Source organism: Legionella sp. JM-2024, from assembly GCF_055389095.1.
In genome coordinates this window covers 1,585,244-1,642,914 of the sequence record NZ_AP039388.1, presented here as the reverse complement: position 1 = coordinate 1,642,914, position 57,671 = coordinate 1,585,244, and the positions used below count along the sequence as shown (strand labels likewise).

Below are 57,671 nucleotides of genomic sequence, written 5' to 3'. Positions count from 1 at the left end.
ACATGGTTTGGGGGTTAAAAACAAGCTCTGCTATTTCCCAATACAGTTGATTGGTTGCAGTAGACGATATTTGGCTAAAGCCAATAGCATCAACTGTACCCTTTTCTCTTTGAGCACATCGTTCTTTAAATCTGGTTTCGAATGTGTCCGGGTTTTCAAGAAGCTCGGATAAATAGGCTATCTCTTGCTCTAACTCCAATTGCAGCACACGCTGCTTCACACTGGCATAATCATGAGGTTCTGAAGACTGAGAGTGTACTAATTCACTCTTTTCTTCTAATAATTTTTTAATAGCATCGATGTCAAGGAATTCAAATTTGTCTTGCATATTTTTCACTTTATTATTTCTGTAAGATTAATTTTGGAAAGAATTATATCTGAACCAATTGAGCAACAAAAGATCTACTTGGCTTTAAATATAAAATAACCTGGCAGTAGAAGCGCGCTTGCTATGATGCATTCCTGCATTAATACAATGTCACGCTCTACGGGAGTATAGAACTCAGCTATAACTATGCTTTGCGTGCAGGATGGGATTCCTTTAACAAGAAGGTTGCAATAAGCAAACTGGCCAGAAAACATAAAGGCATAACCAGCAAAGCAGTTTGATAACTCGATATGCTGTATACATGAGCGCCATTTACAATTCTCCATGATCCTGTCTGTTGCAATATATATCCGACAAGAGGCTGAAAAATAGCGCCACCAATTAATACGGACAAATTATTAAAACCAGATGCCGTTCCAACCAATTCCGAAGTATTGTTCTCTTTAACTACAGCAAAACTTACCGTTTGTCCGCCAGCACCCAAACCTAAAACAAACAGAACAAAATAAGACCAATTATAAGATAGACCGGGCAAATAAAGGATAATCAAAGTAGCAATAAAACCCAAAATGGCACTGATAATCAAGGCGATACGACGGCTTTCCAGTTTATCGCTCAACCAGCCTAATAATGGACTACCAATTCCAATTCCTAGCCAAATCATGCTGCACAGTCCCGATGCAACGACTACACTGACTTGAAATTTTTCTTGTAAAAAAGGAACTCCCCAAAGCGCAGCAAACACCGCAATAGGGGTCCAGATTGCAAAAGCGTAACCACCTATAATCCAAGTGTAACCATGTCTGCATACTGCAACTAATCGCTTCCATTCATCTCTTAAATAATGATCGGGTATTGTCTGGTTTTGCTGATGAGGATAATCACGAATAAAAACCCAGAACAGCGCTGCTAATACAAATCCAGCGCCTGCTAAAATAAAGCTCGCGCTTCTCCAGCCAACCAAATCAATTAATGCCGCCAAAGGCATTTCGCCAAACATTGCACCTACAGAACTCATTAACTGTGCTATTCCTGCAAGGATCGCAAAATAATAAGGTGGGAACCAACGTGAAATAAGCACCAGCACACCAATGAAAGAAAAGGCGGAACCTATTCCGATTAGAAACCTTCCAATACAGGCAGTCAACACACTGTCAGTGGAAGCAAAGAACGCGGAGCCTAAAGCACACAAAATAATTGCAAAAGTCATTAGTTTTCGAGGGCCATAGCGATCATATAATACACCTGCTGGCAATTGTGTTGGGGCATAGGCATAAAAATAAAAGGCTGAAATGATGCCAAAACCTTGGCCAGTTACTCCAAAAGTTTTCATCATCGACTCCGCCATAACGCTCGGTGCTACTTGTAAAATAAATTCATACAAATAGAATGAAGCGGCGAGAAAAAAAATGAAATAAGACGTTGCAAGAGTATTTTTTGCCCCATTTTCTGATGATCTGTTGTAATGTGCGGTCAATTTGCAGTCACTCTGTTAATATTTTCCAAAATTAAACCTTATGACTCTTTAGTTTGTCAACATGAATTTATTATAGGGTATATAGCGCCTAAAATGGCAACACCTTTAGACCCTGTTATTGATGTTAAATCAACTGGTATCCGATTGATAGTTTGTGCAGCAAGCCATGCGAACATCATTGCTTCGAGATAATCAGGACTATGCCCTAAATCTGCTGTACTCTTAACTACTATCCCAGGCAATAAATTTGCTAACGTCTTTTTCAAATGTGTATTATGTGCCCCTCCACCACAAAGATATAACTGTTTTACTTCATCTGATCTATTCAATATCGTTTCAGCTATAGTATGGGCAGTAAGTGCTAACAGAGTTGCCTGAACATCTATTGATTTATAATTCGGTTGTAAATGTTTTTGCAACCAAGACAAAGAAAAATATTCTTTACCTATGCTTTTAGGTGAACCCAGGCGAAAAAATGGATCTTGTAACAAATGCTCAAGAAGAGGTTGTATTATTTCTCCTTTACTAGCCCAAGTACCACTTTCATCAAAGAAAATTCCTTGATTCTTATAAATCCAGGTATCCATAAGACAATTTCCGGGGCCAACATCCCAACCTGCAGTCATTTGATTCTTAACAATAAAAGTGACATTGGCAATGCCTCCAATGTTAACAACAGCAACAGGATCATTCACTTTAGAAAATATCTGCTGATGATAAAGAGGGGCAAAAGGTGCACCCTGACCGCCATTAACCAAATCTCTCGTCCTGAAATCAGCAACTACTGTAATACCAGTTAAAGACGAAATAGTATGGGCACAACCCAATTGTAGAGTATATGGAATATTTCCACTTGTATCATGGCAAACTGTTTGACCATGACTGCCAATAGCCTGAATTTTTTTTGGAGATATTTTTGCCTCAAGCAACAGTTGATTGACAGTTTGTGCAAATTCTCTACCGATGAGGGTATTCAATTGACAAATTGCAGCCAGAGTTAAACTCTTACCAAGAATTAAATCATCCAGCCGTTTTTTAACATCGATGTCGTATTGTTTAGTAATCCCGTAAATCAATTGATTGGAAGGAAGATCCAGCAGAGCGGCATCAATTCCATCCATACTGGTGCCTGACATCAAACCAACATATAAACTCATTGATTGCCCTGAATTTGAGATATGATTTATAGATACTACTAAAACCTTTGACAACAGGCAAAACTTTACTGTTTCAGCTTAGAGGAAATAGACTTCTTTCCAAGCTCGCTGAGAGGAAATGCACTCTCATCAGCTCTCAATATGGTTAAGCTAAAAGTCATCATTCTTTTTGTTTAATATTGAAGCAACTATAAAAATTGTTTGTTGTAATTTCTGCTATTTCCTGAAAATCCATGCCTCTGAGTTGTGCGATAGCTTCTGCGACATGTTTAACCAAAGCAGGATGATTTTGCTTACCGCGATATGGTACCGGGGCTAAATAAGGTGAATCCGTTTCTATCAACATTTTATCCAAGGGTATTTGTCTGGCTACTTCCTGTAACACAGTAGCATTTTTAAAAGTAACTATCCCAGAAAATGATATATAAAAATTCATATCAATCGCTCTTTGAGCAACGTCTAAATCCTCCGCAAAACAATGCATAACACCACCTATTTTTGACGCATTTTCCTCAGCCATCATGAGCAAGGTATCCTCAGCCGCTTGGCGAGTATGAATGATTAACGGTTTCGAGGTCATCAGTGCGGCTTTTATATGCTCTCTAAATCGCTCTCTTTGCAAAACCTGTGCATCTTCAGTAGTGATTCTATAATAATCAAGCCCGGTTTCCCCAATTGCAATACAAGCAGGATTTTGGGCTAATTCACATAACATCTGTGAAGTCACAGGATAATCCATTTCACTGTTAGGATGAACGCCAACCGAAATACTAATATTGGGATAATCTTTAGCCAAACGTTCTAGTTGGGGATAATCACTTAACTCAACACAAACAGACAAAAAATGGCCCACACCATTCTTTTGGGCCTGTTTGATCACTTGAGTAAGATCATTATTGAAATCAGCTAAATCTATAAAATTTAAATGGCAATGCGAATCAACTAGCACGTATGTCCCCCGGATGATAATTGTATTAACGGGCTTGACCTTGGATTAATGTATCAAGTGAATAGGTCTTTCCCGCCTGCACACTGCCATCAAGTTAATGAAACGAGTCTCACGTAGGTTGGGCCTTGGCTCAACAAATAAAAGGTTCAGTGCTACCTCATGTTGGGCCAAGACCCAACTTATTGCCATTAACTTAACGGCAGTGACCCGCATGTGCGGAAAAGATAATGTCTCTTTTGGGAATTTATTATTCTTACATCAATTAGAGGTCATACCCATATTAATTATAATACTAAATAGTATCAGTAATTTGAGATGATTTTAACATCCCGGCCAGATAGGTCTCAATTTTGTTGCATAAATAACGACTGTTTTCGCCTGTAAATTGAATACCGATTCCAGGAGGCTTATTACCCTGTGCCCCTTTGGGAGTAATCCAGACCACTTTACCATCTACTAAATAAGGCTCGTGTTCATTTAGTAGTTTAACCGACAATTCGACAGATTGACCTAAAGGATAAATGTGATGAGTTCTTAAAAAAAGCCCACCACCCTTTACAAATGGCATATAGGACATATATAAAGAAGCTTCATTGGGGAATGAGCAATTTATAAGTTGTGGTTTATCGGTCATAACCCCTCCATTCAATCAATAGGCACTGTCTAAGAAAATCCTATTGGAAGCAACCATTTCCCTAATTTAAGCTGGCTTAGTAAAAAACTCGATTTAATATGACATGAATTAATTACTTTAAGCCTAAATTATAAATTATTTACCAATGTAAATAATAAATCTTCTAATACCAATGTATGATTTATATTCATATTATGGCTTAATTTTTTTAATATATGATTAATTTTATCAATTTGAGTAAAAATCTGAACTGGTTTTAATAATATTGATAATCGAGTTAATTGTTTTATTTCAGAACCAGAATAGATTACTCGGAACAAATGCATGTATTGTAATTGAGAATATATTAAATATAAAAACCACAAAAATGCACTTAATTCGTATTGACTCCACTGAGTAGCTAAAATACATGGGTGTTCTCTTAGTTCAATGATTGCAATCAATCCTTCTAAAATCGATTCTGATTGTTTTAAGATCACAGATCTATCGGACTCTGGAGTATAGTATTTTCCTAAAGCCAATAAATTATTACAAGACAATTCATCAGAAGTAGAAAATCGAGTCATTTGACAACGGCTTAATACAGTGGGCAATATATTACTGAGTTGTTGCGCTAACAAAATAAAGACTGTATGTTTCGATGGCTCTTCCAGAATTTTCAATAATGCATTCGATGCTGCAATATTCATAGACTCTGCAGCCTCAATAATTATCAGTTTATAATCTGACCTTTGTGGCGTTAAAAAGGCGGAATTCTGCAGCCCCCTAATTTGATCAATTTTAATTACCCCTCCAGTTTTTTCGGGTTTAATCCACTCTATATCAGGATGCTCAAAATTTTTAATCATTTGACAATCCACACAGGTCAAACAAGGCTCATTTTGTTTCATCTTGCAAAAGAACAATTGCATTACTTGCACAGTAAATTCTGCAAGACCACAGTGCAAAGGACCAACAAATAATATGGCTTGGGGTATACGTCCCCTTGCCCATGCCGTTTGTATTTTTCGCCACTGTTCCTGATGAGTATTCATATATGACGCTCTAGAAACCCATCAATTGCAGATTGAATATCCTGTTGCACCTGATCCAGGGATCTACTGGCATCAATCATGATGATTTCAGGGTTATCTTTAACTATATTGTGGTATGTTTCGTGTACTCTATGAAAAAATTCAATTGCTTCCTGTTCAATTCTGTCAAATTTACCTCTTGATTTCGCACGAGCCATACCCAGATCAGGGTTAATATCTAAATACAAAGTGAGTTCCGGTTTGAATCCATCTAAAGAGAAAGTCGATAATTTTCTAATAAACTCCATATCCAGCCCACGACCACCACCCTGATAAGCAAAAGTAGAAAGCTCAAATCTATCAGCAATGACCCACAGTCCCTTGCGTAAAGCCGGCTTAATAATTTGTTCAATTAATTGAATTCTTGCGGCATAAAGAAGTAATAATTCACTTCTATCAGCCAGAACATTGTTATACTCAGGGTTTTTGATAATACTTCTTAAAATTTCACCTATTGCTGTCCCACCAGGCTCTCTGGTAGTTATAGTACTAATATTATTTTTGGATAGCAGTTCAACAACCAAATTTACGGCAGTTGATTTACCTGCTCCTTCCAAACCTTCAATTACTATCAACTTCCCAGTTAATGATGGCATTAATAATCCTTACGTCTGTATTGATTAATCGCTTGTCTTTGTTGCTCATAGGTTTCAGAGAATTGATGCGTTCCATTCCCTTTAGCAACAAAATACAAATAATTGGATAATTGCGGGTGAGCGGCAGCCTCAATGGCCTCTTTGCCAACCATTGCTATTGGAGTAGGAGGCAATCCTCTGTTCAGGTAAGAATTATACGGCGATTCAATTAATAAATCATTATGGGATAATTTGCCTTTGTAATCATTTCCAAGTCCATAAATAACTGTTGGATCCATTTGTAATGGCATTTTTTTCTTTAGCCTATTGACCATAACACCTGAGATCAATTTTCTTTCTTGCGCGATTGCCGTTTCTTTTTCAATAATCGAAGCAGCTATGAGTAATTCATAGGGCGTTTTATAAGGTAAATTTGGTGCTCTATTAATCCAGCTAGTATTTAAATAATTCAATAAATCACGATGGGCTTGTTCCAATAAAGCTTTGCTACTACTTCCACCGTGATACTGATAAGTATCTGCGAGGAGTAAGCCTTCTGCACTTGGATAATTTTCCTTAACTATTGCCCAATCATCTGAATGATATTTCAAATAATTAGCTTTTCTTAAGTCATAATCTACTTTTTGTTGGGTAGTTCCTTCAATAATTGTAAAATTTTGTGTAATAACGTCTCCAGCAACTACGCGGCGAAGCAAATCCATCGAGGATTCTCCAGGCTCAATTTGATAAACTCCTGCTTTTAATTGATGAGACAACCCTTCAAAACGAATAATCAATAGGAGAAATTTAGCAGAACTTATTAGATTCTTATCTTGCAAGGTATAGGCAAATTGATAAGCTGATGCCGATTTATCCAAAGTAATAATCGTTGGAGAAGCATTTTTAGGGATGATTGGAGCATACATCAAACGATATATATTCCAAAATACAAACAAGAAAGACATAAAAAACACAGTCAAAATAAGAGTAACCAGTTTTTTATGCCTAGAGAATTGCATTTAGATTCGCTTGAACAATAAGCTACCGTTTGTTCCACCAAAACCAAGCGAATTGCTTAGAACATAATTAATAGTTCTCCGTTGCGGCACATGTGCTACATAATTTAAATCACATCCTTCATCAGGATTATCCAAATTAATTGTAGGTGGCGCAATCTGCTCTCTGATAGCCAAAATACTTATAATTGCTTCAACAGCTCCAGCAGCTCCAAGCAAATGACCAGTCATGGATTTGGTCGAACTAACTGCCAAATCATAAGCATGATTTTGGAAAACGCGCTTAATAGCTTTTGTTTCGTTTAGATCATTCAAATAAGTCGATGTACCATGAGCATTAATATAATCAACTTGTTTAGGATCAATACCGGCATCCTGTATAGCTGCTTCCATTGATCGCGCAGCTCCATCAGCATCTTCATCAGGTGCTGTGATATGGTAAGCATCTCCAGACATGCCAAAACCAACTAATTCAGCATATATTTTTGCTCCACGAGCCTTTGCATGCTCATATTCTTCCAATACCAGAATACCAGCGCCCTCACCCATAACAAAACCATCTCTATCCTTATCCCAAGGTCTAGAGGCTTTTTCAGGTTCATCATTGCGCTTGGATAAAGATCTTACCGCAGAAAACCCTGCAAGGCACAGTGGTGTTGTTGTCATCTCCGCTCCACCGCAAATCATGACATCAGCATCACCATAAGCAATAATACGTCCGGCAAGTCCAATATTATGTGTTCCGGTAGTACATGCGGTCACAACTGAAATATTAGGTCCCTTTAAATTGTGTTTAATAGAAATCTGTCCAGCAACCATATTAATAATACCCGCTGGAATAAAGAACGGTGAAACCTTGCGCGGTCCACCTAAAACCAGTTTATCCTGGTTGTTTGTAATTGTTTGAATACCACCAATACCTGCACCTACTGCAACACCAGTTCGACGAGATAAGGCTTCATCAATTTTCAAACCGGAATCAAGCATCGCTTCATCAGCAGCTGCCATACCGTATTGAGTAAAGACATCCATTTTTCGGGCGTCTTTAATTGGCATGTGATCCTCAACATTAAAATTCTTGACCTTAGCCCAAATTTTAGTTGGGTATTCAGTAGTATCGAAATCCTCTACTAAACCTACCCCACTAACCCCAGCTAAAATATTACGCCAAGTTTCTTCTACATTAAGACCGACAGGAGTAAGCATTCCCATGCCGGTAATAACCACACGCCGATTATTCAATGAGAACTCCTCGAAAAAATTAAGCTTCTTCTTTATTTAAGTTAGATTCAATATAATCAATTGCTTCTTGAATAGTAGTAATTTTCTCAGCTTTTTCATCAGGAATTTCTGTTTCAAATTCTTCTTCAAGAGCCATAACTAACTCCACTGTATCCAAGGAATCAGCTCCTAGATCATCAACAAATGATGCATCATTTTTTAATTCTTCTTCCTTAACACCCAATTGTTCAACAACAATCTTACGAACACGATCTTCAACTGTACTCATAACGTAATTTTCCTCTTTCGGTTGATAGAAATTATTAAATACTGACGGCTAGTTTATTCAATTATACAGATAACGCAAGTGCATTTAACTCATATACATACCGCCATTGACATGAATTGTTTCACCTGTGATATATTTTGCGCTGTCTGATGCTAGAAAAGCTACAGCATCAGCCACATCTTCCGGCTGCCCTAATTTACGCATAGGAATTCTTTTTAGCATTTCTTCTTTTACTATGTCTGGTAAAGCAGTAGTCATATCTGTGTCAATAAAACCTGGTGCTACCACATTTACAGTAATTCCTCTACTACCAATTTCCTGTGCCAGAGATTTAGAAAAACCAACCACCCCGGCCTTGGCTGCAGTATAGTTTACTTGTCCGGAATTACCACTGGCTCCTACAACAGAACCTATAGAAATTATTCTTCCCCAACGAGCTCTGAACATAGGTTTTAAACAGGCTTTGGTAAGTCTATAAATAGAATTCAAATTTGTTTCGATTACTTTGTACCACTCATCATCATCCATGCGCAATAATAAATTATCAGCAGTGATGCCTGCGTTATTCACGAGGACAGAGGGACATTGATCATTATCAGACAATGTAGACATCAAATTTTCTACTTGTTCAGTACTGGTTACATCCAAAATGACACCTTTGCCTGCCAGTTTTTCTTTTTCAAAAAAGGAATTAATAGAAGCAGCACCATGTTCAGTAGTTGCTGTTCCAAAAACAAAAGCACCATTCCTTGCCAGTTTCGCTGCAATAGCATGACCAATACCACGACTGGCACCGGTAACTAATGCAATTTTACCTTCTAAATTGATCATTTAGTTTCCTCTCAAACTGGAATATGTAAGCGTTCTATGACTTGATCAAGACTGATGGTGTCATAAACACTAATAGTAGTTAAACTTCTTTCAATTCGTTTTATCAAACCATTAAGAACTTTCCCAGGTCCACATTCCACTATCAGCTCAATACCACGTTGTTGAATTAACTGAACTGTTTCAACCCAACGAACGGGACTATATAATTGTTCTTTAAGTTTTTCTTTTATATGTTGAGCAGAATTATAAATACTTAAATCAACATTGCTTATCACATCCACTGAAGGCGTTGTAAACTCTACTCGGGCAAGACTTTCAGAAAATAACTCCGCAGCTTCTCTCAACAAAGGACAGTGACAAGGTACGCTCACCGGAATTATCATTGCCAATCTGGCATCTGCATCTTCTGCCAATTGAATGAGTTGATCAACTGCTGATCTATGCCCTGCTACAACAACTTGTCCTATGGCATTATAATTAGCTGGAGTCACGAGATGACTCGCAGAGCTGGCTTGCTCGCATAAAGAACGAACCTGCTCATCAGACAAACCGACTACGGCAGCCATGGCTCCCTCACCGAGAGGAATCGCATTTTGCATTACCTGCCCCCTACGGGCTACTAATTGAGCTGCTTCTTTTAAAGATAAAGAATTAGCACAAACCAAAGCAGCATATTCTCCCAAACTGTGCCCTGCCATCACTTGTGGTTGAGGTATTCCCAGTTGCATTAATAATCGATAAACCGCAACATCAGCGGTTAACATGGCCACCTGTGTGTATTCTGTTTGATTGAGTTTTTCCTCAGGTCCATTCTGAACCAAATCCCACAGGTCGTAACCTACGGCATCCGAAGCTTCCGCAAAAACATCCGTTATAATGGAGTATTGTGGTATAAAATCTGACAACATACCCACAGATTGCGATCCCTGCCCTGGAAATACAAATGCTGTTTTTACCATAATAGAATTAACCCTTATTAACTAATTTTAGTAACGAATCACCATAGCACCCCAGGTCATTCCACCACCAAAGGATTCAATTAATAATATTTCATCCCTTTTAATCTGATTATTTCTAATGGAATAATCAAGAGCCAAAGGAATAGACGCAGCTGATGTGTTGCCCTGGTTACCAATTGTAACAATGACATGTGACATAGGGAGAGATAATTTTTTAGCTATGGCTTGTATAATACGTATATTAGCCTGATGAGGTATCAACCAGTTAATATCAGATTTTTTTAAATGACTTGCTTCTAGCACTTCATCAACAATATTACCCATAATATTAACAGCAATTTTAAATACTTCATTGCCTCGCATTCCAATCGTTGCTCGTTCTTGTTCAAAAGTTGAATTACGAAGAACTAACAATTTGTCAGAATCATAAGCCGAATGCAGAACACTCCCCATGATCCCTTCACGATCGCTTGCACTTAATACAACTGCACCAGCTCCATCGCCGAATAAAACACAAATAGATCGGTCAGTCCAATCAATTGCCCTCGACATACTTTCACTACCTACCACGAGAACATGCTTAGCAGCGCCCGTAGCAATATACTGTTTTGCTACATCCATCGCGTATACAAAACCACTGCATGCCGCACCAATATCAAAAGCAGGAATAGGTCTTTTGATTCTTAACGCATGTTGCACATGACAAGCAACGCTAGGGAAAAAGTAATCAGGAGTACAAGTAGCTACCAATATCAAATCAATTTCTTCAGCATCAAGACCTGATGCTGCCAGAGCTCGCTCTGCCGCTTTGGAAGCCATAAAAGACGTTGTTTCATGTTCTTGAGCTACACTACGACTACTAATGCCAGTTCTGGTCACTATCCACTCATCACTCGTATCAAGCATGGTCTCCAGTTCAGCATTAGTGATTTGTTTTTCTGGAGAGTAACTCCCAGTGCCATTGATAACAGCATTCTTCATAACAACAATCCTTGATTTATAAAATCATTTATTTGATCACGTACTAAATCGACAACATTATTTTTTACTTCAAGAACAGCTTGTTCAATAGCATGTTGAAAACCTATTTCATTTGCTCCACCATGACTCTTGACCACTATACCATTTAATCCAAGCAAACTGGCGCCATTATATCGTGACGGGTCTAAACGATTTTTTAAATGTTTTAAGGCCGGTAAAGCAATAAAACCTGCAATTTTTGTTAGCCAATTTCTGCCAAAAGATTCTTTGAGGACAGTTAATAAAAGTTTTGCCAAACCTTCACTGGCTTTTAGGGCAACATTCCCAACAAATCCATCACATACTACTAAATCCACATCACCAATATAAAAATGATCGCCCTCGACATACCCCACATAATTCATAACAGAGCACTCTGCTAACATATGTGCAGTACGTTTCACTTGATCATTACCCTTAATTTCTTCAACACCAATATTAAGTAGACCAATTTTAGGTTTAGGCTTATTTTCTATTGCTTGTATTAAGGCTGAGCCCATCACAGCAAACTGAAATAAATGCTCCGCACAGGAATCAACATTAGCTCCCAAATCAATAACTCTTGTTTTACCACCCATAGTGGGTAATTCAGACACTATCGCCGGGCGATCAATTCCTGGTAAAGTCTTCAGTACATATCGGGCAGTAGCCATTAGAGCCCCCGTATTGCCCGCGCTAACACAGGCTTGTGCAGTACCTTCCTTAACCAGATTAATTGCTATCCTCATGGAGGAATCTTTTTTATTTCGTAAAGCATGAGATGGCAATTCATCCATTGTAACGACTTCAGAGGCATGAACAATAGTAAATTGCTGAGAGGATAACATGCCATATTTTTTCAAAGCGGCACTGATCTTGTCTTGAACACCCACAAGCATTAGTTTCAAATCAGGATTGTTTTTAGCGGCACGAACACAGGCAGGAATCACAATGTCTAATCCATGATCCCCACCCATCGCATCAATTGCAATGGTGATATTTTTCAAGAAAGTTACTCTTGTTCGTAAGCGGTTTCAGCGTCAATAATTTTTTTGCCTCTGTAGTATCCATCAGGTGTCATATGATGACGCAGATGTGTTTCACCTGTTGTTGAATCCACAGACAAAGTAGGCTTGGTTAATGCGTCATGAGAACGTCTCATATCACGACGTGAGCGTGATTTTTTATTTTGTTGTACGGCCATTGTATTACTCCTAAACAAATTGCATTCATAAGGCGGGAATATTACCGATATTTTAACTTCAATCCAAGTATTAATTGTCAAAATATCAATAAGTTTCTTTTCCCCCAGTTAAAATTTCGTTAATTTCGCCACCACATGTATTGATCTCCGGGTGTGTTTGAGGAGCATATAGATGCAACTCATCCACAACCAATTCATTTAAATCAACATGCCAATTGGAAGAAACGATACACTCATACTGACTTAATAGCTGTTCTGCTCTTTCATCATTACGACAAACAGCAATAATGGTGGAATTATCATAGCATACAGTGAAGTCTTCCATACATCGTTGGCAAACACTATTCAAATCACCTTGCACTCTTAGATAAATAAGATAAAAATCATCCTTCGCCTCAACACGATAGGAGGCGTGCAAATGACATATGGGTTTAATAAATGAAGGTAATCGTTCACTTAATGTAAAGTCTTTTTCTTGTTGGCCTTGCTTAGCCAACTCTTGCAAATGAATCATAAATAATCATCCAAAGTCCAGTTTTAATCGTCCTTTAAGTACTGTCGTATCGTTTTTACATACCTGCATAAAAGCATTTTGGTTTTTAATCCCGATAAGGCTAAAACATTAACTAAAACTTAAAAGTGTTATATTATCCAATTATATGTAAAAAATATCAACTTATTGGGTAAACCATGCAAAGTACCATGTTTGCCAGAGCACCGATTGTTTTAATTTTATCCAGATCTATGTTGACATTTTCAATCCCAATATTCCTTTAATTAACCTATCCCTACGTACTGCAGCTTGTCCTTATCCAAATGATGTTATGCATGGTTTCGAGCCTATACCGCACACAAGGCGCGGGATGCAATTTCTAGATCGAATTGTCAAAACACCTTGGAAAATAATCTCCCTACCTAAGTGCCCGGTTTTATGTCCACACAAGAGGTGCCTTTCTACAGTGTAAAAAATTTGTTAAAATTGCCCATCTTAATCATGTTTACCATTCAAAAAATCGGTACAAACCACTTATGAAAGCTAAAGTTATTGTTGGTATGTCTGGAGGAGTTGACTCTTCTGTTGCAGCCTGGTTATTACAAAAGCAAGGATACCAGGTTGAAGGCCTGTTTATGAAAAATTGGGAACAGGACGATACTGACAATTTTTGTCCTGCTGCAAAAGATTTAGCAGATGCCCAAGCTGTTTGCAATCAATTACGCATACCATTAAATACCGTAAATTTTTCAAAACAATACTGGGATAAAGTATTTGCCCATTTTTTGAATGAATATGAAAAAGGAAGAACTCCAAATCCTGATGTATTATGCAATAAAGAAATCAAATTTAATGCCTTTTTAAATCATGCTTTAAGTTTGGGAGCTGACTACATAGCTACTGGCCATTATGCTAAAAATACAACGGAAGGATCTATCGGCTACTTATTTAAAGCAAAAGACAGAGAAAAAGATCAAACTTATTTTCTTCATGCAGTTGAACCTGAAGCATTAGCTAAAACTCTTTTTCCAGTGGGTGATTTTACAAAGCCACAAATTAGGGAATTTGCCAAGGGGCTTGGTCTTGTAACTCATGCCAAAAAGGATTCTACGGGAATTTGCTTTATAGGTGAAAAGAGGTTTAAAAATTTTCTTAACGAATTCATACTGGCTAAACCCGGAGAAATAAAAAGCACCGAAGGAAAAACGCTAGGTCAACATGACGGGCTCATGTTTTACACTTTAGGGCAACGCCAAGGATTGGGTATTGGAGGATTACAAAATTCGACCGACGAACCGTGGTATGTTGTTGATAAGGACGTATCAAACAACATCCTTTATGTGGCACAGGGCAGTCAACATCCAATGCTCTACGCCCAAGGCTTAATATGCGGCTCCATTCACTGGTTGGCAGACTGTCAGAATAATTTGCCATTAACCTGTTTCGCCAAAACCAGATACAGACAAACAGAACAAGCGTGTATGATTTCCCCCCCAGACAATAATCAACACTATGTCATGTTTTCAAGTCCACAACGCGCAATTACTCCAGGGCAATTCATTGTATTTTATGAAAAAAACCAATGCCTTGGTGGCGCTACGATAGAGCAAATTATTAGATAATTTGCGGAAAGAAGCTATCCACCACAAAACAAAATCATGCTTTAATAAATACATTGTAATCAGTCTGACCCAGGCAAAGAATCCCCAACAAATAAGAAACGAGTTTCAATATTAGAAATCCTTCACGATCTTCAGAATGACATAAATTTGGTATTAAAATATACTTTCATTCAATTTCTATCAAATAGATCAATATGGTGTCATTATGTTTGTTTTTTGATAATTTTAATGTAAAATCACACTTCATTATTCTATTTGATGGGAATTCAAAATGCCTTTTTTCAATACCGATGCCATTAAAAAATTATTAGAAGAAAAGAGGCAATTAGTACACATCCAGTCTTCAGAGCCCCATGATTATGCCAGTGTGAAGCAGCGTGTGCTGCAATTGGAGTTAGAGCAAGAGATAACTTATTTATCCGAGCTTCTTGAAACCCCTGACACATTCGAAACCCGGTTTAAAGAACGATGTGCTCAAAGAGAAAAGGATATAGTCGATGCCATTGGCTTTAATCAAATATCGTCTACCGCAACCAATCAACTGTATTGGGAAATAGCGAGACTTGTTTTTAATCCCAAAACCATGTCCGGTATGTTGGCTATCATAGCGCCACATGTGAAAAAACAATTTCAAGTAACGCTTTCACAAGACATCTCAGTCCCATTAAAAAAAGCGAAACTGGAAGGCATAGAGCCGATTTTGGATTTAAAGGAAAATACATCCAAATTAGAAAAAGAACCGCTTCTATCTGATTTGTCACATTATGTCATAAGCAGTGAGATAATTTTTGATGTTCGGCATATACAAAATTTCCCGCTACGCAGTCAGACCAAATTATATGACTACTTAAAGAAAGACTATCCCGAGCTTACCGATGCCTTGTATGAACATAACCAGGCGCTAAGAACCTTTAAAGACGATATCGCCCTTTTTAAGAATCAAGGGACGACTCCCAAGGAGGCACTGGAGCTGTTAATCAAAGGATTGACTTTGGGCGGGGAAAGGATGACTGGCAGTGAATACGCGAGCCAAACTGCTGTTGAAGCCATTGATACGTTTTATTCTTTTATGGAAAGCTTGCCTTCCGAAACGCAAGACCATTTAAGAAACGCTCAAGGCAACCATGGCAGTTTAGGCAAAATCCTTGATGATGAACTAAAAAAAGGGGCTTGTGTTGAGACAGCAGCCATGCATTTACGCTCCGTCGTAGAAGCCAATCACAACACACCGCTATTCAACCAACCCGCTCACATGACCAAAGAAAGCCTGAAGCAACTGGAAAAAAAATACAAACAGATTACTACCCTGCAAGACGATACCGGTTACCACAAATTGCCTGAAGGACTCATTAGAAAAGCCATTCAAGGCATCGCACCCAAGAACTCCTTTGAATTCATCAGCCTCATTATGAATTTCCCGCCAGCCTTATATGGGGAATTATTAAAAAACATCAACCTCACGAAACCCGATAAAGCGTTAGCCGATATAGCCGAGTTAATCAAACAAAAATGGCTGACCACTGAGCAAGTCGATGCACTGGCCACTGCAGTCATTAGCTATTACAAAGCACTCAACCCCAATGGCAATATTCTGCATTGGGCGGTTCTTACAAATAATGCTTTGTATGTAAACAAAGCACTTGAATCCATACCTGAAAAGCAGAGATTGGATGCCATTAAAGTTAAAGATAAACTAGGTAAGACGGTGTTGCATAATGCAGCAAAAAACACGGAATCCCTTAAAATCATTCTTGAGTTGATTCCTGCGCAAGATAGACTGGATACCGTTCAGATTAAAAATGAGTATGGTAATACAATGTTGCATAATGCAGCAAGAAACCCGGAATCCCTATCCCTTAAAACCATTCTTGAGCTGATTCCTGAAAAAAATAGACTGGATGCCGTTAAGGTTAAAAATAATGATGGTAGTACGGTGTTGCATTTTGCAGCAAACCACCCGGAATCCCTTAAAATCATTCTTGATCTCTATCCTGAACAAGATAGATTGTTTGCCGTTATGGTTAAAGATAAAGATGGTAATACGCTGTTGCATTATGCAGCAAGCTACCACCTGGAATCCCTTAAAGCCATTCTTGAGCTTATTCCTGAACAACGTAGATTGGATGTCGTTATGGTTGTAGATAAAAATGGTCATACGGTGTTGGATTATGCAAGAGGCAAACCAGAATTCCTTAAAGACATTCTTAAGCTTATTCCTGAAAAAAGTCGATTGGATGCAGTGAAGTTTAATAAAGTGTTGCATGATGCAACAGACAACCCGGAATTCCTTAAAGACATTCTTGAGCTTATTCCTGAACAAGATAGATTGGATGCCATTAAGATTAAAAGTAATTTTGGTCATACGGTATTGCATAATGCAGCAGACAAACCTGACTCCCTAAAGATCCTTCTTGAGTTTATTCCTGAAAAAAATAGATTGGATGCCATTAAGGTTAAAAATAATGTTGGTGATACAGTGTTGCATGCTACAGCAAACAACCCGGGATCCCTTAAAACCATTCTTGAACTTATTCCTGAACAAGATAGATTGGATGCGGTTAAGGTTGGAAATGGATGGGATAAAACGGTGTTGCATAAAGCAACAGACAAACCGGAATCCCTTAAAACCATTCTTGAGTTAATTCCTGAACAAGATAGATTGGATGCCGTTCAGGTTAAAGATCATTTTGGTAATACAGTGTTGCATGACGCAGAAGGCAAGCCAAACTCCCTAAAAATCCTTCTTGAGCTTATTCCTGAGCTGAGCAGAGAACAAGAGTATACCTATAATACCAATACCTTCTTTAAGAAAAGCCAGCCGACAAAATCCTCCGAGGAATTGACCAATCTGGAGCCCCCCGCGCAATCATGTCAAATTATATGAGCGGTTGATCTATACTTAAAAAGCTATGGATAAACTGCTTGCTTTTAACACGAGGCCGCTTGGTGGCCTTTATTATGTATTGTATTCATCTAATAAACCACACTCTTTTCAGACTCTGATTAGTTTCAAGCACTACGAAACAATCAGTATTGTTGGTATAATAACTAATAATAGCAATTGTTTTGGAGTTCACTATGGCAGCTGTAGATCTATCCACAAATACTTCAGATATACATTTTTCTGTGAGTGCTGCGGATAAAGTCGCAGAACTAATCAAAGAAGAAGATAATTCCAATTTGAATTTACGTGTTTCAATTACCGGTGGTGGATGTTCTGGTTTTCAATATGGATTTAGCTTCGATGAACAGATTAATGAGGACGATACCATCGTAATACAACAATGCTCCGATGGAAAATCTTCTGTAAAGTTACTGGTTGATTCAATGAGCTATCAGTATTTGCATGATGCCGAAATTGATTACATCAAAGGAATTCAAGGTGAGCAATTTGTCATACGTAATCCTAACGCAAAAACCACTTGTGGTTGTGGATCATCATTTAGCATTGACGATGAAGAGGATTTATAAAAAAAATCACTGCCTATATTAAGACAGTGATTTTAGTCTTTTACGGATGAACTGCTTATTATTCTCAAGCAAGTCGTGTAGGACCAGGTGATGGAAAGTTAAGTTCAGTTAATTTACTGTCAAGTGTTCTTGCCCAGTCTCGTAATGACTTACATGTTTCGACTTTGCTCACTCTAAAAAACTTATCATCCAAACCTGTTTCTTTTAATTTTGCTCGTAAATTGTCATCTATTCCCTTTAATATACAACGTTTGGCACTACTGGCGCAGTTATTAAAAAGAAACGAATAGTTTTGCTCACGCTCTTCCTGCATAGCCTTCAATATTTTGACTTCATCCACATAATAAGGTAATCCACTCTCAGCAGTTGGCAACGATACAGTGTAGTCAGGGTGCCTGCCTTCCGTAAGATCACGGCTCTTGACGTATTGTTCTTTGCGAGAAGTATACTCTTTACGACGGCGTGCTTCAGCTTGTAATTCCTTTAAATCATTTTCATCCCTGCCATTTATTTTAGTATCCAATTTTATCAAGTCTTCTTCATGATGTTTGATTGCTGTTTCAATTTTTTTCAGACGTTTTTCAAGATTTTGTACGTCCTCATTATAAGTTAGCTCAGTTTTTGACATTAAGTCACGTATTTCCAGCTGAGAACTTAACATAGGCTCACGGTCTTTTTTTAATTTATCTAACTTAATATTAAGATTACTTAATTGTTCTTTCGTTTTAGGATCGGGATTTTGTAATTTACTCAGATAACTTACAGTTCGTTCTGTAGCGGTAATTTGGCTATTTATTTTACTCAAATCAAGTTCTATTTTGGCTAATTGCTTCTTTAAATCTTTTAATTGGATTTGATGAGTGTTGGTTAATTGCTTCTCTTGTTTAATCAAGTCCTCTTTTTCTAAATGTAGTTTCTTAAGCTCTTCTGTAAAAATCATTCTTTTCTCAAAATTTACTTCCAGATCTGAAACTTCAATGACAAAATCCAAATCCTTTTTCTTTTCCTTATCAATTGTATCTAAAGCAGATGAGCGATGTACAATAGATGTTGGAGTTAATGAATCTTCAGCAATCATATCGTCTTCGTGGGTCTTAAATTTTGGTTTCACTCCTTTGCCTTTAAAAGTCTCGGATTTAGTTGGTCTCTCATCTGGCCAGAAACTGTGCGCAACGACATCGCTTTTTACCATGGTCGGTTTCAAATGAGAAGATTCTATATTTGAAGACATCGGATTAGCAGTAGTTACTGGGGTAGAAATCGTACGTAACGTTTTTTTAGCGCCTAATTCTGCAGCATGTTGCTCAACAAAATCAAAACTTTCTTTTGAGCGTTCATCAATTTCTACTTTTAAATTGACATGCCCAACATTTTCCCCTTTAGACTCAGATGCCAAAAGCGGCCCAAAAAATTTATGTTTAATTTGCCTCTTAAATAAAACGGTAGTTGATACCCAAATATTTACTTCTATCATAATACAACTCTAAATTTATAAAATTAATAAAACATACTAATTGTTTAATTATATCACATAAAATATAAATAAATAGCAATAAATAAATAGCACAATATTGGCCATCAATAAGACTTGATAATTACTTTTGTACCAATTCTAATAAAATTTTGGCTTAACCATCTTGCATCATGTGGTTTAACTCTCACACAGCCATGACTCGCATTATAGTTTGGTACATCAGGAGATCCATGTATTGCATATAATTTGCTAAAGAACATACAATAAGGCATTGGAGCTCCCCCACCACCTAAAGGATAACGACTGGAACGGCACCCAGGACCACCTTTACTGATAACTCTAAATACCCCAGAAGGAGTTTTACACGATCTGCGAACATCAGCACAGTAATGCTTTCCACCTGATCCACGCCCTGTACGCACGACCTTACCATTCGCATTGATAGCTTTCCAGGTTAGTGTATTAGGATTAAAAATAAAGGTATTTCCTGCTGCAAATCCATTGCTAAATAAGAATACCCCTAAGATAATAGACAGAACTTGAGATAACAATCTCAAACGAAAATTGGACTTTTCCATAATCAAGCCTATTTGATTTCCATTATTTTTTATTTTAGTTTAATTTTTGAACAATTCAAATGCTTTACACAAATTGCTGTATCCGCATGAACCAAACAAAACGCCATGAAAATGTTCTATGTTGCTCCACAAACTAAATAAAAATAAAAGTAAAATTCTTATAAAAAAGCAAAATTCTATTTTTTGTCCTACTATATAAAGTGAGACTCCAAAAGAAGGATAAGAAATCATGTCAAGGAAATTACTTATTGCTAGTACTCTAATATTAAGCAGTTCCTTATTTCCCTTAGTGACAAATGCTGAAGACTCATCAAATCCTAGCGAAATGTCCAAAGATGCTTGGCTAAATTCTATGACTCCTTTATTGCCAGATCTTATTTGCAAAGGATTTATTCAAGATGCAGATCTTAAAAAGAGATTTGATGAAATTAAAATGACCTATGAACAATGCGTTACTTTAATTCCTGAAAGCACTAAAAAGTGTCAAGATGAACTATATGCCGGTATGCCAGATAAAATCAATAGTGAAACTGCTGCAACCTGGGGAAGGTCTTTAGGGGAATGTATTGGAAAAGACTTTGCTGAAAAGCATTTAATTCCAAAATAAATTACTAAAAAGACGAATCATAAAAATTATTAGATTGACATGATTGTTGGGCTTCACTGGCACTCAGTCGTAATTCGAGTTGCAATTGAACAGAAGTGAAGCCCAGAAAAATTCTATTGATAAAATGGGCGATACTATCCCTCTTCCCAATGATTTATCTCAGCTTTTTTAGTTAAAAACTCTATGAACTGTTGATGTTGAGTCAATTCATCGTCAGTCGCATTTATTATAATTGGATTTTTCAAATTCAATAACTTATGTTCCTGCGCTTTCATTTTTGAATGACTCAGAGTGGATTCAACTTCGGAAAACAGGTTACTCTGACCACCAGTCATTGCCAGGTAAACGTAAGCCAAAATTTCTGCATCCAGCAAAGCACCATGCAACTCACGATTAAAATGATTAATTTCATATCGTTTGCATAAAGCATCGAGACTGTTACGTTGGCCAGGATGTTTTTCTCTGGCTAAAACCAAGGTATCAGTGATATGACAATACTCTTCTAAAGTCTTTTTCCACTTTACATGCTTTAATTCTGAATTAAGAAAACCTACATCAAATGGCGCATTATGAATAATGACTTCAGAGTCCTCTATAAATTGCAAAAACTCCATTACAATTTCGTGGAATAAAGGCTTATCTTGTAAAAATTCAGTACTTATACCATGAACTCGGAAGGCACCCTCATCAACCTCTCTCTGTGGATTAAGATAAACATGAAAGTGGTTTCCAGTTAATTTTCGATCAATAAGCTCGACACAACCTATTTCAATTACTTTATGACCCTGTTCTGGACCAATTCCAGTTGTTTCAGTATCTAATATAATTTGTCTCATAGTGCTATGATAATTCCTCAATACCCAGATTTGCCAAAGAATCGACTAAATCGTTCTCCAAATGACCCGAGTGTCCTTTAACCCAATGCCAATGAACGTTATGAACTGAAGCCAAATTGTCCAGGGATTTCCAGAGTTCTGCATTTTTGACCAATTCTTTTTTTGAGTTACGCCAACCGTTTAATTTCCATGTTTTTATCCACTCCATCATCCCTTGGCGCAGATATTGTGAGTCAGTATACAAATCCACCTCACAGGGTCGTTTTAATGCTTCCAGACCCTTAATTGCCGCCATCAACTCCATACGATTGTTAGTAGTTTGCATCTCTCCACCATGAAGAGTTTTCTCTCTACCGTTATAACGTAGCAAAACACCCCAGCCACCAGGACCAGGGTTTCCTTTACATGCACCATCAGTATATATTTCTACCTTCATAAAAATAAATCAGGACAAAGTTGAGCTTTGGGATTCATAGCATAACAAGAAAAATCAGTTACACCACTTTGTTTTAATACTTCTTCATCTATAAAAAAGTTTCCAGTTGTGGACTTTGAGGACTGGTTAATAATCCAATAAGCAGCGTCGGCCATAATCTGCGGTTTGCGGCTTGCCATATACATTTCACTAGGAAAATGGACTCGTATAGCATCGGTTGCGATAGTAGTCCTTGGCCATAAAGAATTGACAGCAATTCCAGCTTCTTTAAATTCCTCAGCAAGGCCTAAAGTACACATACTCATACCATATTTACTGATAGTATATGCCAAATGAGGGGCAAACCAGGTCTTATCCACGTTCAATGGTGGGGATAAAGTCAGGATGTGTGGGTTGTCACTTTTTAACAAATAGGGAATGGCCGCTTGAGAACAAGCAAATGTGGCCCTGGCATTAACACCCTGCATCAAATCATAACGTTTCATTGTGGTATTTAAAGTATCAGTTAAACTGATAGCACTCGCATTATTCACTAATACATCCAGTCGCCCAAAAATTTCAATCGTTTTGTTTACTGCGCTCTGGATTTGTTGTTCATCTCTGACATCAACCATTAAAGGCAAGGCTTTGCCTCCCAGCTCTTCAATTTCCTTAGCAACTGAATAAATAGTTCCTTCAAGCTTGGGGTGAGGCTCGGCTGTTTTAGCAGCAATAACAATACAAGCTTTATCACTTGCCGCAAATTTCAAAGCGATTTCTCTTCCAATCCCTCGACTACCGCCTGTAATAAAAATAACTTTACTCATAGTTTCTCCTTCAACTTGATTCCACCTACCCAAGCCATGACTCTACGCATTAAAAATCCGTAGGGCGGATATAACCAGCTAACTGTAGAAATAAATCGTTGCACCAACACTGGTTTTAATTTTGAAAAAGTATCAAAACCTTCTCTTCCATGATAGTGCCCCATACCACTATGTCCCACACCACCAAACGGCAGATCATCAATTGCAATATGCATTAATGTCTCATTGATTGTCAAAGCACCGGATAAGGTTTTCGTTTGAATCAATTTTATCTCACTCTTATCTTCCCCAAAATAATACAAGGCAAGTGGATTGGATGAAGAATTGATATAATCTATTGCATCATTGAAAGAATGATAATTTATAACAGGCAAGATGGGACCAAAAATCTCTTCTTTCATGACACGCATATCATTTGTTACATCGAATACAAGGTACACAGGCAATTTTGAACTTTCTGGAACTAACTCTCCAAATTCAACAATACGCCCCCCTTTGCTTCTGGCATCCTCAACAAGCTCTAACAAACGCTGCTTGTGGCTCTCTGAAATAATACTGGAGTACTGTGCATTGTTCATTAACTCAGGATAGAAAGTGTTAATAAATTTCTTAAATTCTCGTTCAATTACTTCTTCCCAGCCTCGGGGAACCAATAAATAATCGGGGGCAATACATGTCTGAGCAGCATTGAACAGTTTCCCCATGAACAAGCGCTTAAAATAATTGAGATTCATCGAAGATGATAATACCGCAGGAGATTTTCCACCTAATTCTAAAGTAACAGGGGTCAAATTTTCACTGGCAGCCTTCATTACTAATTTCCCAACATTCGTCGAACCAGTAAACATAAGATGACCAAACGGTAAAGTAACAAATTGTTTTGATATTTCAATATCACCGTTGACTACACAGATATAGTGATTTAATCCAATAGATTGAATCAATGAATGCAAGGCCTCACCAATGTTGGAAGATAATTCAGACATCTTGATCATCACTCTGTTTCCAGCTGCCAGCGCATAAATAGCGGGGACTAAAGACAGATAAACCGGATAATTCCAAGGCACTAAATTACCTACAACCCCAAGAGGTTGTGGTATAACATAAGCTTTTGCTGGAATAAACAGCCAGGACACACTTCGGTGTCTTTTTTTCATCCAATACTTCATCTTTTTTAAGCAATAGTTAATCGCTTTTATTGTTGGGAAAATCTCCAAAAACAGGGTTTCTTCAACTGCACGATGCGTGAAATCCTTATTAATTGCTTCTGCCAATGTGTAAGCTTCTGTTTGTAATGCTTTTTTAAGAGCAGACAACAATTTTCTTCTTTCATACAAAGATGGATACGGGTTGGTTTCGTATTCCTTATCCAATGCTTTATATTCAGCCATCAAATCCATTTGATATTCCTTACAATTCATTCTGTAAATTCAGTAATGAAAATTCCTTATTTAAAATCTTCTTTTTTACTATCTCAATGTCAGGGGCAAAATATCGATCTTTATCGTACTCTTTCACTACTTTCCTTACACTTCGATAAATTTTGTCAAGTTGAGGAGAGGTCTTTAACGGTTTATGAAACTCCAAGCCCTGACAAGCTGCCAATAATTCAATAGCGAGAATAGTTGATGTGTTATCGATCATCTCATGTAAGCGACGAGCTGCACTTGTTGCCATAGAGACATGATCTTCCTGATTTGCAGAAGTAGGAAGACTATCAACAGAGTGGGGATGTGCGAGAGCTTTGTTATCGCTTGCACAAGAAGCAGCGGTTACATGTGCAATCATAAAACCTGAATTTAAACCACTTTCTTTTACTAAAAAAGCGGGCAATCCACTAAAATTTTTATCTATTAATAAAGCAATTCGCCTTTCCGCATTGCTACCTATCTCAGACAAGGCTAATGCAAGGTTATCAGCAGCCATTGCAATGATTTCGCCATGAAAATTTCCCCCGGACAAAATATCTCCCTGCTCTGGAAAAACCAGGGGATTATCAGATATCGCATTGGCCTCCACTTGCAGAGTTTGTCCTACAAATTCCATCTGATGAAGAACAGCTCCCATGATTTGTGGTTGACACCTTAATGAATAAGGATCCTGGACGCGATTGCAATGTCTATGAGACTCTCGAATTTGGCTACCTGCTAATAAATTTCTATACATGGAAGCAACAGCAATTTGAGCTTGATGCCCACGAATCTGATGTATTCTGTCATCAAAAGGCACATCACTCCCACAAGCAGCATCCACTGATAAACTACCCGATATAATGCCCGTTTCAAATAATGCTTCAGATAGAAATAAGGCGGACAATGCCAGAGCTGTAGATACTTGTAGGCCATTAAGAAGCGCCAAACCCTCTTTCGCCTCCAACTCCAGGGGTTTCAATCCAGCTTTCCTCAGCCCATCTTCCGAACTTATAATTTCCCCCTGGTATCGGACTTCACCTTCTCCCAATAAAGGTAAAGACAAATGAGCAAGAGGAACCAAGTCTCCAGAGGCACCTACAGAGCCTTTTGCTGGAATACATGGATATATTTTGTGATTAAATAAAGTAATTAAAGCATCAATTAATTCAGGCCTAACCCCAGAATATCCCTGAGACAAGTTATTGATTTTTAACAATAAAATCAATGAGACCACTTCATCGGGTAACAAATTTCCTGTGCCACAAGCATGAGATAACACGATGTTGCGCTGCAATTCTTTTAAATTTTCTGAAGAAATTCTCTGGTTCGCTAAAGAGCCAAAACCTGTATTAACTCCATAAACCGTTTTATTGTCATCAATCACACTTTGTACCGTTTGATGTGACGCTTTAATCAATTCATATGCATTCTCAGCAAGGACACAATTTTGTCCTCCTTCTATAACTTGCTTAATAGAAGTCAGTGATAATTGGCCAGGCTGTAGTATAAAACGTTCAGACATAACGATGCTCCATTAAGATTCCATAGGTAACCAGAGCGAATTCTCTTTTGCGCATTGCTTGGCAAGCTGATAACCAGCATCCGCGTGCCTCATTACACCAGTTGCTGGATCGTTATGTAATACACGAGATAGTCTCTTTGCCGCTTTTTCTGTTCCATCCGCAACAATAACAACACCGGCATGTTGCGAAAAACCCATTCCCACGCCTCCTCCATGATGTATGCTGACCCAAGTAGCACCGCTAGCACAATTTAATAACGCATTAAGTAATGGCCAGTCAGACACAGCATCACTACCATCCAACATGCCTTCTGTTTCACGATTAGGACTGGCCACGGAGCCAGAATCCAAGTGATCACGACCAATGACAATAGGTGCTTTAACCTGTTTATTTTTTACCATTTCATTAAAAGCCAAGGCGAGACGTGCTCTGTTCTTGAGTCCTACCCAACATATTCTGGCTGGCAGGCCTTGAAATGAAATTTTTTCCTTGGCCATATCCAGCCAATTATGTAAATGATGATCGTCGGGTATCAATTGTTTCACCATCTCATCTGTTGCATAAATATCATCCGGATCACCTGATAATGCTACCCATCGAAATGGTCCTATTCCTTCACAAAACAAAGGTCTGATATAAGCAGGAACAAAGCCTTCAAATGAAAAAGCATTTTTTTCTCCTGCCTCTAATGCCATTTGTCTTATGTTATTGCCATAATCAAAAACAGGAATTCCTCTCTTCTGAAATTCGAGCATGGCATGCACTTGAACAGCCATTGATTTCTTGGCTGCTTCAACAACTTGTTCAGGAGACTTTTGCCTCATTTCAGCTGCTTGCTCCAGAGACCACCCTAAGGGTAAATAACCATTGAGAGGATCGTGAGCACTAGTTTGATCAGTGACCAAAGAAGGTTGTGCCCCACGTTCAATCAATTGAGGAAAAATATCCGCTGCATTCCCCAAAACGGCGACTGAAACAGGTTGCTTACGCTGACAGGATTCATTGATCCAGTTTAACGCTTCATCCAAATCATCCGTGTAACGATCCAGATACTTTGTCTGTAATCGTTTTTCAATTCTATGGCTGTCACATTCAACAGCTAAAACACTCGCCCCTGCCATAGTTCCTGCTAATGGTTGTGCTCCACCCATTCCTCCCAAACCTGCTGTTAAAATCCAACGTCCTGCCAAATTTCCCTCATAATGTTTCTTGGCTGCAGCGACGAATGTCTCATAAGTTCCCTGGACAATTCCTTGTGACCCAATATAAATCCAACTGCCAGCAGTCATCTGGCCATACATCATTAGTCCTTTCTTGTCTAATTCATTAAAATGCTCCCAGGTAGCCCAACGAGGAACTAAATTAGAATTTGCTATTAATACTCTCGGAGCATCTTCATGAGTGGTAAATACCCCTACAGGTTTTCCAGACTGAATTAGTAAGGTTTGATCACTGTCTAATAGTTTTAGTACATGTATTATTTCATCAAAACATTGCCAATTTCTGGCCGCCTTACCAAGCCCTCCATACACGATTAAGGACTCGGGATCTTCTGCGACAAGAGGATCGAGGTTGTTACAAATCATCCGTAACGCTGCTTCAGTCAACCAACTTTTAGCTTGAATTTCGGTGCCTCTAGGGGCAGAAATAACACGTCTAGTCTTGTCTTTGTACATCAAGAATGCTCCTATCGCTATATCAATATCAGTTACTATTCACTTCACTGACTGCTAAAAATATTTAGCATCATACACGAGTCAACTTTCTGCGGGAACGAGATATTCCAATGAATTAGGAAAAATACGCTAATATGACCAATCAATATTCATACTGTTTTTTATATGATATAATTTTGTTTATTAATTAATTTATTATTCATAACATAGACCAATATGGAAAAACACCCAAAATCTATTCGCATCTATTTTACAACTGAAATGTGGGAACGCTATGGTTTTTACGCCGTCCAATCCTTGTTAGCACTTTACTTAGCTTTACATTTTGAATGGCCCGATAAGGAAATCTATTCTTTGGTAGGGTCATTCACAGCACTGACTTACCTCTCACCGTTGATAGGCGGTTGGATTGCGGATAAATTAATTGGTCAAAAGCGAGCAATATTATTGGGTGCAATTGTCTTATTTTTAAGCTATTGTCTTTTATCCTTAACTGACCATTCTTTAGCATTGATTTCGTCACTTGCTGGCATAGCTGTAGGAACTGGTCTATTAAAACCCAATATTTCATCATTATTAGGCAATGAATATCCTGTAGGTTCAACAAAAAGAGAAAGTGGATTTACTATTTTTTATATGGGCATCACCTCTGGAATTATTCTGGGAACCACTTTACCTAGCAAGCTTAATGAACATTTTGGTTGGGCCGCTTCATTTACCAGCGCAGCAATTGGATTGATCATCGCGTTTATAGTATTTTTATTTGGCATTCATCGATACAAAATTAATGATTACAACCCTTTTGTTTTTCAGCCAAGTAAAATCATTTCGGCTTTTGTATTATTAATTCTGCTCTGGGCCTTGTCTTTTTACATTCTCAGTTCTCCTCAACTAGCCAATATTATGTTTGGACTTGTGGTACTTTTTTCGGCCAGTTACATTTTATACTCCGTCAATCGCGAAAACGCCAATCAATCACGTCAAACATTAGTTATTGGCCTGCTCTGTATTATCTCAGTTGTTTTTTGGGCATTTTATTTTCAAATGTTTATGTCCCTAACCTTATTCATAGCACGAGTAGTTCAACCAAAACTCTTAGGTATTGATTTCCCACCACCGTATTACATCACAGTACAGAGTATTGGTATGTTAATCATTGGCTATTTTCTGGCAAAAAGGCATCATAACCTTACAATGATTGAAAGAGGCTTGAGCACCGGGAAAAAATTTATACTTTCAATGGTATTCATGACCGCAGCTTACTCAATTATTGCATTAGTAAGCAGTGTAGTTGATAAATCCATTTTAATTTCTCCTCTCCTCATCATTCCGGCTTACTTGATGATATCCTTGGCTGAATTATTGCTTTCCCCTGTAGGTTTATCCGCGATAACAGTACTCGCAGATAAAAATAAGGTGAGTACCATGATGGGTATCTTTTTCGTTTCATTAGGAATTGGCGGCTTCCTTTCAGGAAAATTAGCTGATTTAACAGCCATTCCCGCTGGAGAAACGAACATAATCACTTTAAAAACCCTGTATGCTACAGCATTTGCCCAACAACTCAGCATATTGTTTGTTGCTACATTAGGCTGCATCGTTCTGTTTGCTGTGATTAAATTTTTACTGACACACATTCAGATTCCTGAAAAATAATGGACTATTTTCTTGCAGTTTAGGTTCCATCCTTTAAACTTAATGTGTTTATCCTGCATGGAACCTAAAATCTCTTTTTATATAAATCAATTGTTGATATTATTTGACATTTTTTGACGGAATATATCTTAGTTATGACTGAACAAAACACTATGCTGGAAAAACTGTTAAAATCTCTTGAAGACATTCAAGCGATCGACATCAAGATCATTGATGTACATAAACAAACAACAATTACTGATTATATGGTCATAACTTCAGGGCGTTCCTCTCGACATGTCAAGTCCATAGCTCAAAAAGTTCTGGAGGATATGAAACTCAATGGTCTCCCATGTTTAAGTTCCACTGGCATAGAAAATGGCGACTGGGCTTTAATTGATTTTGGGGATATCATATTGCATGTCATGCAGCCAGAGTATCGACATTTTTATAATCTGGAGGGTTTATGGGAAGATCATACTACTAGTTCCTGATTATTGATTATGCTAAAAATTACTATTATTGCTCTTGGAAACAAAATGCCTGATTGGGTAACCTTAGGCTCAAATGAATATGCGAAACGGTTTCATGATAACATTCAGGTAAAAATCATTGAAATCCCGCTGATGCGTCGTAGCAAATCATCCGACTTGGCAAGAATACTGGAAAAAGAAACCACACTAATTAAGGATGTTTTACCCACCAGTGCTCGTCTCATTGCCTTGGATATGCTGGGAAAATCCTTTAGTAGTGATGATTTAGCCCATAAGATAAGCCACTTACAACAAATTTCAAGCCATCTTTGTTTTATCATAGGTGGACCCGAAGGGCTCTCTACTGAGATATTGACCCTTTGTGACGAACGCTGGTCTCTTTCCAGGCTAACACTTCCTCACCCATTGGTACGTATTATTTTATTGGAGGCACTTTACAGAGCCTGGTCTATTATTAACAATCATCCCTATCACAAATAAACACATCAGAATTTACAGTTTGCCCAGCAGCTACACTAAAAATGAAAGAAAAGGATACTTCATAAACAGGATATCATTGGTAAAAATCTGCAATTTCGGTTACTATTCCCACTTTTGTTTGGCCTTACAATAATACTCTGCGATGTATCGGAATCAATCATTTAAAAATTACCGCGCTGAATCCCAACATCAACGATTTAGACTTAATCTATTAATTGCAATTCTGATTATTTTATCTTTAATACTCATTTTAAGATTAGCTTTCCTACAAATATCAGAATTTAAGCGATATCAGACTTTGTCTTTAAAAAATCAAATGAGCATTATACCTATCGCCCCTCCCAGGGGGGTCATTTTGGATAGAAATGGAGTATTATTGGCTGAAAATATACCTGTTTATGTACTTGAGATCACACCTGAGCGTGTCAAAAACTTGAAACGGACGTTGGCTAAGCTTCAAGAATTACTTCCTTCAATCACGGACGATGATATCGATAGTTTCAATAAAGCCAGATCACAAAACCGTTCTTTTGTTCCTATACCCATCAAATTAAAATTAAGTCAGGAAGAAGTCGCTACTTTTGCAAGTAATCAATACCATTTTCCAGGGGTCAGTATTAAGGCCAGATTGATGCGTCATTACCCCCTTGGAGAGATTACAGCTCATGCTCTGGGATACGTTGGCAGAATTAATATACAAGAATTAAAACAAGTTAACGCAACCAATTACCGAGCCACCAACTTTATAGGCAAAGCAGGTGTTGAAAAATACTATGAGGACGTTCTCCATGGTAAAGTTGGTTATCAAATGGTAGAAACTGATGTCAGCGGGCGTACTCTGAGAGTGATAAATAAACTTAATCCACATTCAGGGGCAAAACTGTATTTAAGCATCGATTCCAGGCTACAGGAAGCTGCTTATAATGCCCTTAAAGATAAACGCGGTGCTGTAATTGTCATCAATTCCCATAATGGTGAAATCCTGGCGTTGGTCAGTTCTCCAAGTTTTGATCCCAACCTTTTTGTCAGCGGAGTCAGTAAAAAGGATTACAAAATTTTATCCAATGCACTTCAAAGACCTCTTTTTAACCGCGCGGTCAGAGGCGTATACCCGCCTGCCTCAACTATCAAACCGTTTGTCGGATTAGCTGGCCTAGATAAAGGCTTCATCACAACGACTACAGAAATTTACGACCCTGGAAAATACAAATTACCTACTTCCAGCCATATTTACAGAGATTGGAAAAAAACCGGGCATGGAGTGATTAATTTTAAGCGTGCCATCACAGTATCTTGCGATACCTTTTTTTATCAATTAGGTAATAAAATGGGAATTTCCAATATTGAAGACATGTTAGTCAAATTTGGTCTGGGGCAATTAACTCATGTTGATCTTTATGAAGAAGCGAATGGAGTAGTTCCAAGTGCTCGCTGGAAAAAACAGGCAAAGGGAATATCCTGGTATCCTGGAGATACTTTAATTTCAGCGATAGGACAAGGATTTATGTTAGCTACTCCTCTGCAAATGGCTAATGCTACTGCATCTTTAAGTCAACATGGACAACGCTTCAGACCCCACCTGCTGATCAAAACTGTAAATAGTGATACTAACGAAGGAGAAAAATACAAACCTATAGAAGAGTATCCAATTTACCTGAGAGATGAGTCCAACTGGGATGTGGTTATCGATGCCATGCATAGTGTCTTAACCAGCAATGAAGGAACAGGCTATCGTTTTGGTAGAAATCCTCCTTATCCTGTTGCTGGCAAAACAGGAACAGCACAAGTTTACAGTGGAAGACAATATGAAAAAGCCAAATATGAAGATATCCCTGAACATCTGAGGGACAATTCTTTATTTATTGCATTTACTCCAGTAGAAAAACCAGAAATTGCCATTGCAGTAGTAGTTGAAAATGATACTATCGCTTCAACTGTAGCTCGTAAAGTACTTGATACTTATTATCAACTTTATCCAATAAAAGAACACCATGAGTAGACAAACGACTAAGCCAGTATATCGCTTCACCGCCAAGTCCCTTCATCTTGATCTCCCATTGCTTGGGTTAATACTTAGCCTTATTGCGTTTGGACTCTTGGTACTCTACAGCGCCTCAAACGCTAATATGAGCATGATCATGCGCCAATCTATGAGGCTTCTCTTTGCTTTTCTGATTATGTTCATTTTGGGGTTTATCCCCCCTCATAAATATAAAATTTGGACCCCATGGATTTATGGAGTAGGTTTAAGTTTGTTAATTGCAGTCATGTTAATGGGAAAAATAGGTAAAGGAGCTCAACGCTGGCTGGAATTAGGCTTATTTCGCTTCCAACCTTCTGAAATTATGAAATTGGCTGTGCCTATGATGGCCGCTTGGTTCTTTGATCGACAATCTCATCCCAGCAGTATGCGCTCAATTGGCATCGCCTCGCTTATTATTTTTATTCCTGCACTACTCATTGCAAAACAACCTGATTTAGGTACAGCCATAATGGTTACTGCCGCTGGTTTATGTGTGGTCTTTTTAGCTGGAATACGTTTTAAAGTAATATTATTAATTGCATTACTGCTGTCTTCTGCCATTCCGATTGTCTGGAACCTGATGCATGATTACCAAAAACAAAGAGTCTACACTCTTATTGATCCTGAGCAAGATCCACTTGGTTCAGGCTATCATATTATTCAATCCAAAATAGCAATAGGCTCTGGTGGATTAATAGGTAAAGGATGGTTAAAGGGCAGTCAGTCTCACTTGAATTTCTTACCTGAACATGCTACCGATTTTATTTTTGCTGTCAGTGGTGAAGAGTTTGGATTTGCAGGTGGGTTTGCAATTATTGCCCTAATCGTTTTAATTTCCTTGCGCAGTTTAAATATTGCCAGCAATGCACAAACCACCTACACGCGTCTTCTTACTGCCAGCCTTGCCATGACCTTCTTTCTGTCCGCATTCGTCAATATTGGGATGGTCATGGGGATTATTCCGGTTGTAGGTATACCACTCCCACTCGTCAGCTATGGCGGTACTGCTATGGTAACTTTCTTGGCTGGTTTTGGAATTTTAATGTCGATCAGTTCACACAGAATATTATTTAATAGTTTGAATTAATTAATGTGATTTTATTGCATCAAATATTTTCCAGGACTCCATACAATACAGTTTGTGCAACATAATTATATTATTGCATTGGCGGTTTTATTTAGAAACCAAATCCGCAACGGGAGAATAACTTCTTCGATGAATCCTGCATGGGCCCAAACGTATCAAGGCTTCTTTGTGATCTCGAGTTGCATATCCCTTATGATCCGCAAAACCATAACCTGGATATATTTTATCGAATGCTATCATTTCTTCGTCACGCAATACTTTGGCGAGAATGGAGGCAGCACTAATTTCCGGGATCAAACTATCCCCCTGGACAATTGCCTTGCATGGGATGTTCAATTGTGGAACATATAATCCATCCACTGCAACCATTCTTGGTTTAACAGGTAACGCTTCAACAGCTCTTTGCATTGCCAATAAAGTGGCATGATGGATATTAAGCTGATCAATTTCTTCCACTTCAGCTCTACCATAAGCAAAAGCTAATGCTTGCTCTTTTATTTTAATAGCCAGTAAGTTTCTTTGTTTCGGGCTTAATTTTTTGGAATCAGCGAGCCCTTCTATAGGTTCCTTTAAAATAACTGCGGCAGTTACAACAGCCCCAGCAAGTGGTCCTCTCCCAACTTCGTCGACACCAGCGGTCAATACTTCTTGTTCTGAATTCATGCCATTGCTCCCTGCGGAAAATTAAGCGTAAGATAATATCTATTTAATATAAGTGCAACAGAAGAAAATAAGTCTATTTTTATATGAGTTAGAAAACTTGGAATTGGTTTAAAAATAACAAAAAAAATAGGAAGGATATAATTTAGTATTATTGTCATAGGTTAAGCACGATAACTATGGGAAAGACAATTGATTTATCATTAAGGAAATGCGATCATAAGTACAAATAATTATCAATTGATGACCTGATGAATAAAATTCGTTGTGCAGTAATTGGTGTTGGATACCTTGGCCGATTTCATGCCCAGAAATACCAGCTTATTCCTAATGCAAAATTGGTTGCAGTTTGTGACGTTAATCCTACAGTTTGTGAAGCAGTTTCCAGAGAATTAAATATTCCTGCGTATCTCAATTACAGTGATTTATTTGGCAAAGTAGATGCTGTAAGCATCGCAGCAACTACAAACAAGCATTTTGAAATTGCAAAAATCTGCATACAGCATGGAATACATGTCCTAATTGAAAAACCAATTACTGAAACAGTTGTTCAGGCCGAAGAATTAATTCAACTCGCTAAACAACATCAAGTTAAATTGCAAGTAGGACATTTAGAGCGTTTTAACTCCGCCCGTCTTGCCTTGGATGAATATCTGGACGCCCCATTATTTATAGAATCTCAAAGACTCGCACCGTTTAACCCCCGCGGGACTGATGTCAATGTAATACTGGATTTGATGATCCATGACATAGATATCATTCAAAATATAGTACAGAGCCCAATCAAATCTATTATGGCTCAAGGAGCGCCAGTCTTAACAAAAGCTATTGATATAGCAAATGCCCGAATTACCTTTGCTAATCACTGTGTAGCCAATGTGACAGCCAGTAGAATCAGCTTTAAAACAGAAAGAAAAACAAGAATATTTCAAGACAATTCCTATATTTCTATTGATTACCACAATAAGCAATTTGCCGTATTTAAAAAAGGCTCTGGAGAAATGTTTCCCGGAATACCAGACATCACAAGGAACCAAATGGAGTTTGAAAAAGGGGATGCTTTACTTGAAGAAATAAAAGCTTTCTTAAATTGTATAGAAAATGACAGTATACCTCTTGTTACTGGAGAAGAAGGAAGAGATGCGTTAAAGACTGCTGAACAAATCACTAACCTAATCAATAGTAATCTTGTAGAACGCTATGCCGAATGTTAACCGCATAGTTATTGTAGCTGGTGAAGAGTCTGGTGATCACCATGCAGCAGATCTGGTAAGGCAGTTAAAAACTGTTTACCCAAATCTGGAGGTAAGTGGTATTGGTGGAAAACACTTGAAAGCTGCTGGAGCTCATTTAATTTCAGATTTAGCACGTTATGCAGTAACTGGTTTAACTGAAATAATCCCTTTTTTGAGAATATTTCATAAAGCTTTACAGGATATTAAATTGCATTTAAGTGCCAAAAAGCCAGATTTGCTGATTTTGGTGGATTATCCTGCTTTTAATTTAAGATTGGCCAAATATGCGAAGAAAAAATTAGGTCTTAAAATTATCTATTATATCAGTCCTCAAATTTGGGCTTGGAAAGGCAAGCGTATTCATCTTATTAAGGAATGTGTTGACAGAATGGCTGTCATATTTCCATTTGAAAAATCCATTTATGAAAAAGCAGGAGTTCCTGTCAGTTTTGTTGGGCATCCTTTAGTAAAAAAGGTGGAGTCTGCCCAAGATAAAATTTCCAGTAGAACTTCTTTACGATTACCACTAAACGAACAAATTATCGCATTACTTCCTGGTAGTCGAAATTCAGAAATTGAGCGACATTTACCAATTTTAGTAGATACAGCAAAGTTATTGACGAAAAGTTATTCCAAACTCCAGTTTGTAATCCCTATAGCAGGAACTATAAATCCCGACAAAGTGAAGGCTTATTTCAACAATCAGGGCTTAACCATTACCTTTATTCAGGGACATGCACTAGAATGTATGTCTTCAGCTGATTTTGTTATTGTGGCTTCTGGTACTGCCTCTTTGGAGTGCGCATTATTAGAAAAACCAATGTGTATTATTTATAAATCATCCTTCCTTACTTATATTGCAGCCATGCATTTTATTAAGGTTAAATTTCTAGGATTATGTAATCTTTTAGCCAATAAAATGATGGTTCCAGAATTTTTACAATACGATTGCAATGCTATTGAATTATCAAGATATATTTCCAATTTTCATAATGATCTTAACCAGCCCCAGTCAATGATTAACCAACTGACAACACTTAAAGAATCACTGTCATCAAACAAGTCTGATTGCTCCCTTTTTGATCTCGTAGTGGCTGAATTGCCCGATAAAAATGCGCAGTTTTGATATGAAAATCTAGATTATCATTTAGCCTTCATGTACAATTAATTTTGCTTTCATTTCTATGTGCAAGCAATTGGAATGTATGATTTAATTAATAATAAGGAAGTTAAGATGAATGTCATTGATACACAAGCTACAACTCAATCCACTAAACAAGAACAAGGTTTACAGGATTTAGTTTACAGTTTGGTTACCCGCTTTCTTGCTGAAAACAAATCCAAATCAATTAATGATCTATATGATATGATACTGTCAGAAGTTGAACCACCTCTGTTACAAGCTGTAATGGAAAAACGTCGTGGAAATCAATTACAAGCAGCTAAGATGTTGGGTATTAGCCGCGGTACAATTAGAAAGAAACTACAAAGATATTTCGGTACCAAATATTTTCGCTTAACTGAAGAATAAGGAAAATTTTAAAATAAAAGGGCCCAATTTTCGGGCCTTTTTATTTTATGCTCAATCTCCCTGATTACTGTTTAATCCAGGTTCTTTAAACAGTAATAGAAACACTCTAGGAAGACACCAGGAGTTTATTAACACGATTCACAAAATCAGCAGGATTATCCAATTGACCTCCTTCAGCCAAAACTGCCTGTTCAAACAGCATGGTAACCCATAACTCAAATTGTGCATCATCATGAATATCATACAGACGCTTAATTAATGCATGATCCGGATTAATTTCAAAAATAGGCTTGCTAACTGGGATCTGTTGGCCTGCAGCTTGCAAAATTCTTTGCATTTCGAGCCCCATATCTTGCTCGTCTGCAACAATGCACGCAGGAGAGTCTGTTAAGCGATTGGTAAGTAATACATCTTTCACTCGGTCATTTAGGACTGATTTAATATGCTTAATCACAGGCTCCAAAGTTTTTTCTTGCTCCTTAATTTGCTCTGTTGATTCATCTCCTAACTCAATCTTCCCTTTTGAAATGGATTGCAGTTTTTTGTCTGCAAATTCATTCATATAGCCAACCAACCACTCGTCAACTTTATCGCTGAGCAACAATACTTCTATCCCTTTTTTCTTGAATATTTCCAAATGAGGACTATTTTTAGCAGCATTGTAGCTAGAGGCAGTAATATAATAAATTTTATCCTGCCCTTCTTTCATGCGACTTAAGTACTCATCAAGCGATACATCTTGTTTCTCGCTACCGCTTGCCGTAGTAGAAAAACGAAGCAATTTGGCAATGGATTCTTTATTAGTAAAATCCTCAATAGGACCTTCCTTCAATACAAGACCAAATTCGTTCCAGAATTTTTGATAAGTCTCCTTATCGTTAGAAGCCATTTTCTCAAGCATCGATAAAACACGTTTAGTGCATGCTGAACGAATGGATTCTACTTGCTTATTATCTTGCAAAATTTCACGAGAAATATTAAGCGGCAAGTCACTGGCATCAACTATGCCTTTTACAAATCTCAAATATCGAGGTAAAAATTGAGTGGCTTCATCCATAATAAACACTCGCTTAACATAAAGCTTAAGTCCGTGTTTTGCTTCATGTTGCCATAAATCAAATGGCGCATGAGCCGGAATATAAAGTAGGGTAATATACTCATGTTTTCCTTCCACATGATTGTGAGACCAGGTTAATGGATCCATATGATCATGAGAAATATGCTTATATAGTTGTTTATATTCTTCCTCACTAATTTCAGACTTCTGTAAAGTCCATAGTGCCGTAGCCTTATTTACTGTTTCAAACTCTTTTGATTCTTTGCCTTCCTCTGTATGCTTTTTCATCACAATTGGCCAGCAAATGTGATCAGAATACTTACTAATAATACCGCGTATACGCCAATCACTTAAAAACTCATCATCTTCGGGTTTTAGATGTAAAGTAATTTCAGTACCACGACTTGATTTTTTTTCATATCCAATAGTAAACTCGCCATCACCGTTCGATTCCCATACAATTCCTTCCTCAGGCTTTAATCCAGACCGACGACTTTTAACTGTTACTTTATCTGCTACTATAAATGCAGAATAAAAACCTACTCCAAATTGTCCAATTAACTGGGAATCTTTAGCTTGTTCCCCTGTTAATTGACTAATGAATTCTTTTGTTCCAGATTTAGCAATTGTTCCCAAATTTTCTACCGCTTCATCCCAACTTAAACCTATTCCATTATCACTAATTGTGATCGTTTTAAGTTTTTCATTAACCTGAACACTAATTTTCAAATCAGAATCATTTTCAAATAAAGAACCATTTGATAACGCTAAAAATCGTAATTTATCCAATGCATCGGAAGCATTAGAAATTAGCTCTCTAAGAAAAATCTCCTTATTGCTATATAGCGAATGCACAACCAAATGAAGCATTTGCTTTACTTCTGTTTGAAATCCCATAGTTTGTTGCTTGCTGACCATTAAACGATCTCCCCTGAGTAGCATGTTCATAATAATTACTTTCTCATATAGGGTTGGATTATTTAATTTCAAGGGGGATAACTCTAATTAAATAGTTGGGCTTATGAAATACCCATAACCATCGACCAGTTGATCATGAGCTTTTTTTACAGGTATTAAATACGCTTGTTAAAGTGCTGCCGCAGAGTTTCCTTTGAGTCTATGCACAGATTGGCAATCTGTTATTAATAGAGTATCAGTTTGCTCTACTGTTGGTGACCCACTTACCATCTTGATCTAATTATGCAGAGTCAGGAATAACACTAAAAATCAAAACCAGCCATTGTTAACGTTCCGCCAGAATGTATAATCAATATCTTACCTTGTAACGGGGTTCTTTCTATGCATCTCCTTGCTTCATAGAATAATTTCGCAGAATATATTGGATCAGCTAAAATCCCTTCTTCAGAAGCCAACCGCCTGACTTCCTTTTTAATAGTTTGATTCATAGTTCCAAATGATTTGGCTGTTGTCGGGTAAAAACAACGATAATTATCTGGATTGAAGCAATTCCATCGCTCCAGTTTTTCTTTAAAAAGGATTTGGTTATCTGCTAATAACAAAACATGAACTAATCCCCTATGCCTTAATTCATTCAATCCTTTGATTAGTGCGATTGCTGAAAAGCCAGTGCCAGCATCAATAAACACATGATCAAATGTAAAACCTAAAGCTGCTTCATTTCGCACAATATCCTTTGCCAAAGACATGGCACCTTCCATAGATTCGATAACGCTTGAGCCTTCATATAATACATAACCAGGTTCTTTAAGCTGATTAAGATATTGCTCAGCGAATTCATTAACTTTATGCCATTCCTCGCGGTTTACCCAAACAATTTCCTGCTCATGAAGGAACAAAAGACTTAATTTAAAATTACCTTGGATTTTGAAATGTTTTGGTTTGATTAAAAACACAGTGATCTGTAATTGAAGTTCTCTTGCAATTTGCAGCGCAGCCAACAAATTATTAGATTGCGGGCCTGCAATAATAATTAAATGACGAATACCACTCTCTTTTATAAATGGGATTAAACTGGCATATTTTCTTATTTTTGAACCACTTATGCCACAACCTAGCTCATCGTCTCTTTTGGCGTAGCACTCTACCCCTTGATTAGGGAAGTGGTTAAGTTTATGCACGCGGCTGGATAAATTCCACATCTAATGATTTTAAAAAAGCTGTTAATGAATTCGAACAAAATTCAAATGATTTTGATTAGAAGTGTCTTCATCAAAGTAATAGCCAGACTCTGAAAATGCCTTGATTTGTTCAATGGAGTCCACTTTATTTTGCATTATATACTTTGCCATCATACCTCTGGCTTTTTTAGCAAGGATACCAATCATCTTCAATTCATTATTTTTTTGTTCATAGAAATTAATAGTAATAATAGGATAATTCAGCGTTTTCCCATCTACTGCTTTAAAATACTCAGTTGATGCCAGGTTAATCAGTATAGGATTATTCTGATGTGCCAGTATCAACTTTAAAGTATTAGTGATTGTTTTACTCCAAAAAGCATAGAGATTCTTGCCTGCTGGATTTTCCAAATTCACCCCCATCTCCAATCTATAAGGTTGAATTCTATCCAGAGGTCTTAGAAAGCCATACAAACCTGATAAAATTCCCAAATGAGATTGAGCATACATAATATCCTCTGAAGTCCAGGTAGTAGCCTTCAATCCTTGGTATACATCACCCTGAAACAAGAACAATGCCGGATAAGAACGGTCCGGAAGATTATTTTGAAGATCAAAATCTTGATATCTGTCATAGTTCAATTGAGCAAGTTCATTTGATAAATCCATTAGCTCACCGATTTGCTCTGCGGATTTTGATTTCATTATTTTAACCAATTGAAAAGTCTTATCGATTAATAAAGGATCACTGGTTTCATTTGAGTAATGCTTTGAAATAGTTAATAATTTTTTAGCTGGCGATAACAAAATTAACATAAATATACCCACACTAATTAGACTTAATATTTTTCTTCCTGCCCTTGCCCATACCCACACGAGGATTGTGCATGAAAATTGTAATACTGTCGCTGGTCTTAAGCACATCGCCTTTCGCATTAAGAACTTGAACAGCAATAGTATGAGATCCTCTATAGATACCATTCAATTGAAAAAGTAAATTGGGCTGTGGATCTCCTAAAGGAGAACCATCAAAAATAATTTGTAAATTATCCCCTTGCGACAAATCAGGTTCAATTTGGACTGCGACAACAACATAGCCTTGATTATTACGAATTGTTGCTTCGTTCTGAGGTTGAATAATTTCAAGCTTGGTGTATTTGTCCTCATCCTCTTTCTGCTTCACATTGTCTTGCTGAGGAGCACCACCTGCGTCATCTGCAGGTGGTGTATACGTTTGGGCCTCAGGAATTTTTACTTTTTCAGCACCTTCATGAGGCTTATCGCTAAAATGAACAACACCCTGGCTATCGGTCCATTTGTAAATTTGCGCATTGGAAATACAAATTGCCATCATCAAAAAGACAAATAACACCAGTTTATTCATAAGGATAGGTCCTTATAGGCTATAATATAACTCAAATTCAAAAGGATGAGTCAAACTTCTGATTTTAGTAATTTCCTCTTCCTTCATTCGAATGTAGTTATTAATGAAGTCTCTGCTGAATACATCTCCTTGCAGCAAGAAATCATGATCTGCTCGTAAATGATCCATCGCCATTTCCAATGAAGAGCAAACGGTAGGTACATCAACCAGTTCCTCTGGTGGCAGATCATAAAGATCTTTATCCATCGGTTGACCAGGATGAATTTTCTTTTGGATACCGTCTATTCCTGCCATCATCATCGCAGAAAAAGCAAGATATGGGTTGGCTGTTGGGTCAGGGAAACGCACTTCTATGCGACGTGCCTTGGGATTACTAACATGAGGAATACGAATAGCAGCAGAGCGATTTCTGGCTGAGTAAGCCAGTAATACTGGTGCTTCAAATCCTGGCACTAATCTCTTATAACTATTGGTAGATGGATTGGTAAAGGCATTCAAAGCCCTGGCGTGTTTAATAATACCACCAATGTAATACAAAGCAGTTTCAGAAAGTCCTGAGTACTGGTCACCAGAAAACAAATTGTAACCATCTTTGTAAAGAGACTGGTGACAATGCATTCCACTACCATTATCACCTACCAGGGGTTTCGGCATAAATGTGGCGGTTTTTCCATAATTATGGGCAACATTATGTATCACATACTTTAGAATCTGCAGTTCATCTGCTTTTTTCGTTAAAGTATTGAAACGAGTAGCAACCTCACATTGGTTCGCTGTAGCCACCTCATGATGGTGTGCTTCAACCACCATTCCCAAGGACTCGAGGGTGATACAAATCGCTGAACGAATATCATGAGATGAGTCCACAGGCGGAACAGGAAAATAACCACCCTTCAATGGAGGTCTATGGCCGATATTCCCGCCCTCCATTTCTTTACCAGAGTTCCAGTGTGCTTCATCTGAATCTATTTTATAAAAGGAACCACTGATAGTTGTTTCCCATTGCACGTTATCAAAAAGAAAAAATTCAGGTTCTGGTCCAAAATTCACACCATCCGCAATTCCGGTAGATTGTAAGTAATTTTCTGCGCGTTGAGCGATTGAACGAGGACATCTGTCGTACCCCATCATTGTTTGGGGATCAACCACGTTACATCGTATAAATAGAGTATTGTCCTGAAAAAATGGGTCGAGCATAACGGAAGTTAAATCGGGTACTAAGGCCAAATCTGACTGATGAATTTTCTGCCAGCCTTTAAAAGATGATCCATCGATCATTTTACCATTTTCAAGAAAATCATCATCAACAGCTGAAACAGGTATTGTGATATGTTGCTCTTTTCCACGAATATCAGTAAATCTTAAATCTACAAATTTAGCATCGTATTCTTTAATTGCATCAAGTACCGCATTTTTAGTCATCTTTTGTCTCCAGGATAGTCCGCATATAGTTTACCTTAAGTGACTTATTAAACCCAATAGATTACACTATATAGTTTTAACTTTAACAAAAATAATATGGGCGCGTACCAATATCAAGCGCTAAAAGTAAATGGCAATGTAAGTAAAGGAGTCATTGAAGCTGACTCAGAGCGTCATGCTCGCCAATTATTGCGTGAACAAGGATTAATTCCTACACAAATACAAACCTTAACCCAGCAGCGTGCTGCCAATACAAAAGGTAAAATCTCTGCGGCTGATTTGGCTTTACTTACCAGACAATTAGCAACCCTTCTTGCTGCAGGTATCCCCGTTGAAGAATCATTACGTGGTGTCAGTGAACAAACAGAAAAAGACAAAGTAAGAGAACTAATCATTGGCGTTCGCTCTAAAGTCCTGGAAGGGTATGGCTTAGCACAAGCAATGGCCCAGTACCCCAATGCTTTCCCGGAACTTTACCGCGCCACAGTGGGGTCAGGAGAACAAACAGGGCGCCTTGATGTCGTTTTGGAAAAATTAGCTGATTATACTGAAAAGCAACAACAAACTCGCCAGAAAGTCCAACAAGCCTTAATTTATCCATTACTCATGATCATTGTGTCCACTGCGATCATCAGTTTTTTACTTACTTTTGTTGTTCCTAAAATTATTGATGTGTTTACTGAAAGTGGGCAAACTCTCCCAGCTATGACCCAATTGCTTATTAACTTCAGTCAGTTTATCAAATCTTATGGTTTATATACGTTATTAACTCTGATTCTTGCACTAATCGCGTTTAAAAAGAGTCTGAACAATATAAAAATCAAAACGGCATGGCACAAATTGATACTTAAGCTCCCTATTGTTTCCTATCTGGTTAAAACAATTAATGTTGCCAGATACATCCACACCTTTGGAATCTTATTTGCTGCAGGAGTCAGCGTACTTGAAACCATGCGAGTTTCTGCAAGCCTGGTAACCAATGTTGTCATGAAACAATCATTTGATACAGCTACCCTTCGAGTAAGAGAAGGCAGTGGGATCAATGAAGCGCTTAAAGAAACAAAATTTATTAGCCCCATGGCTATACATTTGATAGCAAGTGGAGAGAAAAGTGGTCAGCTTTCAGATATGATGGAGCGAGCTGCTACTCATTTAGACAATGAAGTCAATCGATTAATTGAAACGTCTTTAACCCTTTTAGAGCCTCTGGTTATTCTTTTAATGGGCGCCGTTGTTTTATTTATTGTTCTTGCTACCTTGTTGCCTATTTTTTCAATGGAACAATTGGTTACTTAATCTGTCAAAGAACCAGTCTCAACTATAACTATTTTTAGATAGACCAGAGTGGGTCCGAGCATAACGAAACCCAACTTTCATTTAAATCCCAAGTCTATTCATGAGACACAATATTTGTGTTATAATTTGACATTTAGTTTTAAGAGGTACACAAATGAATCGACAAAAAGGCTTTTCTTTGATCGAAATTATGGTTGTTGTCGTCATATTAGGCATACTCGCATCGATAGTTGTCCCTAAAATCATGGGACGTCCAGACGAGGCACGTAAAGTAAAAGCCAAGCAAGATGTCTTAGCTATTCAAAACGCACTTGATTTATACAGACTTGATAATGGCACTTACCCTACAACCGATCAAGGTCTCTTGGCCCTGGTAGAAAAACCAACAAGCAATCCTGCCCCAACGAATTGGAAACAATATCTTAAATCATTGCCCAAAGACCCATGGGGAAGAGAATATCTTTATTTAAACCCAGGACAACATACTGATGTCGATGTATTTACATATGGAGCGGCGGGACAACCAGGCGGAACAGGGATTAATGCGGAGATTGGTAACTGGGATGACCACTCATAGGGGTTTTACCTTAATAGAAATTCTTATTGTCATAGTGATTATAGGCATAACTCTCGGGTTTGCCTTAATCGCATTTGGTGATTTTGGAGAAAGCAGACGTATACAATTTTCTGCTGAACAATTGGCGAATACTCTTAGCCTGGCTCAGCAACAAGCTATTTTAGAAACTAGCACTCTTGGGTTGAGAATAAACAATACCAGCTATCAAATTCTGAAATTTCAAGACAAGACAGGATGGAACCCTATATCAAATAAAGGAATTTTTAAGGTTCATTATTTCCCTAAAAACACTGTCATTCATCTTAAAACCAGCTACAAACCTGTTCAGGGAACACCAGCAATCCTTATCACTTCTTCTGGAGATATGACTCCTTTTACTTTAGAATTCGGAACTGATAAGGAAAAGTGGATGGCTAGACTGACAGGCAGTCACGACGGCAATTTGAATTTTACGACGGCAAAATCTCAATGACGCCAAAACATAAATTACCTAAATTACTATCTGGATTTACTCTGATAGAAGTCTTATTGGCTCTTACAGTCATTGCAATTGCTTTAACAGCGCTTTTAAAAGCAACAGCCCAAAACACAGACAATACACATAGAATCAAAGAAAAAACAATCAGCCATTGGGTAGCAATGCAAGGTATCGCAATGATCCAGTTAAATCTGTTACAAACTACCCAAAGCCAGGAATCAACACAAGCAACCACCATGCTAGGCCAAAAGTGGTACTGGAGAGCAAAAATCAGCTCAACCCCTATAAAACGTATGCAACAGATAACCATTTCAGTCAGTCCAAAACAAGCAGGTCCTTTTCGAGAAGAATTAATAGCATTCAGGTATTTACCATGATAAAAAGTCGACCTCTTTCAAAAATCGCTGCAACGAATCGCGTGTTGAGGCACACCAACGCGCAGAACCACGGTGTACAGGTAGTACATGAAGATTCGAGTACAACTTCAATTCAACAACTGTCCAATGCAGTGGAGCTTCGAAAAAGGTCTAGTAAAGGATTTACTCTAATAGAAATACTGATTGCCCTTACCGTTTTTGCCATATTAGCTACCATTACTTCTTCGACCCTATACTACGCATTCAATACACGAACCCGAGTTAACCTTCAGGCCGAACGCTTAAATGCTCTACAGCTAGCTATAAGCATCATTCAACAAGATACTTCTCAAACAGTAGAACGTGCTATACGAGGTAATGAAATGAGGTTATTCCCCGTATTTGTTGGCCAACCTCAATATCTTGAATTAACAAGGGATGGAGTTGTAAACCCAAACAGTGCCGAAAAACGAAGTACACTAAAACGAATTGCTCTTGTTTGCCAGGATGAAAAATTGCTACGCCGTACATGGAGTACTTTAGATCCTATAGACAGAAATAAGTATGAGGATAAAGTCCTTCTGGATAATTTATCGGACTGTCATTTCAACTATTTAAATCAAACCCTGCAGCTTCTCGCCGAATGGCGTGAACAAGCAATCACTCAAAATCAACGTCGAGAACCTCTACCTAAAGCTATCCAAATGAATCTTACACTCAAAGATTGGGGTGAGTTGAATATGCTTTTTATCATACCAGGAGCTCTCTATGTTTTTGACTAAGCTCTTTTCAAAATTTGCTGCGAAGCAAAAAGTACAAGGAAGCGCCCTTCTCACTGCTCTATTTATTATGACATTAGTTGCCATAGTAGCTACGGCTATGAGCACACGATTGCAATTGGATATTTACAGAACAAGATTAGTCATCACTCAAGATAAATTGTATCTTGCTTCACAAGCCGTCACTTTTTGGGCTCTTAATGAATTGATTAATAAAAATAATCGTTTTACCAAAATCAATAAGCTAAATATGGTTGCACAATACCCTAAAAATATGGAAAGGATTTACAATCAAGTACAATTAAGTGGAGGGCTTTATGATTTACAAGCTGGATTTAATCTTAATAATTTGATTGAAAAAAAATCAATCCCTACTTTTATGCATCTTATTAACCAGGTATATTCAAAAGCAACAGGTCAAGAGCGAGCTAATATAGCCTTAGGAGTAAAACATTGGCTACTTACTTATGCTCCAGGGCGTGGAGAAGACATATACACATCCTACTATCTCTCGCAAAAACCTCCTTATTATCCCAGCCATCAACTTATAAAAAGTAAATCCGAATTCCGATTAGTAAAGGATGTTTCTGCACCTGTCTATCTTTCCCTTGAGCCTTTTATCACCGCTTTGCCTGAATCGACAAGTATTAATATTAATACTGCACCAAAACAAGTATTAATGTCATTAGGCGATGGCCTTAGTGGCGCTCAGGTCAATGAATTAATCACAGCCAGAAAAGATAGTGGTATTACTGACCTTAAAGAAATTAATGAATTATTAAAAAAACTAAATATACCCACTGATCAAATTACCCTTGAAAGTCAATATTACCTCAGTGTTGCTTATGCAAAGAGCGATGAGTTCAACTTGGTTGTTTATTCATTACTAAAACGCAGTCGGGATAGGAAAGGCAAATTATCGGTAAGTGTTATCAGAGAAAGTATTAACAGTTTTTAATGTATAGAATTGGTAACAAACTTTGAAAGTCATTGAAATTCCGCCCCTTTAAGGTATCGACTCGGTTTTCACTTCTATAATCAGAGCAGCGACCCTCAGGGAATGGATAAGTAATAATTTCCATATCTACAGCACAAACAGTTATAATTCTTCTTCCTCAATCTTCTTCATAATTTTCTTTACTTTCCAATGACCCCATTTCTTTAATCATTTTCTCTGCTTCTATCTTTTCTGAGTCAGTCAACTTGGCTTCCAAGGTTTTAAGCTGCTTGGCTGCCTCTTCATTTTTATTGTCAGCAGCAATTTTCAGCCATGCATACGCCTTAACTAAACTCTTATTGACTCCCAGACCTGCCAAATACATATAACCTAACTTCGCTTGTCCAACCGGGTTTCCTTGTTTTGCAGATTTTCCAAACCAATAGGCGGCTTGTTGATAATCTTTGTCAGTTCCAGTGCCTGTTAATAACAATTGTCCCAATTGCGCTTGTGCTTCGGGTTGCCCTTTTTCAGCAGCAGATTGATACCAATAGGCTGCTTTAGCTGGATCAGAATCCACCCCATATCCTTTCAGATAATAATAGGCCAAGTAGGTTTGAGCATTAACATGGCCATGATTAGCTGCTTGAGAGAACCAATAAAAAGCAGCCTTATCGTCTGCTGCAATTCCCCCTTCCTGCCCTGTATATAATAAACCTAGACTATACTCACCTTTTTCATCCCCCTGTTCTGCCGCTTTTTGATACCATTCGAAGGCCTTATTCACATCTTTTGGAGTTCCTTTACCCATCATATACTGATACCCCAGATTCACCTGTGCTTTGCTATAACCTTGCTCCGCTGCCTTTTTAAACCAGATAAATGCATTATCATCACTAGCGGGAATACCATCGCCTGTGGCATACATTAATCCAATATTTCTTTGTGCGATCGGGTTGCCTTGTTCCGCTGCCTTCATATACCATTTGAATGCTTCGGAGAAATCCTGGGGCACCCCTTTCCCTGTGTCATAAATAAACCCCAGGCTTAACTGAGCTAATGCATTATTTTTATCCGCCGCTTTTTGATACCAGTTTCTGGCTTCTTCATAATTGGTCGTTACACCATACCCATACTGGTACATTCGCCCTAATAGATACATGGCTTCTTCATTACCATCTTTAGCCGCCTCCATTAAGTGTGGATAGGCTGTGGTATAGTCACCGTTTTCAAAGGCAGCAAAACCTACTAACTCATCAGCAAAAATACTACTACTGATTACCAATAACAGAGCCAAAACAAAACTTCGCATACCTGCTCCATTCCGATCTCCTATTATTTTAAGAGTAGAATAAAGAAACAACAAAGCAAGTTATTGATCAAATTACTTGAAAGTCAATATTAACTCAGTGTTGCTTATGCAAAAAGCGATGAGTTCAATTTGGTTGTTTACTCATTACCAAAAGGCAAACGAGATAGTAAAGCAAGTTATCAGCGAGTGTTATTAGAGAAAATTTTAACAGCTTTTCATATACAAAATTGGCGATGAATTTTGAGATTGATTGAAAATCCTCTTCATTACGCTCTCGGCTCGCTTTTTCACTACTACAATCTGAACCAAGACCGTAAGGAAGCGGATAGACAACAATCTCCGGCATAATTTAATAATCCATTAAATTAGACTCAAAAAAAAACATGAATCCTTTTAAAACAGTAAAATCAATAAATAAGCAATTATTAAATTTTTTTTACTGATCATATTCTCTTAATAAATACGTAATATTTTCTTAATAATGATCAACTATAATAAAAAATATACAGAAACATCTGGAGAGGATCATGACAAAAGTAGCTGTGACATATAGTCCTGAAGTTGGTGGGAGTAGTGTTATTTCCTTGAAAGAATCATTTACGCATGTTGGTTCTGAAGTTATTGACGGCGACTATAGAAAAATGATGGAAGACATACCTAAAGAAGAATTCGATAAGTTGTATTCCACAGAAGAAGGCCGACAAATATTATTTGCACACGCCAAAGCAAAAGCAATGGAGCTACTTAAAGACGTTGATGTGTTAGCATTATCAGGTAACAGTGCCATGATTGATCCTGAGCTTTTTAACCAAACAAGGGATCCTGACCAAAAATATGATCTTTCGCGGACAATTGCCGAACTGGCATTGGTACACGTAGCAACAGAAAAAGGTATGCCTATTTTCGGTGTTTGTGGCGGCCATCAAGTCATCGCAGTTTATGGCGGTGGAGAAATATCAGACTTAGACTCTGACAAATTAGATAAACAACGATTCATGAATTATGACTCAATAAAATTAAATAAAGATTCAATGATCGCTCAAATTATTGGTGGACCAAAAGTTCGTAAGGAATTAGAAGAAGTCAGAGAAAAATTTGATAATAAAATGGATGAATTTAATGAATTATCGGAAAAAATAGTAGCATTAGAAAAATTAAATATATTAAAAAAAGAAGATAGGTTAGGAGACTTAGATAAGTTAGATACATTAGATGAAAAAGAAATACAAGAATTATTAGATCTAACAGGATTAAAAGTTAAAGAAGATCTATCAGGTATAAAAGAATTTGCCGGAGAATTAGATAATCTAGAACAATTAAAGGAAGAATTGGGGCAAGTAGGTCAAGAATTAAATGAATTAAAGAGAGGATTAGAGGATGGTCCTACAACCACTCATTATGAGGGAGAGTTTTTTGGCGCACACAACCAGGTCGTTTCCAAACTAGGTTCTGGATTTAAACAAACAGGAACTGCAAGTGATGATGAATCTATTGAAGCGGCAGAATCAGAATTTGGTGTTCCAATTATAACCACACAATTCCATCCAGAAGTTGGCGCTAAGGGATTACCCAATGCCAAATTCTTTTATAAAAGAACAGAAGCAGAACAAGAGATGAATCTGGATATATTCAGATATCTAGATAAAGCGGGTGATGCTTATAGTAAAAAGAAAACTGTGATGGATGAATTAAGCCAATTCAAACCTAAAGAAACGGTTGAGGAAAAAGGTGTTGATGTGACACCAAATATTAAGCCATCTGATATTCTAAAAGCAAGAAAGGAACAACAAAAACCAGAAGAACCTGTTGGTGAAAAACAATCTTCTTCAAAACAGGAAAAATCTTCGTTCCTAGGAAATATGTTCTCAGCGATAGGTTCATTTTTTAAAGGCATAGGTTCTGCTATAAGCTCGGCTTTTAATGCTGCAGTAGAAACTGTGAGAGAAGCTGTTGGTAAATTTTTAAGGGATAGAGTATCCAATAAGCTTACCAGTGACAAAGTTTCAAGCCTAAAGAAAAAAGAGAAAGAATTATCAAGTTCTGAGGATTTAGGTGTGAAAAAGGATGAGGTTGTTATCCCAAGTAGCTCATTCTCTACTGTCTTACACGATATCAAAGCGAAAGCACCTTCTGAAATATTGCGGGAAACTCCTGCTAAATTATGGACGAAACAAGATGATGATCTTGACAAGACTGTAGTCAAGGAAACTGGGGTTGATAAAACAGATAAGGTGGATCTAACAACCACTGCACCAGTTCAAGAAGAAGGCTCGCAGCTTGATGAAGGTCAAACATCTCGCATGGGTATGGGTAGTAAGTAGTAAATAACAATCTAACCGTTGCCGATAGGGATATGGCACATGAAATTCCCGGTTTAAAATGTTACTTTAATCCGGGAATTTTATTAGTAAATAGTATAATTATAAAGCTTCGAATACAGCAGCAGCTCCCATACCTGTACCAATACACATAGTAACCATACCATAGCGACCCTTTGTTCTTTTTAAGCCATGTAACAAAGTAGCTGTTCTTATAGTACCAGTTGCCCCTAAAGGATGACCTAAAGCAATGGCGCCTCCAACCGGGTTGACTTTCTCTCTCGGTAAATCGAGATCTTTAATAACAGCCAAAGCTTGCGCTGCAAACGCTTCATTCAGTTCAATCCAGTCTAATTGGTCCAGTGAAATTCCAGCACGTTTTAATGCAACAGGAATTGCTTTTACTGGCCCGATCCCCATAATCTCAGGAGGAACTCCGGCTACAGCAAAACTCATTAAGCGTCCTAATGGTTTTAAATTATACTGTTTTAAGGCTTTTTCGCTGGCTAGCAAAGCTATTCCAGCACCATCGCTCATCTGTGAACTATTTCCCGCAGTAACAGTACCTTTTAAAGCAAACACAGGTTTCAATCGAGAAATGGCTTCATACGAAGTATCTGCTCTGGGTCCTTCGTCTTTGCTTATTAATTTTTTCTTTACTTCGACTCTGGAAGTTGTCAGATCGGCATGCCTTACAGATATTTCCAAAGGACTTATTTCCGCATTGAAATCCAATCGTTCTTGTGCAGCGATTGCTTTCTTATGGCTTTCTATAGCAAATTCATCCTGTTGCTCACGGGTAATTTCCCATCGTTTTGCTACATTTTCTGCGGTAATGCCCATGCCATAAGCTATGGCAACGTGTTCATCATTAAACATCGCTGGATTGGCAGTATACTTATTTCCACCCATGGGTACCATAGACATACTTTCTACGCCACCTCCCAACGCTAAATGGGCATCATGATTGCGAATAACATCTGCTGCAGTAAAGATGCTTTGTACGCCTGAAGAACAAAATCGATTAATTGTCATTGCCGGAACAGATTGTGGTAAATCAGCCAATAATGAGGCAATCCTTGCCACATTCATACCTTGCTCCGCTTCCGGCATTGCACAGCCTATTACTACATCGCCTATTTCTTGCCAATCAAGTGTTTGATGTCTATGCATTAAACATTTGATAGTATGTGCTAATAAATCATCTGGTAATGTATTCTTAAAAACACCTCTTGGTGCCTTACCTACCGGTGTTCGTAACACGTCAACAACATATACGTCAGTCATCACTATTCTCCTTGCTTAATTGCGCAGTGGCTTACCAGTCTCTAATAGATGACTAATTCTGGCCTGAGTTAATGGTGTATTTGCAAGTTTTACAAAGGCCTCTCTCTCTAGTTTTAACATCCACTGTTCATCAACCATTGTTCCATGATTAACATCACCACCACAAAGAACATTTGCTAATTCACAAGCTAGAAAGTAATCATGTTGAGATATAAATCCACCTTCCAGCCAATTCACTAAAGCGGACTGCAACCGCGCTTGTCCTTCAATACCTGCCACTTTAAATTGCTGTATTTTTAAAGGAGGAAGATAATTCGCAGCCTGCATGGCGATAATTTTAGCCAGAGAAGCATATAAAACCTCATCGGCATGCATCATTACAGCATCATTTGGGCGCAGATAACCCATGTTCTTGGCTTCCGACGCACTTCCGGCTACTTTTGCAGTGGCTATTTGTTGAAAAACGGGGGATATAAACGTTAACAAATCCGCTTGTTGGGCTTGCTGGGCAGCACGCATTGCCATTTCTTTACAACCACCTCCGGCAGGAATAACTCCTACTCCAGCCTCAACCAACCCAGGATAAGACTCAAAAGCAGCGACAACCGAGTCACAGTGCATCATTAATTCACAACCACCTCCTAGCGCACGTCCTCTCAATGCTGCTACGGTAGGAATGGAACTATATTTTAAACGCATTGCAACATGTTGAAACTGCTCTATCATACGCTCAAGAGCCTGAATCGTTCCATCTGATAATAATTTGGAAACACCCCGTAAATCTGCTCCTGAGCTAAAATTAGAAGGATCTTGTTGGTAAATAATCAATCCTTGACAACTTTTCTCGGCAATATCCAAAGCAGCTTCCAAACCATCGAGAACGGACTGACCAATAGTATTCGCTTTGCTTTTAAAATTTACGACAGCCACATCCTCTCTCAAGTGCCACAAACAAACACCCTCATTTTCATACATAACGTGCAGAGGATAATGCGACTCTTTTAAAACTCTGTCATGAAACAACTGCTTGTGATAAACAGGCAAATGGCTTCTGGCTTGATAGCTGTTTTGATGTGGTGAATAAGCACCTTCTCGAGTATAAAACTCTTTTATTTCGTATAACCAATCAGGTAATTTTGCATTGCTTAATGCCGTATTGTCATGTATTGACTGTTCAATTTGCTGAGTAACCCGATGTAATTCAGAAAGTTGCCATGTTTCAAAAGGTCCTTGCGACCATCCAAATCCCCAACGAATGGCCAAATCAACATCCCTTACGTTTTCAGCGATATCCTTTACATGATATGCACAGTAATGGAACAAGTCTCTGAAACAGGCCGCCAAAAATTGGGCTTGCTTATTAGTGGACGTCATTAGGCTTTTCATTCTTGCTTCAGGATCTATAATGCGCATTATATCCTGCAGCTCATTACTGACCTTTGCTGCAGCAGGTCTGTATTGACCTGTTTTGATATCATAGACTTCAATTACTTTACCGATTTTTCGATAAATTCCTTGCCCCGATTTTTGGCCTAGATGGCCGTCTTTTATTAAAGTATTTATCCAATCTGGTAAAGTAAACAATTTATGCCATGGATCATCAGACAGCTGCGACCGCATGGTATTGATAACATGTTGCATTGTGTCCAAACCAACAACATCCATAGTTCGGAAAGTCGCAGATTTTGGTCTGCCTAATAAAGGCCCTGTCAATGCATCGACCTCATCAATACCCATATTCATAGCCAAGGTATGATGTAGCGTAGTTAATAATGAAAAGACTCCTATTCGGTTCGCAATAAAATTAGGTGTGTCTTTAGCTCTTACAACTCCCTTGCCCAAACAGCTGGTTAACCAGGTTTCCAAATGATCCAGCAACTGGGTTGATGTGGTTTTAGCTGGAATCAATTCTGCCAAATGCATATAGCGAGGTGGATTAAAAAAATGAATTCCGCAAAAATTTTGTCTATGTTGAGCAGGCAAAACATCAGATAAAGCATTAATGCTTAGTCCTGATGTATTGCTTACCAAAATTGATTTGTCTGACAAATAGGGAGATATTCGCTTGTATAATTCTTCTTTCCAATCCAGGCGCTCGGCTATCGCTTCTATTACTAAATCGCAAGAAGCCAAATCATCCAAATTCTCCTCATAATTCCTTGCCTGGAGCAGTTCAGCCGTTTGAGGTGTAGCAAGGGGAGTTGGCTTTAATTTTCCTAAGTTAGCAATTGCTTTGTCAATTAAACTATTTTTAGACCCTTCTTTATTAGCTAAATCGAATAGTAAGGTTTCTATTCCAGCATTAATACAGTGTGCTGCAATTTGAGCACCCATAACGCCAGCCCCTAAAACTGCAACTTTTTTAATGAAAAAAGGCTCCTGCATTATTTTTTCCTCTTGTTGGTTACATACCCAAAAAACGCCCAAACACTATGTTTTACCGGATTGAAATTTATATGTCCGCTCCCTGACGGTCGCGACTCAGATAACAGTTTAAACCGAGCCGCGACCGTCAGGGAGCGGATGCCAAGTTATTCTTTTTATATTTAAGATAAATTAAAGCGAATTCCTTGGGCCAATGGCAACTCATCTCCCCAGTTAATCGTATTGGTTTGACGTCTCATATAAGCTTTCCAGCAATCAGATCCTGACTCTCGTCCGCCACCTGTTTCTTTTTCGCCACCAAATGCCCCTCCTATTTCAGCGCCTGAAGTACCGATATTGATATTAGCAATACCGCAATCGCTTCCAGAAGCACTTAAAAAGAGTTCAGCGTTTTTTAAATTTTGGGTGAATAAAGCAGATGAAAGCCCCTGTGGTACTCCATTATGTAAAGCTATTGCCTCATCCAAAGTACGATAGGACATGACATAAAGAATGGGTGCGAAAGTTTCTTCCTGCACAATATCCCAATCATTTTTTACATCACAAACCAAGGTAGGCTGAACGAACGATCCAGCTTGTTTGAGCGCTTCGCCACCATAAACAATTTGGCCACCTGCTTCCTTTATTCTACTGATCGCTTTTTTAAACTGTTCTACGGCATGATAATCAATCAAAGGTCCCATTAAATTTTGAGTATCCAGGGGATCACCAATAGTTATTTGTTCATAAGCATGTCTCAATCTTTCAATAACATCCTGGTATTTTGATTCATGAACAAATAAACGCCGCGTAGTAGTACAACGCTGGCCTGCAGTACCAACTGCACCAAACACTATGGCAGGAATAGCCAAATGAAGATCAGCTGACTCATCAAGAATAATGGCGTTATTACCACCCAATTCCAGAATACTTTTGCCAAGTCTAGCAGCAACTCTTGTTGCGACTTGCTTGCCCACTGCCGTTGAACCAGTAAAGGATATTAAAGATATACGCTTATCATCGACCATGGCCTCAACCACATCATGTGAGTTGGGAATGATTAAACTGAATATTTCAGGGCAACTATTTTGTTTCAAAACCTGATTGCAAATATGTTGCACTGCCACAGCACAAAGAGGTGTCTTTGCCGATGGTTTCCATATGGTCACATTGCCACAAATAGCAGACAGAAAAGCATTCCAGGCCCAGACTGCAACAGGAAAATTAAATGCAGAAATCACGCCAACAATTCCGTAAGGATGCCATTGCTCATACATTCTATGGTTAGGCCGTTCAGAATGCATGGAATTACCATACAACATCCTTGATTGGCCTACAGCAAAGTCAGCGATATCAATCATTTCTTGAACTTCACCATCCCCTTCCTGCTTTGATTTGCCCATTTCCAGTGATACCAAGCTTCCGAGACTGTCTTTATGCTCTCTAAGTGCCTGACCGATTTGCCTGATGATTTCACCTCTCTTTGGTGCAGGCACCTTTTTCCAAGCTTGTGCTGCTTGTTCCGCTCTCTGCATAACTTGTTCATAATCCTTCATGGTACAAGTTGCTATGGCAGCAAGTTTATCCCCATTGCCAGGATTAAAAGATTCCAAAGTATGGTCATGGCTGTCACTATGCCAACCATGCCCACTAAAAGCCCCTGGGTTTACTGATTTAATATTTAAACGATGCAATAAGTCCATGAGATACTCCTAGGCATAATATTGGCCAAAGCGATTTTCCAATACATGAGACAATTTAAAGTTTTCCTGTAAAACAAGTCCACTATATTCATTCCCTTGCCCCAACACTAAATCAACAACAGCACAAACACCTGATGCTGTACTGACTTGAATAGCAGACCACTCGAGCCCTCGAATGACCTCCGGGTAAATTTTCTTAACGTAACTTTTTTCCGTTAATTCACCCTGTTTGATACCCTCGACTGTCACATACACTATCACAATATCCTGATATGTTTTTGGAATCGCGTTTTCTAGTATCCTTTTTAACGTCGCGCGATCCTCGTTTAAACGTAGATCGTTCATTAGAAAACGCATTTTTTTGCAATGTCCAGGATAGCGCATCGTCTTGTAATTCATAGACTGTATTTTTCCAGCATACAGTTCAGCCAGACTACCCAAACCGCCTGAAGTATTAAATGCTTCGTATTCACAACCGTCAATTTGAATTGATTCCAGACCTTCAAGTGGTGCCATGACCACATCCTTTCCAGCCTCTATTCCATAACAAGGATTCCCATACTCATTAATAACCCCATCGGTTGACCAGGTTAGTGAATAATGAAGGGCATTATTAGCGCGTTGAGGTAGTGCCCCAACTCTTAATCTGGCATGATGACATTTATCAAATTCCTGCATCAAGCTATTTGCTGCAATACTGATAAAACCAGGTGCTAATCCACATTGAGGAACAAAAGCTGTCTCAGCATTTTGGGCAATGACTTTCACTGCTTCTGTCACAGAGGTATCTTCCGTCAAATCAAAATAATGAGCTTTAGCAGCTTTGGCAGCTCTGGCTACATGAGTATTTAAGAAATAAGGAAGACTAGAAATCACTGCAATAATATTATGCTTTTCCAAGTAGGCTTGAGTGGATTGTTCATCTTTTACATCCAATGCAACCGTTTTAATTTCAGGCAAAGCAGTTAATAATCTTGTTACATCAGAGCCATTAAACTCCACATCAGCTAAATGAACCTGATAAGACCCACTATCGGCCAGAAGACAAGCAATTAAGCTACCAATTTTTCCGGCACCAGTAATCATTACGTTGTACATACAATCCTTCTCCTTTGTAAAACCTGCTAATCCTACACAAAATATCAGAGATTAGATAGACCTAAAATGAGATCAATACAGCAATTCCTGATATACTTCTCGGAAATGAAACAACTGGCTTTTAGTCAACTTGATTTATTTATTCGCGATATTTTAAAAACAAGTAAGGAGTATATCACTTGACCTATCAATCTTACTCATTTATCTTGACTGCTTTAATCCATTTAATTAGACCATGAAGCAAGCCGCTTTAACGAACTCCGTAGAGATACACTCTTCAATATTAAATAAATATTCAAAATATATTATTGTATTTGTTGCTGGATTACTTGCACCTCTCGGGTTCTCACCTTTTCATCTTCCAGGATTAACTATTCTAAGTTTGGCATTTTTGTTTTCTGAACTTCTCCAGT

56 protein-coding genes (2 of these 56 running past the window's edge) are annotated in these 57,671 nt (G+C 38.0%); 20 read left to right on the top strand and 36 right to left on the bottom strand.

Annotation, left to right across the window (positions count from 1 at the left end; genetic code table 11):
- From ACZ5EK_RS07300 to ACZ5EK_RS07225, 16 genes are all read right to left on the bottom strand, one after another.
- On the bottom strand, positions 1–328 hold the 5' portion of the coding sequence (locus ACZ5EK_RS07300) for a hypothetical protein (RefSeq protein ID WP_464432271.1). It extends 2,321 nt beyond the left edge of the window; only the first 328 of its 2,649 coding nucleotides appear in the window; the start codon lies at positions 326–328; its stop codon lies off the left edge, out of view.
- Between the two features lie 184 nt (positions 329–512).
- A complete protein-coding gene (locus ACZ5EK_RS07295; RefSeq protein WP_464432270.1) occupies positions 513–1,805 on the bottom strand; it encodes an MFS transporter in 1,293 nt (430 codons plus the stop codon).
- A gap of 56 nt (positions 1,806–1,861) precedes the next feature.
- Positions 1,862–2,962 (bottom strand): anhydro-N-acetylmuramic acid kinase, encoded by a 1,101-nt coding sequence (locus ACZ5EK_RS07290; RefSeq protein WP_464432269.1) that lies wholly within the window; start codon positions 2,960–2,962, stop codon positions 1,862–1,864.
- A 160-nt stretch (positions 2,963–3,122) separates the two neighbouring features.
- A complete protein-coding gene (locus ACZ5EK_RS07285) occupies positions 3,123–3,911 on the bottom strand; it encodes a TatD family hydrolase (protein ID WP_464432268.1) in 789 nt (262 codons plus the stop codon).
- A 292-nt stretch (positions 3,912–4,203) separates the two neighbouring features.
- Positions 4,204–4,545, bottom strand: a complete 342-nt coding sequence (locus tag ACZ5EK_RS07280) for a PilZ domain-containing protein (protein ID WP_464427380.1) — start codon at positions 4,543–4,545, stop codon at positions 4,204–4,206.
- A 128-nt stretch (positions 4,546–4,673) separates the two neighbouring features.
- Positions 4,674–5,579: a DNA polymerase III subunit gene (locus ACZ5EK_RS07275; protein ID WP_464432266.1), complete on the bottom strand. Its 906-nt coding sequence runs from the start codon at positions 5,577–5,579 to the stop codon at positions 4,674–4,676.
- A complete protein-coding gene (gene tmk, locus ACZ5EK_RS07270; protein WP_464432264.1) occupies positions 5,576–6,214 on the bottom strand; it encodes a dTMP kinase in 639 nt (212 codons plus the stop codon). Before tmk ends, ACZ5EK_RS07275 begins: the two co-directional genes overlap by 4 nt.
- Entirely contained in the window at positions 6,214–7,212 is a 999-nt protein-coding gene (mltG, locus tag ACZ5EK_RS07265; protein ID WP_464432263.1) for an endolytic transglycosylase MltG, read from the bottom strand. The genes tmk and mltG overlap by 1 nt, the downstream gene beginning before the upstream one ends.
- Positions 7,213–8,451, bottom strand: coding sequence for a beta-ketoacyl-ACP synthase II (fabF, locus tag ACZ5EK_RS07260; RefSeq protein WP_464432261.1), 1,239 nt, complete (start codon positions 8,449–8,451; stop codon positions 7,213–7,215).
- A gap of 19 nt (positions 8,452–8,470) precedes the next feature.
- Positions 8,471–8,719 (bottom strand): acyl carrier protein, encoded by a 249-nt coding sequence (acpP, locus tag ACZ5EK_RS07255; protein ID WP_018576556.1) that lies wholly within the window; start codon positions 8,717–8,719, stop codon positions 8,471–8,473.
- A gap of 84 nt (positions 8,720–8,803) precedes the next feature.
- Positions 8,804–9,550: a 3-oxoacyl-ACP reductase FabG gene (gene fabG, locus ACZ5EK_RS07250; protein WP_464427374.1), complete on the bottom strand. Its 747-nt coding sequence runs from the start codon at positions 9,548–9,550 to the stop codon at positions 8,804–8,806.
- Between the two features lie 11 nt (positions 9,551–9,561).
- Positions 9,562–10,509 carry an ACP S-malonyltransferase gene (gene fabD / locus ACZ5EK_RS07245; RefSeq protein ID WP_464432258.1) on the bottom strand — a complete coding sequence of 316 codons (948 nt, stop codon included), beginning with the start codon at positions 10,507–10,509 and terminating at the stop codon, positions 9,562–9,564.
- 27 nt (positions 10,510–10,536) lie between these two features.
- Positions 10,537–11,490 carry a beta-ketoacyl-ACP synthase III gene (locus ACZ5EK_RS07240; RefSeq protein ID WP_464432256.1) on the bottom strand — a complete coding sequence of 318 codons (954 nt, stop codon included), beginning with the start codon at positions 11,488–11,490 and terminating at the stop codon, positions 10,537–10,539.
- Entirely contained in the window at positions 11,487–12,515 is a 1,029-nt protein-coding gene (plsX, locus tag ACZ5EK_RS07235) for a phosphate acyltransferase PlsX (protein ID WP_464432254.1), read from the bottom strand. Before plsX ends, ACZ5EK_RS07240 begins: the two co-directional genes overlap by 4 nt.
- A 5-nt stretch (positions 12,516–12,520) precedes the next feature.
- A complete protein-coding gene (gene rpmF / locus ACZ5EK_RS07230; RefSeq protein WP_464432252.1) occupies positions 12,521–12,712 on the bottom strand; it encodes a 50S ribosomal protein L32 in 192 nt (63 codons plus the stop codon).
- A gap of 85 nt (positions 12,713–12,797) precedes the next feature.
- On the bottom strand, positions 12,798–13,226 hold the full coding sequence (locus ACZ5EK_RS07225) for a YceD family protein (protein WP_464432249.1): 429 nt from the start codon (positions 13,224–13,226) through the stop codon (positions 12,798–12,800).
- Positions 13,227–13,741: 515 nt separating this feature from the next.
- On the opposite strand from ACZ5EK_RS07225, the gene mnmA reads away from it, so the two are divergent.
- The 3 genes from mnmA (at position 13,742) to erpA (ending at position 18,298) form a co-directional block, all read left to right on the top strand.
- Positions 13,742–14,827: a tRNA 2-thiouridine(34) synthase MnmA gene (mnmA, locus tag ACZ5EK_RS07220; RefSeq protein ID WP_464432247.1), complete on the top strand. Its 1,086-nt coding sequence runs from the start codon at positions 13,742–13,744 to the stop codon at positions 14,825–14,827.
- 271 nt (positions 14,828–15,098) lie between these two features.
- Positions 15,099–17,711, top strand: a complete 2,613-nt coding sequence (locus tag ACZ5EK_RS07215) for an ankyrin repeat domain-containing protein (protein WP_464432244.1) — start codon at positions 15,099–15,101, stop codon at positions 17,709–17,711.
- Between the two features lie 194 nt (positions 17,712–17,905).
- The gene (gene erpA, locus ACZ5EK_RS07210) at positions 17,906–18,298 is read left to right on the top strand and encodes an iron-sulfur cluster insertion protein ErpA (RefSeq protein ID WP_464432242.1); all 393 of its coding nucleotides are present in this window, start codon (positions 17,906–17,908) and stop codon (positions 18,296–18,298) included.
- Positions 18,299–18,362: 64 nt separating this feature from the next.
- Here erpA and ACZ5EK_RS07205 read toward each other — a convergent pair whose 3' ends face one another.
- Positions 18,363–19,772 carry a hypothetical protein gene (locus ACZ5EK_RS07205; RefSeq protein WP_464432240.1) on the bottom strand — a complete coding sequence of 470 codons (1,410 nt, stop codon included), beginning with the start codon at positions 19,770–19,772 and terminating at the stop codon, positions 18,363–18,365.
- A gap of 104 nt (positions 19,773–19,876) precedes the next feature.
- A complete protein-coding gene (locus ACZ5EK_RS07200; protein WP_464432238.1) occupies positions 19,877–20,350 on the bottom strand; it encodes a L,D-transpeptidase in 474 nt (157 codons plus the stop codon).
- A gap of 229 nt (positions 20,351–20,579) precedes the next feature.
- Here ACZ5EK_RS07200 and ACZ5EK_RS07195 point away from each other — a divergent pair, with 229 nt between their 5' ends.
- Entirely contained in the window at positions 20,580–20,957 is a 378-nt protein-coding gene (locus ACZ5EK_RS07195) for a hypothetical protein (RefSeq protein ID WP_464427362.1), read from the top strand.
- A 134-nt stretch (positions 20,958–21,091) separates the two neighbouring features.
- Here ACZ5EK_RS07195 and dnaQ read toward each other — a convergent pair whose 3' ends face one another.
- From dnaQ to hutU, 6 genes are read right to left on the bottom strand one after another with little or no spacing between them, the layout of a single operon-like run.
- Positions 21,092–21,793: a DNA polymerase III subunit epsilon gene (dnaQ, locus tag ACZ5EK_RS07190; RefSeq protein ID WP_464432236.1), complete on the bottom strand. Its 702-nt coding sequence runs from the start codon at positions 21,791–21,793 to the stop codon at positions 21,092–21,094.
- 4 nt (positions 21,794–21,797) lie between these two features.
- Positions 21,798–22,229: a ribonuclease HI gene (gene rnhA / locus ACZ5EK_RS07185; protein WP_464432234.1), complete on the bottom strand. Its 432-nt coding sequence runs from the start codon at positions 22,227–22,229 to the stop codon at positions 21,798–21,800.
- Entirely contained in the window at positions 22,226–23,035 is an 810-nt protein-coding gene (locus tag ACZ5EK_RS07180; RefSeq protein ID WP_464432232.1) for an SDR family oxidoreductase, read from the bottom strand. Before ACZ5EK_RS07180 ends, rnhA begins: the two co-directional genes overlap by 4 nt.
- Positions 23,032–24,435 carry a coniferyl aldehyde dehydrogenase gene (locus ACZ5EK_RS07175; protein ID WP_464432230.1) on the bottom strand — a complete coding sequence of 468 codons (1,404 nt, stop codon included), beginning with the start codon at positions 24,433–24,435 and terminating at the stop codon, positions 23,032–23,034. The genes ACZ5EK_RS07180 and ACZ5EK_RS07175 overlap by 4 nt, the downstream gene beginning before the upstream one ends.
- A gap of 10 nt (positions 24,436–24,445) precedes the next feature.
- Complete coding sequence (hutH, locus tag ACZ5EK_RS07170) at positions 24,446–25,969, bottom strand: histidine ammonia-lyase (RefSeq protein ID WP_464432228.1); 1,524 nt, start codon at positions 25,967–25,969, stop codon at positions 24,446–24,448.
- A 12-nt stretch (positions 25,970–25,981) separates the two neighbouring features.
- Positions 25,982–27,646 (bottom strand): urocanate hydratase, encoded by a 1,665-nt coding sequence (gene hutU / locus ACZ5EK_RS07165; RefSeq protein WP_464432225.1) that lies wholly within the window; start codon positions 27,644–27,646, stop codon positions 25,982–25,984.
- Positions 27,647–27,862: 216 nt separating this feature from the next.
- Between hutU and ACZ5EK_RS07160 the strand changes: the two genes are divergently transcribed.
- From ACZ5EK_RS07160 to rodA, 5 genes are all read left to right on the top strand, one after another.
- The gene (locus ACZ5EK_RS07160; protein WP_464432223.1) at positions 27,863–29,302 is read left to right on the top strand and encodes a peptide MFS transporter; all 1,440 of its coding nucleotides are present in this window, start codon (positions 27,863–27,865) and stop codon (positions 29,300–29,302) included.
- A 134-nt stretch (positions 29,303–29,436) separates the two neighbouring features.
- Positions 29,437–29,775 (top strand): ribosome silencing factor, encoded by a 339-nt coding sequence (gene rsfS / locus ACZ5EK_RS07155; RefSeq protein WP_464432221.1) that lies wholly within the window; start codon positions 29,437–29,439, stop codon positions 29,773–29,775.
- Between the two features lie 9 nt (positions 29,776–29,784).
- Entirely contained in the window at positions 29,785–30,255 is a 471-nt protein-coding gene (rlmH, locus tag ACZ5EK_RS07150; protein ID WP_464432219.1) for a 23S rRNA (pseudouridine(1915)-N(3))-methyltransferase RlmH, read from the top strand.
- Between the two features lie 142 nt (positions 30,256–30,397).
- Positions 30,398–32,254: a penicillin-binding protein 2 gene (gene mrdA / locus ACZ5EK_RS07145; RefSeq protein WP_464432217.1), complete on the top strand. Its 1,857-nt coding sequence runs from the start codon at positions 30,398–30,400 to the stop codon at positions 32,252–32,254.
- Positions 32,247–33,365: a rod shape-determining protein RodA gene (gene rodA, locus ACZ5EK_RS07140; protein ID WP_464432215.1), complete on the top strand. Its 1,119-nt coding sequence runs from the start codon at positions 32,247–32,249 to the stop codon at positions 33,363–33,365. Before mrdA ends, rodA begins: the two co-directional genes overlap by 8 nt.
- A gap of 87 nt (positions 33,366–33,452) precedes the next feature.
- Here rodA and rnhB read toward each other — a convergent pair whose 3' ends face one another.
- Entirely contained in the window at positions 33,453–34,028 is a 576-nt protein-coding gene (rnhB, locus tag ACZ5EK_RS07135) for a ribonuclease HII (protein ID WP_464432213.1), read from the bottom strand.
- A gap of 248 nt (positions 34,029–34,276) precedes the next feature.
- On the opposite strand from rnhB, the gene ACZ5EK_RS07130 reads away from it, so the two are divergent.
- From ACZ5EK_RS07130 to ACZ5EK_RS07120, 3 genes are all read left to right on the top strand, one after another.
- On the top strand, positions 34,277–35,239 hold the full coding sequence (locus ACZ5EK_RS07130) for a Gfo/Idh/MocA family protein (RefSeq protein ID WP_464432211.1): 963 nt from the start codon (positions 34,277–34,279) through the stop codon (positions 35,237–35,239).
- Positions 35,226–36,386: a lipid-A-disaccharide synthase gene (gene lpxB, locus ACZ5EK_RS07125; protein ID WP_464432209.1), complete on the top strand. Its 1,161-nt coding sequence runs from the start codon at positions 35,226–35,228 to the stop codon at positions 36,384–36,386. The genes ACZ5EK_RS07130 and lpxB overlap by 14 nt, the downstream gene beginning before the upstream one ends.
- Positions 36,387–36,494: 108 nt before the next feature.
- Positions 36,495–36,791: a helix-turn-helix domain-containing protein gene (locus tag ACZ5EK_RS07120; RefSeq protein ID WP_010947100.1), complete on the top strand. Its 297-nt coding sequence runs from the start codon at positions 36,495–36,497 to the stop codon at positions 36,789–36,791.
- 106 nt (positions 36,792–36,897) lie between these two features.
- Here the strand turns inward: ACZ5EK_RS07120 and htpG are convergent, their stop codons facing one another.
- The 5 genes from htpG to glnA form a co-directional block, all read right to left on the bottom strand.
- The gene (gene htpG / locus ACZ5EK_RS07115; protein ID WP_464432206.1) at positions 36,898–38,766 is read right to left on the bottom strand and encodes a molecular chaperone HtpG; all 1,869 of its coding nucleotides are present in this window, start codon (positions 38,764–38,766) and stop codon (positions 36,898–36,900) included.
- 302 nt (positions 38,767–39,068) lie between these two features.
- A complete protein-coding gene (locus tag ACZ5EK_RS07110; protein ID WP_464432203.1) occupies positions 39,069–39,968 on the bottom strand; it encodes a pyridoxal-phosphate dependent enzyme in 900 nt (299 codons plus the stop codon).
- Between the two features lie 21 nt (positions 39,969–39,989).
- Positions 39,990–40,763: a peroxide stress protein YaaA gene (gene yaaA, locus ACZ5EK_RS07105; RefSeq protein WP_464432201.1), complete on the bottom strand. Its 774-nt coding sequence runs from the start codon at positions 40,761–40,763 to the stop codon at positions 39,990–39,992.
- A gap of 13 nt (positions 40,764–40,776) precedes the next feature.
- Complete coding sequence (locus ACZ5EK_RS07100; RefSeq protein ID WP_464432199.1) at positions 40,777–41,331, bottom strand: DUF4124 domain-containing protein; 555 nt, start codon at positions 41,329–41,331, stop codon at positions 40,777–40,779.
- Positions 41,332–41,343: 12 nt separating this feature from the next.
- Positions 41,344–42,753, bottom strand: a complete 1,410-nt coding sequence (gene glnA, locus ACZ5EK_RS07095) for a type I glutamate--ammonia ligase (RefSeq protein ID WP_464432197.1) — start codon at positions 42,751–42,753, stop codon at positions 41,344–41,346.
- A gap of 96 nt (positions 42,754–42,849) precedes the next feature.
- Here glnA and lspF point away from each other — a divergent pair, with 96 nt between their 5' ends.
- From lspF to lspK, 6 genes are all read left to right on the top strand, one after another.
- Positions 42,850–44,049 (top strand): GspF family T2SS innner membrane protein variant LspF, encoded by a 1,200-nt coding sequence (lspF, locus tag ACZ5EK_RS07090; RefSeq protein WP_464432195.1) that lies wholly within the window; start codon positions 42,850–42,852, stop codon positions 44,047–44,049.
- A gap of 154 nt (positions 44,050–44,203) precedes the next feature.
- Positions 44,204–44,626: a GspG family T2SS major pseudopilin variant LspG gene (lspG, locus tag ACZ5EK_RS07085; RefSeq protein ID WP_464432193.1), complete on the top strand. Its 423-nt coding sequence runs from the start codon at positions 44,204–44,206 to the stop codon at positions 44,624–44,626.
- Positions 44,613–45,098: a GspH family T2SS minor pseudopilin variant LspH gene (gene lspH, locus ACZ5EK_RS07080; protein WP_464432191.1), complete on the top strand. Its 486-nt coding sequence runs from the start codon at positions 44,613–44,615 to the stop codon at positions 45,096–45,098. The genes lspG and lspH overlap by 14 nt, the downstream gene beginning before the upstream one ends.
- Positions 45,095–45,481, top strand: coding sequence for a GspI family T2SS minor pseudopilin variant LspI (gene lspI, locus ACZ5EK_RS07075; RefSeq protein ID WP_464432189.1), 387 nt, complete (start codon positions 45,095–45,097; stop codon positions 45,479–45,481). Before lspH ends, lspI begins: the two co-directional genes overlap by 4 nt.
- Positions 45,478–46,242 (top strand): type II secretion system minor pseudopilin GspJ, encoded by a 765-nt coding sequence (gene gspJ, locus ACZ5EK_RS07070; protein WP_464432188.1) that lies wholly within the window; start codon positions 45,478–45,480, stop codon positions 46,240–46,242. Before lspI ends, gspJ begins: the two co-directional genes overlap by 4 nt.
- A complete protein-coding gene (lspK, locus tag ACZ5EK_RS07065; protein ID WP_464432187.1) occupies positions 46,229–47,197 on the top strand; it encodes a GspK family T2SS minor pseudopilin variant LspK in 969 nt (322 codons plus the stop codon). Before gspJ ends, lspK begins: the two co-directional genes overlap by 14 nt.
- Positions 47,198–47,354: 157 nt before the next feature.
- Here lspK and ACZ5EK_RS07060 read toward each other — a convergent pair whose 3' ends face one another.
- Complete coding sequence (locus tag ACZ5EK_RS07060) at positions 47,355–48,488, bottom strand: tetratricopeptide repeat protein (RefSeq protein ID WP_464432185.1); 1,134 nt, start codon at positions 48,486–48,488, stop codon at positions 47,355–47,357.
- A gap of 124 nt (positions 48,489–48,612) precedes the next feature.
- Positions 48,613–48,834: a hypothetical protein gene (locus tag ACZ5EK_RS07055; RefSeq protein ID WP_464432183.1), complete on the bottom strand. Its 222-nt coding sequence runs from the start codon at positions 48,832–48,834 to the stop codon at positions 48,613–48,615.
- Positions 48,835–49,015: 181 nt separating this feature from the next.
- Here ACZ5EK_RS07055 and ACZ5EK_RS07050 point away from each other — a divergent pair, with 181 nt between their 5' ends.
- On the top strand, positions 49,016–50,809 hold the full coding sequence (locus tag ACZ5EK_RS07050; RefSeq protein WP_464432182.1) for a gamma-glutamyl-gamma-aminobutyrate hydrolase family protein: 1,794 nt from the start codon (positions 49,016–49,018) through the stop codon (positions 50,807–50,809).
- 99 nt (positions 50,810–50,908) lie between these two features.
- On the opposite strand, the gene ACZ5EK_RS07045 is transcribed toward ACZ5EK_RS07050, so the two are convergent.
- From ACZ5EK_RS07045 to ACZ5EK_RS07030, 4 genes are all read right to left on the bottom strand, one after another.
- A complete protein-coding gene (locus ACZ5EK_RS07045) occupies positions 50,909–52,093 on the bottom strand; it encodes an acetyl-CoA C-acyltransferase (RefSeq protein WP_464432181.1) in 1,185 nt (394 codons plus the stop codon).
- 15 nt (positions 52,094–52,108) lie between these two features.
- A complete protein-coding gene (locus ACZ5EK_RS07040; protein WP_464432180.1) occupies positions 52,109–54,478 on the bottom strand; it encodes a 3-hydroxyacyl-CoA dehydrogenase NAD-binding domain-containing protein in 2,370 nt (789 codons plus the stop codon).
- 161 nt (positions 54,479–54,639) lie between these two features.
- Positions 54,640–56,160 carry an L-piperidine-6-carboxylate dehydrogenase gene (gene amaB, locus ACZ5EK_RS07035; RefSeq protein WP_464432179.1) on the bottom strand — a complete coding sequence of 507 codons (1,521 nt, stop codon included), beginning with the start codon at positions 56,158–56,160 and terminating at the stop codon, positions 54,640–54,642.
- A gap of 9 nt (positions 56,161–56,169) precedes the next feature.
- Positions 56,170–57,258, bottom strand: coding sequence for a saccharopine dehydrogenase family protein (locus tag ACZ5EK_RS07030; protein ID WP_464432177.1), 1,089 nt, complete (start codon positions 57,256–57,258; stop codon positions 56,170–56,172).
- Between the two features lie 235 nt (positions 57,259–57,493).
- Here ACZ5EK_RS07030 and lnt point away from each other — a divergent pair, with 235 nt between their 5' ends.
- Positions 57,494–57,671 carry the start of an apolipoprotein N-acyltransferase gene (lnt, locus tag ACZ5EK_RS07025; protein ID WP_464432175.1) on the top strand. The gene runs 1,358 nt beyond the window's last position, so only the first 178 of its 1,536 coding nucleotides appear in the window; it begins with the start codon at positions 57,494–57,496; its stop codon lies beyond the right edge, outside the window.

Coding starts and splice junctions, on each gene's coding strand:
- ACZ5EK_RS07290 (WP_464432269.1), bottom strand. CDS start 2,962: ATGAGTTTATATGTTGGTTTGATGTCAGGCACCAGTATGGATGGAATT.
- ACZ5EK_RS07280 (WP_464427380.1), bottom strand. CDS start 4,545: ATGACCGATAAACCACAACTTATAAATTGCTCATTCCCCAATGAAGCT.
- ACZ5EK_RS07275 (WP_464432266.1), bottom strand. CDS start 5,579: ATGAATACTCATCAGGAACAGTGGCGAAAAATACAAACGGCATGGGCA.
- tmk (WP_464432264.1), bottom strand. CDS start 6,214: ATGCCATCATTAACTGGGAAGTTGATAGTAATTGAAGGTTTGGAAGGA.
- mltG (WP_464432263.1), bottom strand. CDS start 7,212: ATGCAATTCTCTAGGCATAAAAAACTGGTTACTCTTATTTTGACTGTG.
- acpP (WP_018576556.1), bottom strand. CDS start 8,719: ATGAGTACAGTTGAAGATCGTGTTCGTAAGATTGTTGTTGAACAATTG.
- fabG (WP_464427374.1), bottom strand. CDS start 9,550: ATGATCAATTTAGAAGGTAAAATTGCATTAGTTACCGGTGCCAGTCGT.
- fabD (WP_464432258.1), bottom strand. CDS start 10,509: ATGGTAAAAACAGCATTTGTATTTCCAGGGCAGGGATCGCAATCTGTG.
- ACZ5EK_RS07240 (WP_464432256.1), bottom strand. CDS start 11,490: ATGAAGAATGCTGTTATCAATGGCACTGGGAGTTACTCTCCAGAAAAA.
- rpmF (WP_464432252.1), bottom strand. CDS start 12,712: ATGGCCGTACAACAAAATAAAAAATCACGCTCACGTCGTGATATGAGA.
- ACZ5EK_RS07225 (WP_464432249.1), bottom strand. CDS start 13,226: ATGATTCATTTGCAAGAGTTGGCTAAGCAAGGCCAACAAGAAAAAGAC.
- mnmA (WP_464432247.1), top strand. CDS start 13,742: ATGAAAGCTAAAGTTATTGTTGGTATGTCTGGAGGAGTTGACTCTTCT.
- ACZ5EK_RS07215 (WP_464432244.1), top strand. CDS start 15,099: ATGCCTTTTTTCAATACCGATGCCATTAAAAAATTATTAGAAGAAAAG.
- erpA (WP_464432242.1), top strand. CDS start 17,906: ATGGCAGCTGTAGATCTATCCACAAATACTTCAGATATACATTTTTCT.
- ACZ5EK_RS07205 (WP_464432240.1), bottom strand. CDS start 19,772: ATGATAGAAGTAAATATTTGGGTATCAACTACCGTTTTATTTAAGAGG.
- ACZ5EK_RS07200 (WP_464432238.1), bottom strand. CDS start 20,350: ATGGAAAAGTCCAATTTTCGTTTGAGATTGTTATCTCAAGTTCTGTCT.
- ACZ5EK_RS07195 (WP_464427362.1), top strand. CDS start 20,580: ATGTCAAGGAAATTACTTATTGCTAGTACTCTAATATTAAGCAGTTCC.
- dnaQ (WP_464432236.1), bottom strand. CDS start 21,793: ATGAGACAAATTATATTAGATACTGAAACAACTGGAATTGGTCCAGAA.
- rnhA (WP_464432234.1), bottom strand. CDS start 22,229: ATGAAGGTAGAAATATATACTGATGGTGCATGTAAAGGAAACCCTGGT.
- ACZ5EK_RS07180 (WP_464432232.1), bottom strand. CDS start 23,035: ATGAGTAAAGTTATTTTTATTACAGGCGGTAGTCGAGGGATTGGAAGA.
- ACZ5EK_RS07175 (WP_464432230.1), bottom strand. CDS start 24,435: ATGGATTTGATGGCTGAATATAAAGCATTGGATAAGGAATACGAAACC.
- hutH (WP_464432228.1), bottom strand. CDS start 25,969: ATGTCTGAACGTTTTATACTACAGCCTGGCCAATTATCACTGACTTCT.
- hutU (WP_464432225.1), bottom strand. CDS start 27,646: ATGTACAAAGACAAGACTAGACGTGTTATTTCTGCCCCTAGAGGCACC.
- ACZ5EK_RS07160 (WP_464432223.1), top strand. CDS start 27,863: ATGGAAAAACACCCAAAATCTATTCGCATCTATTTTACAACTGAAATG.
- rsfS (WP_464432221.1), top strand. CDS start 29,437: ATGACTGAACAAAACACTATGCTGGAAAAACTGTTAAAATCTCTTGAA.
- rlmH (WP_464432219.1), top strand. CDS start 29,785: ATGCTAAAAATTACTATTATTGCTCTTGGAAACAAAATGCCTGATTGG.
- mrdA (WP_464432217.1), top strand. CDS start 30,398: ATGTATCGGAATCAATCATTTAAAAATTACCGCGCTGAATCCCAACAT.
- rodA (WP_464432215.1), top strand. CDS start 32,247: ATGAGTAGACAAACGACTAAGCCAGTATATCGCTTCACCGCCAAGTCC.
- rnhB (WP_464432213.1), bottom strand. CDS start 34,028: ATGAATTCAGAACAAGAAGTATTGACCGCTGGTGTCGACGAAGTTGGG.
- ACZ5EK_RS07130 (WP_464432211.1), top strand. CDS start 34,277: ATGAATAAAATTCGTTGTGCAGTAATTGGTGTTGGATACCTTGGCCGA.
- lpxB (WP_464432209.1), top strand. CDS start 35,226: ATGCCGAATGTTAACCGCATAGTTATTGTAGCTGGTGAAGAGTCTGGT.
- ACZ5EK_RS07120 (WP_010947100.1), top strand. CDS start 36,495: ATGAATGTCATTGATACACAAGCTACAACTCAATCCACTAAACAAGAA.
- htpG (WP_464432206.1), bottom strand. CDS start 38,766: ATGGTCAGCAAGCAACAAACTATGGGATTTCAAACAGAAGTAAAGCAA.
- ACZ5EK_RS07110 (WP_464432203.1), bottom strand. CDS start 39,968: ATGTGGAATTTATCCAGCCGCGTGCATAAACTTAACCACTTCCCTAAT.
- yaaA (WP_464432201.1), bottom strand. CDS start 40,763: ATGTTAATTTTGTTATCGCCAGCTAAAAAATTATTAACTATTTCAAAG.
- ACZ5EK_RS07100 (WP_464432199.1), bottom strand. CDS start 41,331: ATGAATAAACTGGTGTTATTTGTCTTTTTGATGATGGCAATTTGTATT.
- glnA (WP_464432197.1), bottom strand. CDS start 42,753: ATGACTAAAAATGCGGTACTTGATGCAATTAAAGAATACGATGCTAAA.
- lspF (WP_464432195.1), top strand. CDS start 42,850: ATGGGCGCGTACCAATATCAAGCGCTAAAAGTAAATGGCAATGTAAGT.
- lspG (WP_464432193.1), top strand. CDS start 44,204: ATGAATCGACAAAAAGGCTTTTCTTTGATCGAAATTATGGTTGTTGTC.
- lspH (WP_464432191.1), top strand. CDS start 44,613: ATGACCACTCATAGGGGTTTTACCTTAATAGAAATTCTTATTGTCATA.
- lspI (WP_464432189.1), top strand. CDS start 45,095: ATGACGCCAAAACATAAATTACCTAAATTACTATCTGGATTTACTCTG.
- gspJ (WP_464432188.1), top strand. CDS start 45,478: ATGATAAAAAGTCGACCTCTTTCAAAAATCGCTGCAACGAATCGCGTG.
- lspK (WP_464432187.1), top strand. CDS start 46,229: ATGTTTTTGACTAAGCTCTTTTCAAAATTTGCTGCGAAGCAAAAAGTA.
- ACZ5EK_RS07060 (WP_464432185.1), bottom strand. CDS start 48,488: ATGCGAAGTTTTGTTTTGGCTCTGTTATTGGTAATCAGTAGTAGTATT.
- ACZ5EK_RS07055 (WP_464432183.1), bottom strand. CDS start 48,834: ATGCCGGAGATTGTTGTCTATCCGCTTCCTTACGGTCTTGGTTCAGAT.
- ACZ5EK_RS07050 (WP_464432182.1), top strand. CDS start 49,016: ATGACAAAAGTAGCTGTGACATATAGTCCTGAAGTTGGTGGGAGTAGT.
- ACZ5EK_RS07045 (WP_464432181.1), bottom strand. CDS start 52,093: ATGACTGACGTATATGTTGTTGACGTGTTACGAACACCGGTAGGTAAG.
- ACZ5EK_RS07040 (WP_464432180.1), bottom strand. CDS start 54,478: ATGCAGGAGCCTTTTTTCATTAAAAAAGTTGCAGTTTTAGGGGCTGGC.
- amaB (WP_464432179.1), bottom strand. CDS start 56,160: ATGGACTTATTGCATCGTTTAAATATTAAATCAGTAAACCCAGGGGCT.
- ACZ5EK_RS07030 (WP_464432177.1), bottom strand. CDS start 57,258: ATGTACAACGTAATGATTACTGGTGCCGGAAAAATTGGTAGCTTAATT.